Annotated in this window: 48 protein-coding genes, 1 tRNA gene and 2 rRNA genes (2 of these 51 cut by a window edge); 10 read left to right on the plus strand and 41 right to left on the minus strand. The window is 67.2% G+C overall.

The window, feature by feature from the left end:
- The 3 genes from K0O62_RS21095 to murA form a co-directional block, all read right to left on the minus strand.
- Positions 1–2,664 (minus strand): 23S ribosomal RNA (locus K0O62_RS21095) (it extends 458 nt beyond the left edge of the window).
- Positions 2,665–3,062: 398 nt separating this feature from the next.
- Positions 3,063–4,580, minus strand: a 16S ribosomal RNA gene (locus K0O62_RS21100).
- Together the 16S and 23S rRNA genes form the textbook arrangement of a ribosomal RNA operon.
- 363 nt (positions 4,581–4,943) lie before the next feature.
- Positions 4,944–6,197, minus strand: a complete 1,254-nt coding sequence (gene murA / locus K0O62_RS21105; RefSeq protein ID WP_073858397.1) for a UDP-N-acetylglucosamine 1-carboxyvinyltransferase — start codon at positions 6,195–6,197, stop codon at positions 4,944–4,946.
- 82 nt (positions 6,198–6,279) lie between these two features.
- Between murA and K0O62_RS21110 the strand changes: the two genes are divergently transcribed.
- Positions 6,280–6,867, plus strand: coding sequence for a cob(I)yrinic acid a,c-diamide adenosyltransferase (locus K0O62_RS21110; RefSeq protein ID WP_073858268.1), 588 nt, complete (start codon positions 6,280–6,282; stop codon positions 6,865–6,867).
- Positions 6,868–6,879: 12 nt separating this feature from the next.
- Here the strand turns inward: K0O62_RS21110 and K0O62_RS21115 are convergent, their stop codons facing one another.
- The 16 genes from K0O62_RS21115 to fadD1 form a co-directional block, all read right to left on the minus strand.
- Positions 6,880–7,329 (minus strand): DUF2550 domain-containing protein, encoded by a 450-nt coding sequence (locus K0O62_RS21115; RefSeq protein WP_073858269.1) that lies wholly within the window; start codon positions 7,327–7,329, stop codon positions 6,880–6,882.
- A gap of 17 nt (positions 7,330–7,346) precedes the next feature.
- Positions 7,347–7,712 (minus strand): F0F1 ATP synthase subunit epsilon, encoded by a 366-nt coding sequence (locus K0O62_RS21120; RefSeq protein ID WP_073858270.1) that lies wholly within the window; start codon positions 7,710–7,712, stop codon positions 7,347–7,349.
- Positions 7,713–7,742: 30 nt separating this feature from the next.
- On the minus strand, positions 7,743–9,173 hold the full coding sequence (atpD, locus tag K0O62_RS21125; RefSeq protein ID WP_073858271.1) for a F0F1 ATP synthase subunit beta: 1,431 nt from the start codon (positions 9,171–9,173) through the stop codon (positions 7,743–7,745).
- A 24-nt stretch (positions 9,174–9,197) separates the two neighbouring features.
- The gene (locus K0O62_RS21130) at positions 9,198–10,121 is read right to left on the minus strand and encodes a F0F1 ATP synthase subunit gamma (RefSeq protein WP_073858272.1); all 924 of its coding nucleotides are present in this window, start codon (positions 10,119–10,121) and stop codon (positions 9,198–9,200) included.
- A 7-nt stretch (positions 10,122–10,128) separates the two neighbouring features.
- Positions 10,129–11,778, minus strand: a complete 1,650-nt coding sequence (atpA, locus tag K0O62_RS21135) for a F0F1 ATP synthase subunit alpha (RefSeq protein WP_073858273.1) — start codon at positions 11,776–11,778, stop codon at positions 10,129–10,131.
- 55 nt (positions 11,779–11,833) lie between these two features.
- On the minus strand, positions 11,834–13,171 hold the full coding sequence (locus K0O62_RS21140) for a F0F1 ATP synthase subunit B/delta (protein ID WP_073858274.1): 1,338 nt from the start codon (positions 13,169–13,171) through the stop codon (positions 11,834–11,836).
- The gene (locus K0O62_RS21145; RefSeq protein WP_073858275.1) at positions 13,172–13,672 is read right to left on the minus strand and encodes a F0F1 ATP synthase subunit B; all 501 of its coding nucleotides are present in this window, start codon (positions 13,670–13,672) and stop codon (positions 13,172–13,174) included. It abuts the gene before it with no gap.
- 9 nt (positions 13,673–13,681) lie between these two features.
- Positions 13,682–13,942: a F0F1 ATP synthase subunit C gene (locus K0O62_RS21150; RefSeq protein WP_036440957.1), complete on the minus strand. Its 261-nt coding sequence runs from the start codon at positions 13,940–13,942 to the stop codon at positions 13,682–13,684.
- Positions 13,943–14,011: 69 nt separating this feature from the next.
- Entirely contained in the window at positions 14,012–14,800 is a 789-nt protein-coding gene (gene atpB / locus K0O62_RS21155; protein ID WP_073858276.1) for a F0F1 ATP synthase subunit A, read from the minus strand.
- Between the two features lie 10 nt (positions 14,801–14,810).
- Positions 14,811–15,266, minus strand: a complete 456-nt coding sequence (locus K0O62_RS21160; protein WP_073858398.1) for an ATP synthase subunit I — start codon at positions 15,264–15,266, stop codon at positions 14,811–14,813.
- A 292-nt stretch (positions 15,267–15,558) separates the two neighbouring features.
- Positions 15,559–16,749, minus strand: a complete 1,191-nt coding sequence (locus K0O62_RS21165) for a glycosyltransferase family 4 protein (RefSeq protein ID WP_073858277.1) — start codon at positions 16,747–16,749, stop codon at positions 15,559–15,561.
- A gap of 66 nt (positions 16,750–16,815) precedes the next feature.
- Positions 16,816–17,487 carry an L-threonylcarbamoyladenylate synthase gene (locus K0O62_RS21170; RefSeq protein WP_073858278.1) on the minus strand — a complete coding sequence of 224 codons (672 nt, stop codon included), beginning with the start codon at positions 17,485–17,487 and terminating at the stop codon, positions 16,816–16,818.
- 66 nt (positions 17,488–17,553) lie between these two features.
- Complete coding sequence (gene prmC, locus K0O62_RS21175; RefSeq protein WP_073858279.1) at positions 17,554–18,387, minus strand: peptide chain release factor N(5)-glutamine methyltransferase; 834 nt, start codon at positions 18,385–18,387, stop codon at positions 17,554–17,556.
- A 31-nt stretch (positions 18,388–18,418) separates the two neighbouring features.
- On the minus strand, positions 18,419–19,492 hold the full coding sequence (prfA, locus tag K0O62_RS21180) for a peptide chain release factor 1 (protein ID WP_073858280.1): 1,074 nt from the start codon (positions 19,490–19,492) through the stop codon (positions 18,419–18,421).
- Between the two features lie 90 nt (positions 19,493–19,582).
- Positions 19,583–19,813, minus strand: a complete 231-nt coding sequence (rpmE, locus tag K0O62_RS21185; protein WP_073858281.1) for a 50S ribosomal protein L31 — start codon at positions 19,811–19,813, stop codon at positions 19,583–19,585.
- Between the two features lie 149 nt (positions 19,814–19,962).
- Positions 19,963–21,534 (minus strand): fatty-acid--CoA ligase FadD1, encoded by a 1,572-nt coding sequence (gene fadD1, locus K0O62_RS21190; protein ID WP_073858282.1) that lies wholly within the window; start codon positions 21,532–21,534, stop codon positions 19,963–19,965.
- A 129-nt stretch (positions 21,535–21,663) separates the two neighbouring features.
- Between fadD1 and K0O62_RS21195 the strand changes: the two genes are divergently transcribed.
- Positions 21,664–22,263 (plus strand): TetR/AcrR family transcriptional regulator, encoded by a 600-nt coding sequence (locus K0O62_RS21195; RefSeq protein ID WP_073858283.1) that lies wholly within the window; start codon positions 21,664–21,666, stop codon positions 22,261–22,263.
- A 75-nt stretch (positions 22,264–22,338) separates the two neighbouring features.
- On the opposite strand, the gene rho is transcribed toward K0O62_RS21195, so the two are convergent.
- The 6 genes from rho to argS all read right to left on the minus strand — a co-directional run bounded on the left by rho (position 22,339) and on the right by argS (position 31,088).
- The gene (rho, locus tag K0O62_RS21200) at positions 22,339–24,357 is read right to left on the minus strand and encodes a transcription termination factor Rho (protein WP_073858284.1); all 2,019 of its coding nucleotides are present in this window, start codon (positions 24,355–24,357) and stop codon (positions 22,339–22,341) included.
- Between the two features lie 289 nt (positions 24,358–24,646).
- A complete protein-coding gene (gene thrB / locus K0O62_RS21205; protein WP_073858285.1) occupies positions 24,647–25,600 on the minus strand; it encodes a homoserine kinase in 954 nt (317 codons plus the stop codon).
- 14 nt (positions 25,601–25,614) lie between these two features.
- Complete coding sequence (thrC, locus tag K0O62_RS21210) at positions 25,615–26,703, minus strand: threonine synthase (RefSeq protein ID WP_073858286.1); 1,089 nt, start codon at positions 26,701–26,703, stop codon at positions 25,615–25,617.
- Complete coding sequence (locus K0O62_RS21215; RefSeq protein ID WP_073858287.1) at positions 26,700–28,022, minus strand: homoserine dehydrogenase; 1,323 nt, start codon at positions 28,020–28,022, stop codon at positions 26,700–26,702. The genes thrC and K0O62_RS21215 overlap by 4 nt, the downstream gene beginning before the upstream one ends.
- A gap of 22 nt (positions 28,023–28,044) precedes the next feature.
- Positions 28,045–29,508 (minus strand): diaminopimelate decarboxylase, encoded by a 1,464-nt coding sequence (gene lysA / locus K0O62_RS21220; RefSeq protein ID WP_165637026.1) that lies wholly within the window; start codon positions 29,506–29,508, stop codon positions 28,045–28,047.
- The gene (gene argS, locus K0O62_RS21225; protein ID WP_073858289.1) at positions 29,436–31,088 is read right to left on the minus strand and encodes an arginine--tRNA ligase; all 1,653 of its coding nucleotides are present in this window, start codon (positions 31,086–31,088) and stop codon (positions 29,436–29,438) included. Before argS ends, lysA begins: the two co-directional genes overlap by 73 nt.
- 103 nt (positions 31,089–31,191) lie before the next feature.
- Here argS and K0O62_RS21230 point away from each other — a divergent pair.
- Positions 31,192–31,267 (plus strand) — tRNA-Arg (locus K0O62_RS21230).
- Positions 31,268–31,635: 368 nt separating this feature from the next.
- Here the strand turns inward: K0O62_RS21230 and K0O62_RS21235 are convergent.
- The 8 genes from K0O62_RS21235 to K0O62_RS21270 form a co-directional block, all read right to left on the minus strand.
- Positions 31,636–33,039: an anion permease gene (locus K0O62_RS21235; protein ID WP_073858290.1), complete on the minus strand. Its 1,404-nt coding sequence runs from the start codon at positions 33,037–33,039 to the stop codon at positions 31,636–31,638.
- Between the two features lie 30 nt (positions 33,040–33,069).
- Positions 33,070–33,819 (minus strand): succinate dehydrogenase/fumarate reductase iron-sulfur subunit, encoded by a 750-nt coding sequence (locus tag K0O62_RS21240; protein WP_073858291.1) that lies wholly within the window; start codon positions 33,817–33,819, stop codon positions 33,070–33,072.
- Between the two features lie 10 nt (positions 33,820–33,829).
- Positions 33,830–35,776: a fumarate reductase/succinate dehydrogenase flavoprotein subunit gene (locus tag K0O62_RS21245; protein WP_073858292.1), complete on the minus strand. Its 1,947-nt coding sequence runs from the start codon at positions 35,774–35,776 to the stop codon at positions 33,830–33,832.
- Positions 35,773–36,468, minus strand: a complete 696-nt coding sequence (locus K0O62_RS21250) for a succinate dehydrogenase cytochrome b subunit (protein WP_073858399.1) — start codon at positions 36,466–36,468, stop codon at positions 35,773–35,775. Before K0O62_RS21250 ends, K0O62_RS21245 begins: the two co-directional genes overlap by 4 nt.
- Positions 36,469–36,670: 202 nt before the next feature.
- Positions 36,671–37,135, minus strand: coding sequence for a pyridoxamine 5'-phosphate oxidase family protein (locus K0O62_RS21255; RefSeq protein ID WP_073858293.1), 465 nt, complete (start codon positions 37,133–37,135; stop codon positions 36,671–36,673).
- 102 nt (positions 37,136–37,237) lie between these two features.
- Positions 37,238–37,405 (minus strand): hypothetical protein, encoded by a 168-nt coding sequence (locus K0O62_RS29040; RefSeq protein WP_308214472.1) that lies wholly within the window; start codon positions 37,403–37,405, stop codon positions 37,238–37,240.
- 125 nt (positions 37,406–37,530) lie between these two features.
- Positions 37,531–38,523, minus strand: coding sequence for an SGNH hydrolase domain-containing protein (locus K0O62_RS21265; protein ID WP_073858294.1), 993 nt, complete (start codon positions 38,521–38,523; stop codon positions 37,531–37,533).
- 22 nt (positions 38,524–38,545) lie between these two features.
- Positions 38,546–39,778 (minus strand): acyltransferase family protein, encoded by a 1,233-nt coding sequence (locus K0O62_RS21270; RefSeq protein WP_073858295.1) that lies wholly within the window; start codon positions 39,776–39,778, stop codon positions 38,546–38,548.
- 241 nt (positions 39,779–40,019) lie between these two features.
- Between K0O62_RS21270 and K0O62_RS21275 the strand changes: the two genes are divergently transcribed.
- Positions 40,020–40,985 carry an amidohydrolase family protein gene (locus tag K0O62_RS21275; protein ID WP_073858296.1) on the plus strand — a complete coding sequence of 322 codons (966 nt, stop codon included), beginning with the start codon at positions 40,020–40,022 and terminating at the stop codon, positions 40,983–40,985.
- Positions 40,986–41,043: 58 nt separating this feature from the next.
- Here K0O62_RS21275 and K0O62_RS21280 read toward each other — a convergent pair whose 3' ends face one another.
- The 3 genes from K0O62_RS21280 to K0O62_RS21290 all read right to left on the minus strand — a co-directional run bounded on the left by K0O62_RS21280 (position 41,044) and on the right by K0O62_RS21290 (position 47,158).
- Positions 41,044–42,066, minus strand: a complete 1,023-nt coding sequence (locus tag K0O62_RS21280) for a zinc-dependent alcohol dehydrogenase family protein (protein ID WP_205870733.1) — start codon at positions 42,064–42,066, stop codon at positions 41,044–41,046.
- Between the two features lie 236 nt (positions 42,067–42,302).
- Complete coding sequence (locus tag K0O62_RS21285) at positions 42,303–42,935, minus strand: GIY-YIG nuclease family protein (RefSeq protein WP_073858297.1); 633 nt, start codon at positions 42,933–42,935, stop codon at positions 42,303–42,305.
- A gap of 38 nt (positions 42,936–42,973) precedes the next feature.
- Positions 42,974–47,158, minus strand: coding sequence for a cadherin-like domain-containing protein (locus K0O62_RS21290; protein WP_131817445.1), 4,185 nt, complete (start codon positions 47,156–47,158; stop codon positions 42,974–42,976).
- Positions 47,159–47,753: 595 nt separating this feature from the next.
- Here K0O62_RS21290 and K0O62_RS21295 point away from each other — a divergent pair.
- Positions 47,754–48,098, plus strand: coding sequence for a hypothetical protein (locus K0O62_RS21295; RefSeq protein WP_073858299.1), 345 nt, complete (start codon positions 47,754–47,756; stop codon positions 48,096–48,098).
- Between the two features lie 431 nt (positions 48,099–48,529).
- The gene (locus K0O62_RS21300; RefSeq protein ID WP_131817446.1) at positions 48,530–51,646 is read left to right on the plus strand and encodes a PQQ-dependent sugar dehydrogenase; all 3,117 of its coding nucleotides are present in this window, start codon (positions 48,530–48,532) and stop codon (positions 51,644–51,646) included.
- Here the strand turns inward: K0O62_RS21300 and K0O62_RS21305 are convergent.
- Positions 51,610–52,524 carry an LLM class flavin-dependent oxidoreductase gene (locus tag K0O62_RS21305; protein ID WP_073858301.1) on the minus strand — a complete coding sequence of 305 codons (915 nt, stop codon included), beginning with the start codon at positions 52,522–52,524 and terminating at the stop codon, positions 51,610–51,612. The genes K0O62_RS21300 and K0O62_RS21305 overlap by 37 nt on opposite strands.
- 127 nt (positions 52,525–52,651) lie before the next feature.
- On the opposite strand from K0O62_RS21305, the gene K0O62_RS21310 reads away from it, so the two are divergent.
- Genes K0O62_RS21310 through K0O62_RS21325 form a run of 4 tightly spaced genes read left to right on the plus strand, consistent with a single transcriptional unit; the run spans position 52,652 to position 55,901 of the window.
- Positions 52,652–53,962: a sensor histidine kinase gene (locus K0O62_RS21310; RefSeq protein WP_073858302.1), complete on the plus strand. Its 1,311-nt coding sequence runs from the start codon at positions 52,652–52,654 to the stop codon at positions 53,960–53,962.
- Positions 53,950–54,594, plus strand: coding sequence for a response regulator transcription factor (locus K0O62_RS21315; RefSeq protein ID WP_073858303.1), 645 nt, complete (start codon positions 53,950–53,952; stop codon positions 54,592–54,594). The genes K0O62_RS21310 and K0O62_RS21315 overlap by 13 nt, the downstream gene beginning before the upstream one ends.
- Before the next feature lie 25 nt (positions 54,595–54,619).
- A complete protein-coding gene (locus K0O62_RS21320) occupies positions 54,620–55,495 on the plus strand; it encodes a DUF4097 family beta strand repeat-containing protein (RefSeq protein WP_073858304.1) in 876 nt (291 codons plus the stop codon).
- A 16-nt stretch (positions 55,496–55,511) separates the two neighbouring features.
- Positions 55,512–55,901, plus strand: coding sequence for a VOC family protein (locus tag K0O62_RS21325; protein ID WP_073858305.1), 390 nt, complete (start codon positions 55,512–55,514; stop codon positions 55,899–55,901).
- Between the two features lie 20 nt (positions 55,902–55,921).
- On the opposite strand, the gene K0O62_RS21330 is transcribed toward K0O62_RS21325, so the two are convergent.
- The 4 genes in view from K0O62_RS21330 to K0O62_RS21345 are tightly spaced (at most 31 nt apart) and all read right to left on the minus strand, a layout consistent with a single transcriptional unit that may run on beyond the window.
- Positions 55,922–56,398 carry an Rrf2 family transcriptional regulator gene (locus tag K0O62_RS21330; protein WP_073858306.1) on the minus strand — a complete coding sequence of 159 codons (477 nt, stop codon included), beginning with the start codon at positions 56,396–56,398 and terminating at the stop codon, positions 55,922–55,924.
- A 31-nt stretch (positions 56,399–56,429) separates the two neighbouring features.
- Positions 56,430–57,107 carry a pyridoxamine 5'-phosphate oxidase family protein gene (locus tag K0O62_RS21335; protein WP_073858307.1) on the minus strand — a complete coding sequence of 226 codons (678 nt, stop codon included), beginning with the start codon at positions 57,105–57,107 and terminating at the stop codon, positions 56,430–56,432.
- Positions 57,104–57,532, minus strand: coding sequence for a nitroreductase family deazaflavin-dependent oxidoreductase (locus K0O62_RS21340; RefSeq protein ID WP_073858308.1), 429 nt, complete (start codon positions 57,530–57,532; stop codon positions 57,104–57,106). The genes K0O62_RS21335 and K0O62_RS21340 overlap by 4 nt, the downstream gene beginning before the upstream one ends.
- A gap of 31 nt (positions 57,533–57,563) precedes the next feature.
- On the minus strand, positions 57,564–57,671 hold the 3' end of the coding sequence (locus K0O62_RS21345) for a cysteine hydrolase family protein (protein WP_073858309.1). The gene runs 489 nt beyond the window's last position; only the last 108 of its 597 coding nucleotides appear in the window; its start codon lies off the right edge, out of view; its stop codon occupies positions 57,564–57,566.

Below are 57,671 nucleotides of genomic sequence, written 5' to 3' on the forward strand. Positions count from 1 at the left end.
GGGTACCTTTTATCCGTTGAGCGACACCCCTTCCACTCAGAGGTGCCGGATCACTAGTCCCGACTTTCGTCCCTGCTCGACATGTATGTCTCGCAGTCAAGCTCCCTTGTGCACTTACACTCAACACCTGATTGCCGTCCAGGTTGAGGGAACCTTTGGGCGCCTCCGTTACATTTTAGGAGGCAACCGCCCCAGTTAAACTACCCACCAGGCACTGTCCCTGAACCGGATATACGGTTCGAAGTTAGAGGCCCAATACGATCAGAGTGGTATTTCAACAATGACTCCACACACACTGGCGTGCATGCTTCACAGTCTCCCACCTATCCTACACAAACCGTATCGAGCACCAATACCAAGTTGTAGTGAAGGTCCCGGGGTCTTTTCGTCCTGCCGCGCGTAACGAGCATCTTTACTCGTAGTGCAATTTCGCCGAGTCTATGGTTGAGACAGTTGAGAAGTCGTTACGCCATTCGTGCAGGTCGGAACTTACCCGACAAGGAATTTCGCTACCTTAGGATGGTTATAGTTACCACCGCCGTTTACTGGGGCTTAAATTCTCTGCTTCACCCCGAAGGATTAACAGGTCCTCTTAACCTTCCAGCACCGGGCAGGCGTCAGTCCGTATACATCGTCTTGCGACTTCGCACGGACCTGTGTTTTTAGTAAACAGTCGCTTCTCACTGGTTTGTGCCACCCCCCACCGCTGCCGGCCGCAAGGGCCATGACAGTAGGAGGTCCCCCTTCTCCCGAAGTTACGGGGGCATTTTGCCGAGTTCCTTAACCATAGTTATCTCGTACGCCTTAGTATTCTCTACCTGACCACCTGTGTTGGTTTGGGGTACGGGCCGTGTGTGAGCTCGCTAGAGGCTTTTCTCGGCAGCATAGGATCACCGAATTCGCCTCAATCGGCTATGCATCACCTCTCAGGATATATGTCAGACGGATTTACCTATCTGACTCCCTACAGGCTTACCCCGGTATTACCACTGACCGGTACGGCTACCTTCCTGCGTCACCCCATCGCTTGACTACTACCAGAGAAGGTCCCGCGCAGCCGGCGACTTTCCGCTCCCGAAGGATTGGATAGGCCACCTTTTGGGCGGTTAGTACCTCTGATTCATCATGGGCGCGCACACACGGGTACGGGAATATCAACCCGTTGTCCATCGACTACGCCTGTCGGCCTCGCCTTAGGTCCCGACTCACCCTGGGCGGACTGGCCTGCCCCAGGAACCCTTGGTCTTTCGGCGGGCAAGGTTCTCACTTGCCTTATCGCTACTCATGCCTGCATTCTCACTCCCACACCCTCCACAACTGGATCACTCCGCTGCTTCACTGGATGCAGGACGCTCCCCTACCCATCGAAAACAAGTTTCGATGCCGCGGCTTCGGCGGTGTGCTTGAGCCCCGCTACATTATCGGCGCACAATCACTTGACCAGTGAGCTATTACGCACTCTTTCAAGGGTGGCTGCTTCTAAGCCAACCTCCTGGTTGTCTTCGCGACTGCACATCCTTTTCCACTTAGCACACGCTTAGGGGCCTTAGCCGGCGATCTGGGCTGTTTCCCTCTCGACGCACGGAGCTTATCCCCCGCCGTCTCACTGCCACGCTTTCACTTACCGGCATTCGGAGTTTGGCTGACGTCAGTAACCTTGTGAGGCCCATCGGCCATCCAGTAGCTCTACCTCCGGCAAGAAACACGCAACGCTGCACCTAAATGCATTTCGGGGAGAACCAGCTATCACGGAGTTTGATTGGCCTTCACCCCTACCCACAACTCATCCCCTCAGTCTTCAACCTAAGTGGGTTCGGGCCTCCACAACATCTTACTGCTGCTTCACCCTGGCCATGGGTAGATCACTCCGCTTCGGGTCCAGAACACACCACTACACCAACCCCTCTGGATTGGATACGCCCTATTCAGACTCGCTTTCGCTGCGGCTACCCCACACGGGTTAACCTTGCGACATGTCCCTGACTCGCAGGCTCATTCTTCAAAAGGCACGCCATCACCCCACGACAAGTCGAGGGCTCTGACGGATTGTAGGCACACGGTTTCAGGTACTATTTCACTCCCCTCCCGGGGTACTTTTCACCATTCCCTCACGGTACTAATCCGCTATCGGTCATTGGGAAGTATTCAGGCTTACCGGGTGGTCCCGGCAGATTCACAGCAGATTTCACGGGCCCGCTGCTACTCGGGGACAGTCTCACAACAGAGTTCATGTTTTCACGTACCGGGCTCTCACCGTCTACGGCAGGCCATCCCAAGACCACTTCCGCTAACACAAACTTTTTTTACTGTTGCCCTCATCGGCGGATGAGAGAAGAAACGCCCCACAACCCCGCACACACAACCCCCGCCGGGTATCACATGCATACGGTTTAGCCATCCTCCGCTTTCGCTCGCCACTACTCACGGAATCACTTTTGTTTTCTCTTCCTACGGGTACTGAGATGTTTCACTTCCCCGCGTTCCCCCCTGCACCCTATATATTCAGATGCAGGTAACACGACATCACTCGTGCTGGGTTTCCCCATTCGGACATCCTCGGATCAACGCTCGGTTGGCAGCTCCCCGAGGCTTATCGCAGCCTCCTACGTCCTTCATCGGCTCCCAATGCCAAGGCATCCACCATGCGCCCTTAAACACTTACAACACAGATAAAACCAAATAGAAGAAAAAAATTGCACATCAAACACACACAACAAAAACCCGGGCTCCCGAAGGAAACCCAGACTCCTCTTGCGTGCTAGATGCTCGCAACCACTATCCACAAATCAAACACCACACCCCACCACCAAAGATGGAGCAACAACAGACACCGTCCGAACCAGAATCGCTTCCGGGACTCGCGGCCGGCAACCAGGACTCCAACGAGTCCGGCACCGCAGGGCCTGTTGTCTCAAAGCCCAATAGTGTGTCTGGCAGTTTCTCAAAGTTTGTTGTGCACCAGACCCCCACCCACTACAGGTGTGAGGCCATCCAACGAATCGCCTGAGTCACCGAACTCCCACACGATGTGGGCGGGCAACAGGTCTCGTGGTGCTCCTTAGAAAGGAGGTGATCCAGCCGCACCTTCCGGTACGGCTACCTTGTTACGACTTCGTCCCAATCGCCGATCCCACCTTCGACGGCTCCCTCCCACAAGGGGTTAGGCCACCGGCTTCGGGTGTTACCGACTTTCATGACGTGACGGGCGGTGTGTACAAGGCCCGGGAACGTATTCACCGCAGCGTTGCTGATCTGCGATTACTAGCGACTCCGACTTCACGGGGTCGAGTTGCAGACCCCGATCCGAACTGAGACCGGCTTTGAAAGGATTCGCTCCACCTCACGGCATCGCAGCCCTTTGTACCGGCCATTGTAGCATGTGTGAAGCCCTGGACATAAGGGGCATGATGACTTGACGTCATCCCCACCTTCCTCCGAGTTGACCCCGGCAGTCTCCTACGAGTCCCCGGCATAACCCGCTGGCAACATAGGACAAGGGTTGCGCTCGTTGCGGGACTTAACCCAACATCTCACGACACGAGCTGACGACAGCCATGCACCACCTGCACACAGGCCACAAGGGAACTGATATCTCTACCAGCGTCCTGTGCATGTCAAACCCAGGTAAGGTTCTTCGCGTTGCATCGAATTAATCCACATGCTCCGCCGCTTGTGCGGGCCCCCGTCAATTTCTTTGAGTTTTAGCCTTGCGGCCGTACTCCCCAGGCGGGGTACTTAATGCGTTAGCTACGGCACGGATCCCAAGGAAGGAAACCCACACCTAGTACCCACCGTTTACGGCGTGGACTACCAGGGTATCTAATCCTGTTCGCTCCCCACGCTTTCGCTCCTCAGCGTCAGTTACTGCCCAGAGACCCGCCTTCGCCACCGGTGTTCCTCCTGATATCTGCGCATTCCACCGCTACACCAGGAATTCCAGTCTCCCCTGCAGTACTCAAGTCTGCCCGTATCGCCCGCACGCCCACAGTTAAGCTGTGAGTTTTCACGAACAACGCGACAAACCACCTACGAGCTCTTTACGCCCAGTAATTCCGGACAACGCTCGGACCCTACGTATTACCGCGGCTGCTGGCACGTAGTTGGCCGGTCCTTCTTCTGCACATACCGTCACTTGCGCTTCGTCTGTGCTGAAAGAGGTTTACAACCCGAAGGCCGTCATCCCTCACGCGGCGTCGCTGCATCAGGCTTGCGCCCATTGTGCAATATTCCCCACTGCTGCCTCCCGTAGGAGTCTGGGCCGTATCTGTCCCAGTGTGGCCGGTCACCCTCTCAGGCCGGCTACCCGTCGTCGCCTTGGTAGGCCATTACCCCACCAACAAGCTGATAGGCCGCGGGCTCATCCCACACCGCAAAAGCTTTCCACCACACCCCATGAAGAGCGCGGTCATATTCGGTATTAGACCCAGTTTCCCAGGCTTATCCCAAAGTGCGGGGCAGATCACCCACGTGTTACTCACCCGTTCGCCACTCGAGTACCCCGAAGGGCCTTTCCGTTCGACTTGCATGTGTTAAGCACGCCGCCAGCGTTCGTCCTGAGCCAGAATCAAACTCTCCAAACAAAAACAACCCATCCAAAGACAGGTGAATTCGAATCAGAAAAATTCGATCAAACAAAAGACACCAAAACTGGCATCAAAAAAACAACCATCCCATGTGGCAGGAAGACGGGGAGTCCCCCACCAAGATGGCCAAAAACAACAAACAAAAACCACCAAACACACTATTGAGTTCTCAAACAACAGACCAGATTGTGAAGAAGTCTCCCCTTCCAGGGCAACCCTGCCAGCTTAAACTATCTTGTCTGGCGAGTCAAGCTTCTCTGTCTCGCGTCTCCGCGGCGACTTCAAAAGATTAGATCTAGGTGCACCCCGAAGTCAAATCCGCTGGTCAGAGGCTTAAAAGCGGCATCTGAGGCGATTTCCCTAGCTTACCCGCTCGACCTCGGCGCCCAAACTGACCAGGTTCTCCACGAACAACGGGTAACCGCGATCGATGTGGTAGACGTCGTGCACCTCGGTATCGCCGTCGGCGACCAGGCCGGCCAGCACCAAGCCGGCACCGGCCCGGATGTCGGAGGCCCACACCGGCGCACTCGACAACTGCGGCAGACCACGCACCACGGCATGGTGACCGTCGGTACGGGCGTCGGCACCCAACCGGATCATCTCTTCGACGAACCGGAACCTCGCCTCGAACACGTTCTCGGTGATCATCGACGTGCCGTCCGCGATACAGGCCAGCCCGATGGCCATCGGCTGCAGGTCGGTGGGGAAACCCGGGAACGGCAGCGTCGCCACGTTCACCGCCTTGGGTCGCTCGTACTGCACCACCCGGAAACCGTTGTCGTGCTGGGTGACGGTGGCACCCGCGTCATGCAGCTTGTGCAACACCAGCTGCAGGTGCGCGGGGTCCACCCCGGTCACCGAGATGTCGCCGCGCGTCATCGCCGCGGCTATCCCCCAGGTCGCCGCCACGATCCGATCGCCGATCACCCGGTGCTCGGTCGGGTACAGCCGATCCACCCCGGTGATCGTCAACGTCGACGAGCCGGCACCGGATATCTGCGCACCCATCTCGTTGAGCATCGTGCAGATGTCGGCGATGTCGGGCTCGCGGGCGGCGTTGTAGATCGTCGTCACACCCTCCGCCAGCACCGCCGCCATCAGGATGTTCTCGGTCGCCCCGACGGACGGGAACTCGAGCTGGATCTCCGCGCCGCGCAGATGATCGGCTTCGGCAACCACACAGCCGTGCTCGATGTTGCATCTGGCGCCGAGCTGGCGCAGCCCGGACTGGTGCATGTCCAGCGGGCGCGAACCGATGGCGTCGCCACCCGGCAACGCCACCTTCGCCCGCTTGCCCCGGCCCACCAGTGGGCCGAGCACACACACCGAGGCCCGGAACTGCCGGACCGCGGCGAAGTCGGCGTCGTACTTGACCTCGTCCGGGGAGGTGATCCGGACGGTCGCCCCGTCGAGTTCGACGGTCGCCCCCAGTCCCCGCAGTACCTCCGCCATCAACGGAACATCCAGGATGTCCGGGCAGTTGGTGATCGTGCTGGTGCCCTCGGCCAACAGCGCTGCCGCCATCAGTTTGAGCACGCTGTTCTTTGCTCCCCCGACGGCGACTTCGCCCGACAACCGGCTCCCGCCCGTCACCACGAAACGATCGCTCACGCGGGCCAGTGTATGCACCCGCGGCACCAGTTGGAGAACACTGCGGCGACGATCCCCCGCAGTCCCCCGGTACGGTCTAACCATGGCTGTGCACCTGACCCGCATCTATACCCGGACCGGCGACGACGGCACCACCGGGCTGAGCGATTTCAGCCGCGTCTCCAAGAACGACGCCCGCCTGGAGGCCTATGCGGACTGCGATGAGACCAACGCCGCCATCGGCGTCGCGCTGTCCCTCGGGCAGCCCGACGAGCGCATCCGTCAGGTGCTGCTGCAGATCCAGAACGACCTGTTCGACGCCGGCGCGGACCTGTCCACACCCGTGGTCGAGAACCCCGAATACCCGCCGCTGCGGGTGCGCCAGGATTACATCGATCGCCTGGAGGCATGGTGTGACGAGTTCAACGAGGATCTGCCGACCCTCGACTCGTTCATCCTGCCCGGTGGCACCGCACTGTCCGCGCTGCTGCACGTGACACGCACCGTGACCCGCCGCGCCGAGCGTGCCGCCTGGCGGGCGGTGGATCAGTACGGGGATTCGGTGAGCCTGCTCCCGGCGAAGTACCTGAACCGGCTGTCGGATCTGCTGTTCATCCTGTCCCGGGTGGCCAATCCGGACGGTGACGTGAAGTGGAAGCCCGGCGGTGATCGGCAGAAGGCCGGCGACTGAGCGCCCTGCCGGTCAGGCCGAACGCCGGCGTCGCGCCCGCGGGGACGGCCGGGATTCCAGCCAGGATGTGAACGCGGTCAGCGCGCCGCGGTCCAGCGCCACCTCGTAGCCGCGACCGCGTTCGGGACTGACGTCGCGCAGCTCCAGGATCACGATCTCATGGGTCATGATGTCGAACTCGTCCCCGCGCGGGGAACGCCGCGCGACGACCTCCAGCCCCAGCCGGCTCAACCGGCGATCGGGCCACCAGCGCATGCTCGACAGCCGGTAGAACTCGGCCTCGCCACCCCGGTAGCGCAGCACCCCGTGCCGCCAACCGTGGCCGCCCTCGGCCGGATAGTCGCGCAGGATGGCCGCCGTCCCACCGACCTGGCGCAACTTCCACAACCGGTAGCCCAGCGCGACGACCGCCAACAGCAAAACGCCGACGAGCGCGACCATGAACATCATGGACGCGCTCATCGGCGTTGCCTACTTACTTAGTCGAGCTGCCCGACCGCACGCAGCCGCGCGCGGCCCCAGGCGGCCGTCGATGCGTTGTCGGACTCGGCGTCGCGCTTGGCGGCGTCGGCGTCGATCTCGGACTCGAACTGAGCGTTCTCCACGAGGAGACTCACCTTGCCCTCGGTCACCGACAGGAATCCACCGTCCACCGCGATGCGAAGGTCATCCTCACCGTCCCGCTCGACGCGCACCATGGCGTCGTCGACGAGCTGGGCCACCAGCGGGATGTGCCGCGGCAGGATGCCGATCTCACCGGCGGTGGTGCGGGTGAAGACGAATGTCGCCTTGCCCGACCACAACTCTCGCTCGACGGCGACGATTTCGACGTCAAGGTCAGCCATGGCACACCACCTTTCGTACTAGAAACCGGGTCACAGCTTGGCGCCGAGGGTTTCTGCCTTCTTCGCCAGGTCGTCGAGACCACCGATGAGGAAGAACGCCTGCTCGGGCAGGTGGTCGAACTCACCCTTGGCCAGCTTGTCGAAGGCCTCGATGGTCTCCTTGAGCGGCACGGTCGAACCGGGCTGACCGGTGAACTGCTCGGCGGCCATCATGTTCTGGCTCAGGAAGCGCTCGATCTTACGGGCGCGGTACACCAGCACCTTGTCCTCTTCGGACAGCTCGTCGATACCGAGGATGGCGATGATGTCCTGGAGATCCTTGTAGCGCTGCAGGATCCGGATGACTTCCTGGGCGACGCGGTAGTGCTCGTCGCCGACCACGCTGGGGTGCAGGATCGTCGAGGACGATGCCAGCGGATCCACCGCGGGGAAGATGCCCTTGGAGAACACCGCACGGGACAGCTCGGTGGTGGCATCCAGGTGGGCGAACGTGGTGGCCGGGGCCGGGTCGGTGTAGTCGTCGGCGGGCACGTAGACGGCCTGCATCGAGGTGATCGAGCGACCACGGGTCGAGGTGATGCGCTCCTGGAGCTCACCCATCTCGTCGGCCAGCGTCGGCTGGTAACCCACGGCCGAAGGCATACGACCCAGCAGGGTCGAGACCTCGGAGCCGGCCTGGGTGAACCGGAAGATGTTGTCGATGAACAGCAGCACGTCCTGGCCCTGCTCATCGCGGAAGAACTCCGCCATGGTCAGTGCGGACAGGGCGACGCGCATACGGGTGCCCGGCGGCTCGTCCATCTGGCCGAACACCAAGGCGGTGTCCTTGAGCACGTTGGCGTCCGCGAGCTCGACCCACAGGTCGTTGCCCTCACGGGTGCGCTCACCCACGCCGGCGAACACCGAGGTGCCACCGAAGTTGCGGGCGATGCGGTTGATCATCTCCTGGATCAGAACGGTCTTACCCACGCCGGCACCACCGAACAGGGCGATCTTGCCGCCACGCACGTACGGGGTGAGCAGGTCGACGACCTTCAGACCGGTCTCCAGCATCTCGGTGCGGGGCTCCAGGTCGGCGAAGGCCGGCGGCTTGCGGTGGATGGACCAGTGCTCGAAGTCCTTGCCGTAACCGGGCTCATCGAGGCAGTCACCCAGGGCGTTGAACACGTGGCCCTTGACGCCGTCACCGACGGGCACCGAGATCGAGGCACCGGTGTCGGTGACGTCCTGGCCACGGACCAGGCCGTCGGTGGGCTGCATCGAGATGCAACGCACCAGGTTGTCACCCAGGTGCTGGGCGACCTCGAGGGTCAGGGTCTTGGCCAGCGCACCGAAGGTGATCTCGGCGTGCAGGGCGTTCAGCAACTGGGGCACGGCGCCACGCGGGAACTCGACGTCGACCACGGGGCCCGTGATACGAACTACGCGACCCGTCGTGGTCTTTTCTGCGACAGCAGTCATATTCCTTTTCGCTTCCTACGGGGCTTACTTCGAGTCGGCCAGCGCGTTGGCGCCGCCGACGATCTCGCTGATTTCCTGGGTGATCTGCGCCTGACGCTCGCGGTTGGCCGCCAGCGTGAGTGCCTTGATCAGATCGTCGGCGTTGTCGGTGGCCGACTTCATGGCGCGTCGGCGCGAGGCCGACTCCGAGGCGGCTGCCTCCAGCAGTGCCGCGTACACACGGGTCGCGATGTAGCGCGGCAGCAGCGCGTCGAACAGGGTCTCGGCGTTCGGTTCGAACGAGAACAACGTGTGCGGACCGGTTTCGGCCTCACCGACGTACTCGACGACCATCGGGGCGACCCGCAGTGCGACCGCGGTCTGCGACAGCATCGAGCGGAATTCGGTGGACACGATGTGGATCTCGTCCACGCCGAGGATGCCGTCGGCACCCGCGTCGTCTCCCTCGTCATCGGCGCCGGACATGAACGCGGTCACCAGCGTGTCCGCGATCTCCTTGGCGTGCTCGTAGGTCGGCCGCTCGGAGAAGCCGGTCCACGCCTCGGACACCTTGCGCTGACGGAAGTTGTAATAACCCACCGCCTTACGTCCGACGACGTACAGAACCGGGTCCTTGCCCTCTTCGCGAAGCAGCGAGAACAGCTCCTCGCCGCGGCGCAGCACGTTGGCGTTGTACCCGCCGCACAGCCCGCGGTCCGAGGACACCACCAGCACGGCGGCCCGCTTCGGGTTGTCCCGCGGGACCAGCAGCGGGTGGTCCAGCGCGCTGGCCCCGGCAAGCTCGGTGAGCATGCTGGTGATCTCGGTGGCGTAGGGCCGAGCAGCCTCGACCCTCGCCTGTGCCTTGGCGATTCGCGACGTAGCGATCAGTTCCTGGGCCTTGGTGATCTTCTTGATCGACCCGGCGGAACGGATGCGGCCGCGTAGCTCACGCAGTGTGGCTGCCATTGGTTACCTAGGCCTTCTTGGGAGCAGGCTTGCGGACCTTGACCGATTCCTTCTCCAGATCCTCGGGATCCAAAGCGTCGGCATCGTGCTCGGTCGCGACCACAGAGCTGCCGTCGGAGGCCGAGAAGCCCTTCTTGAAGTCGTTGATGACGGTCACGAGCTTCTCCTCGGCTTCTTCGGAGAGCTTCTTGCTCTCCTTGATGCCGGTGAGGATCTCGGCGTGGCTGGCCTTGACGTGCTCCAGCAGTTCCGCCTCGAAGCGCGAAACGTCTTCGGCCGGGACCGAGTCCAGGTGGCCCTGGGTGCCGAGGAAGATCGCGACGACCTGGTCCTCGACGGCCATCGGGCTGTACTGGGCCTGCTTGAGCAGCTCGACCAGACGCACACCGCGGTCCAGCTGTGCCTTCGACGCGGCGTCCAGATCGGAGGCGAAGGCCGCGAAGGCCTCCAGCTCGCGGTACTGCGACAGATCCAGACGCAGCGAGCCCGCGACCTCTTTCATCGCCTTGATCTGCGCGGCGCCACCGACGCGGGACACCGACACACCGACGTTGACGGCCGGCCGCACACCCTGGTTGAACAGGTCGGACTCCAGGAAGCACTGGCCGTCGGTGATGGAGATGACGTTGGTCGGGATGAAGGCCGAGATGTCGTTGGCCTTGGTCTCGATGATCGGCAGACCGGTCATCGAACCGCCACCGAGCTCGTCGGACAGCTTCGCGCAACGCTCCAGCAGACGGGAGTGCAGGTAGAAGACGTCACCGGGGAACGCCTCGCGGCCCGGCGGGCGACGCAGCAGCAGCGAGATTGCGCGGTAGGCGTCGGCCTGCTTGCTCAGGTCGTCGAAGACGATCAGCACGTGCTTGCCGTCGTACATCCAGTGCTGGCCGATGGCCGAACCGGTGTACGGGGCCAGCCACTTGAAGCCGGCGGGATCGGAGGCCGGGGCCGCGACGATGGTGGTGTACTCCATCGCGCCACCCTCTTCGAGCGCACGCTTCACCGAGGCGATCGTGGTGCCCTTCTGGCCGATCGCGACGTACACGCAGCGCACCTGCTGGTTCGGGTCACCGGTCTCCCAGGCCTGACGCTGGTTCAGGATGGTGTCCACGGCGACCGCGGTCTTGCCGGTCTTGCGGTCACCGATGATCAGCTGGCGCTGGCCGCGGCCGATCGGCGTCATGGCGTCGATGGCCTTGATACCGGTCTGCAGCGGCTCGCCGACGCCCTGGCGCTGAACCACCGACGGTGCCTGCAGTTCCAGCGCACGCCGGGTCTCGGACGCGATGTCGCCCTGGCCATCGATCGGCTGCCCGAGCGGGTTCACCACGCGGCCGAGGAAGGCGTCGCCGACCGGCACCGAGAGCACCTCGCCGGTGCGCTTGACCTGCTGGCCCTGCTCGATCTTGTTGAACTCGCCCAGGATCACGGCGCCGACGCTGTGCTCGTCGAGGTTCAGCGCCACGCCCAGCACGCCGCCCTCGAATTCGAGCAGCTCTTGGGTCATGACCGAGGGCAGGCCCTCGACGTGGGCGATGCCGTCACCGGCATCGACGACGGTGCCGACCTCTTCCCGCTCGGTGTCGGCGGAAAACGAGGATACGTAATCCTCGATGGCACCTTCGATATCAGAAGCGGAGATTGTCAACTCTGCCATGGTTTTTCGTCTTCCTACCTTTGATCTGGGTGATGAGTCGTGGGGATCGGTCTCGTCAGTCCGGCAGCTGGTTCTGCGCAGCAGCCAAGCGGGACGCGATGGAGCCGTCGATCACTTCGTCACCGACGGTGATCGACAGACCACCGAGCAGTTCCGGATCGACATGCAACTGGACGGACACCGGATGCCCGTAGATACGCGTGAGCACGGCGGTGAGGCGATCGCGCTGGGCGTCGCTCAGATCCGCAGCGGCACTCACGTGGGCGACGACCTCCCCGCGACGAGCAACCGCGAGCTCGGCGAGATCGATCACGGCTTCGTCGGCACGCTCACCGCGAAGCAGGGTCACGGTCTGCTCGAGCAGTGCGGCGGCGGTGCCGTTGGCGCTGCTGCCGCTCCCAACCACCTTGTCCAGCAGGGCGACTCGGGTTGCGGCATCGGCGGTGTAGTCGCTCAGCAGCGTGGACAGTCGCGGCTCGTTGTCGAGCACCCGGCCGAACTGGAACAGCTGATCCTCGACCTCGTCGACCTCACCGGCGACCTTGGCGCGCTGCAGCAGAGCCAGGCGCGCGATGTGCTCGATGCCGTCGATCAGGTTGGACTCGACGGACCAGCGCTGCGAGGCGGCGGCGCGGACCAGCTTGAGGGCGGGGTCGCCGATCTTGCCGGCCAGCAGCTTGTCGACCAGCGCGACCTTCGCCGTCGCCGAATCGCTGGCCTCGGCGAGATGCTTGGTCAGCGCGGGCTCGGAGATCAGCAGCTTGGCGACCGCGGTCAGGTCGTCGGCCAGGGCCGTCAGACCGTTGGCATCCGATCCGCCTGCTGCGCTGTCGAACTCGGTGACCAGGCTGTCGAGAGCCGCACGGCTGGCCGCCCGCAGTCCGGCGGAGAAGCCGGTCTCGATGACCGCAGCCGAGGGCGCCATCTGGTCGAGGTCGTCCAGGAAGCGGTCGACGGTGGCAGCTTGGGCGGCCGGGTCGGCCACGTGGGCCCGGACCAGGTCGCCGGCCTTGCGCACCGCTTCGTCGCCGAGGCCCAGACGCAGTTCACGCACCGTCTGCTGGCGAAGCAGCTGGATCTGCTGCCCGCCCTGCGCCTTGATCCGCTCGGCGTCGACACCGGCCTGCTCGGCCAACTGGGCCTTGATCCGCTCGGCGTCCTGCTTGGCCTCGCTGGTGACGCTGCCGGATTCGGCGGCGGCATCGGCGAGCGCCTTGGCGTGCATCGCATCGGCATCAGCGAGCCGCTTCGCCGCGTCGGCGCTCTCGGCCAGGGCGACACGGATGGCTTCCTGCTGCTTGACCATCAGCCCCTTGACCAGGGGCGCCACCCATTTGACGATGATGAACACGATGACGGCGAAGCCGATCAGCTGTCCGATGAATGTCGACATCTACTTGTTCCGTCCCGAATTCACGTCGACGCCGAGGATGCGGCTGGCCAGGGTGGCCGACAGGCCATCCACCGACGAAGCAAGCTCGGCTTGAGCAGCTGAACCCTGCTGGGACAGCTTCTCGTTGGCCTGGCGTACCGTCTCGGCGACCTCGCCGCTGGCCTCGGCCCGCTTCGAGTCGACGACCTGACGGCCGGCGCTGCGGGCCTCGTCACGAAGCGCCGATGCCTCGGCGCGCGCGCCCGCCATCGCCTTGTCGTAGTCGGCCTGAGCGGCTGCCACCTGTTCGGCCGACTTGCGGCTGTCAGCAGCGGTTTTGGCCAGCATGGCCTCGCGCTCGGCGAGCACCTTGCTGATCGGCGGCACCACCCACTTCCAGATCACGGCGAGCGTGATCAAGAAAATGAGCAGCACAGCGAAAAAGGTGCCGTTGGGGATCAGGAAGTTACTGGTCCCACCGCCCTCTTCCGCGGCCACGATAGATACGGTCAGTTGGTCCATGCTCTCGGACTACTGCAGGCCCGGCGTGGCGAAGACGAACAGCGCCATGAAGGCCAGGTTGATGAAGTATGCGGCTTCCACCAGACCGACGGTGATGAAGAACGGGGTGAACAGCCGGCCCTGGGCCTCGGGCTGCCGGGCGATGCCGGAGATCAGCGCGTTACCCGCGATGCCGTCACCGATACCGGCGCCGATGGCACCGCCACCCATGATCAGACCGCCACCGATCAGCGCGCCAGCAGTGATGATGGCGTTGGGATCGAGTTCCATTACTTTCTTCCTCCTTGTAACTGGCGGCGGTGCCACCAGGACTGCTTCATACGGGTCGTACTGAGGGTCTTAGTGCGCGGGTGCTTTTTCGTCGTGGTCGTCGTGAACTTCCATCGACTGGCTGAAGTACAGGATCGTCAGCAGCGAGAAGATGAAGGCCTGGATCAGACCGACGAACAGGTCGAAGGTCTTCCAGATGGCGTTGGGTGCCCACTGGATGTACCAGGGGAACATCGCGATCAGCGCGACCAGGATGCCGCCGGCGAAGATGTTGCCGAAAAGTCGGAGTGCCAGCGAGATCGGCTTGGCCAGTTCCTCGACGATGTTGATCGGCGCCAGGAAGGCCACGTGGCCCTTGACGACGGCCACCGGGTGGCCGACCAGACCACGGCGCCAGAAGCCGGCTGCGTGGTAGCAGATGAACACGAACAGCGCCAGGGCCAGCACGAAGTTGATGTCCGAGGCCGGCGGCTTGTAGAGCTCGGCGGCCGCACCGTCGGCGCCGCCGTACTGCCAGGGCAACACCGCCAGCCAGTTCGAGATCAGGATGAAGGCGAACAGCGCGACCGCCAGCGGCAGCACGAAGGGGGCGACCTTCATGCCGATCGACCCCTCGATCTGCTGGCGCATCTGGATGGTCAGCGCCTCCCAGAACAGCTGCACGCCACCGGGAACACCGGTCGAGGTGACCTTGGACTTCAGGTAGAACGCCAGGCCGATGATGATCAGCGCGGTGATCGCGGTCGCGAGGATGGTGTCACCGTTGAAGGTCATGCCGAACAACTCGAACACCATCGTGTGGTGTCCGACGTGGATGGCAGCGCCACCCTCTTCGGCGGCGAGCACAGTCTCAGTCATCAGGGTCAGCTCAATCCTTCGAATCCGATGCGGAGACGTCTTCGACGTCCAAGCCGTTGGAGCGGATCTTCTTCAGCACCGGGATGCTGGTGCTCATCACCAGCAGTGCCTGGAAGATAGCCAGCCCGAACAGCACCGCAATTCCGCCGTGTGCCTTGAAGAAGATGGCCACCACCAATGCGACTGCGGTGATCACCAACAGTCGCGTGGCGGAGTTGATGGCCATTTTCTTCTTGAGTGGGTGGTCCTGCATCGTGATCGACTCGACGGCCCGACGCACCAGCAGCGCGTTGAGCAGACCGAGGCCGAGTCCGAGGCCGAAGAACACACCGAAGAAGATGTTGCCGACGAAACCGGCGGCCGCAACGGCCACAGCGGTGAGCGCCACGCAGACGATCAGGAGCCGCAACGGACGAAAGGCGACGGAAGGGAACACCAAGGGCGCGTCCTGCGCTGGCGTCGTCACGTCGTTCACCTCAATCCCGCGGCGTCGAGGGGGGTACTGATCGATAACACATAGAACTGGAAAACTGCTGTGCTTGCCCGACGAGAGTATCGGAGGGCAGCAGGCGCGCTGGAATCACCCAAGGGGTAGCTCCCTGTTGTCGGTCATACAGACGGTCATGCATCGGCGCCGAGCAGTCGATTCGACCGCTGAGCAAGCCGGCAACCCGCGTGTTTCTCGGGTTATGAACGGAACCGTACCACAAGGTAGGAGGCACAAAAACTGGCCTACTACTTTCGGTCGTACACCGGCTCTACGGTTCCTGGACCGGACGGTTCCGGCCTCGCAACAGCGGGATCAGTGTCACCACCCCGGCGACCAGAATCGCCGCGAGCATCACGGCCAAGGTCTGGCGGGGATCGAAGAAGATGGAACTCGCCGCGCCCAGCGCGACGATGCCCACCCATAGGTAGATCAGCAGGACGACGCGGCGGTGGGAATGCCCGATCTGCAGCAGCCGGTGGTGCAGATGCATCTTGTCCGGGCTGAACGGGCTCTTGCCGGCGCGGGTCCGGCGCACGATCGCCAACAGCATGTCCAGCGCGGGCACGAACATCACCGCGACCACCAGCAGGAACGGGGACAGCAGCGCGAAGACGTCGCGGGCGCCGTAGGCGTTCTGCGAGATCGGGCCCGCCGCGGTCGTCGACGCCGCCGCGAGCATCAACCCGATGAGCATCGAGCCGGAGTCCCCCATGAAGATCTTGGCCCGGTGGAAGTTGTGCGGAAGGAAGCCCAGACAGGCGCCGGCCAGCACCACCGAGATGATCGCCGGCGGGTAGAACAACACGTCGCCGCCGTGATCGCGCAGCAGGCCGACGGAGAAGATGCAGATGGCCAGCGCGGTGATCAGGCCCAACCCGGCGGCCAACCCGTCCAGGCCGTCGACGAAGTTCATCGCGTTGACGATCGACACCGTCAACGCCAGTGTCAGCAGGATCGAGGTCACCTGGTCCAGCACGATGGTGCCGACCCCACCGATCGGGATGTAGAGCACGCTCCACGCGACGCCCATGGTGACCAGCACGCTGGCAGCGGTGATCTGACCGGCGAATTTGGTCAGGGCGTCCAGGCCCCACCGGTCGTCGATGAGGCCGACCAGCATGATGAGCCCGCCGGCGACCACCACGGCGGGCATCCCGGTCGAGTACACGAAGCCCCGGTTGAGCGCGGGCAGCTGCGATGCCAGCACCACCGCGACGACCACCCCGAGATAGATGGCCAGCCCACCCATCCGTGGTGTGGGCTGCACGTGCACATCGCGTTCGCGCGGGTAGGCCACCGCACCGATGCGCAGGGCCAGCACCCGCACCCAGCCGGTGGCGAAGTAGGTGATGATCGCGGCGGCCAGCCCGACGAGCGCGAGTTCGCGCAGCGGTACGCCGGCGCCGCGGTCGGACAGGGCGAGCAGACCCTCAGCCAGGAAGACCGGTTCGCTCACCACCCGGTGAACCGTACGCGAAGAGACTGAGCGCGGCGGTGCGTGGCGGGTGCCGCCGGGGGCGGCGTGTCAGGCCTCACCCGGGCCCTCGGGCGCGAGCGTCGCGGCGTCGACGCCGAGGACCCGGGCAACATCCGCGACCGAGACGGGCCCCTCCCGCAGAACCCGCGGCTGCGAGGTGGAGACGTCCACGATGGTCGAGGCGGCGCCCTGCGGGGACGGACCGCCGTCGAGGTAGACCTCGACCCGCGCGCCCAGTTGAGCCTGGGCCTCGGCGGCGGTGACGGCCGCCGGGTGGCCGGAGATATTGGCGCTGGAGACCGCCATCGGACCGACTTCGCGCAGCAGGTCGATGGCCACCGGGTGCAGCGGCATCCGCAGCATGACGGTCCCGTTGGCGTCGCCGAGGTCCCAGTGCAACGACGGCGCATGCCGGACCACCAGGCTCAGCGCCCCCGGCCAGAACGCCTGGATCAGTTCGCGTGCGGCGGGCGGCACCGTGTAGACCAGCCCGTCGATGGTGTGCCAGGACCCGACGAGCACACCGACGGGCATGTCCCGCCCCCGGTTCTTGGCGGCGAGCAGGGCGCCGACCGCCTCGCTGTTGAAGGCGTCGGCACCGATCCCGTACACGGTGTCGGTGGGCAGCACGACCAGTCCCCCACCCTTGACGGCGCTGACCGCGGACGTCAGACCGGTGGCCCGCTGGTCGGGGTCGGAGCAGTCGAACAGCTGGGTCATGGCTCCTCGCTCAGGCGCTCGTCGGGTTCGGTCCACATGATGCGCTCGCAGGCGTCGCGCATGGGCCTAGCTTCTCACCGCGGTCACGAAGCGGTGCCGACCGGCCAGGTCGCGGCGTGCCGTGATGTCGGTGAAGACCCCGGCGGCACCGAACAGGTCCACGGTGGCCGCCGAGGTGGTGTCGTCGTGTTCCACCCCCACCTGTCCCCCGGGGCGCAGCAACCGCGCCACCAGATCGACGATGGGCGCGATGACGGCCATGCCGTCCGGGCCACCGAACAGCGCAGCGTGCGGATCATGATCTGCCACTTCGGGTTCCAGGTCCGCACCCTCGGGGATGTAGGGCGGGTTGGACACCACCAGGTCCACGCTGCCGGCCAGATCGCCGAGCACATCGGGTGCGGTGACGTCGGCCTGGATCAGTTGCACCTGCGATCCCGCAACGTTGGCGCGGGCGTAGCGCAGCGCATCCCCGGACTGCTCGACGGCGATGACGCGGACATCCGGGCGGTAGGTGGCCAGCGCCAGGGCCAGCGCGCCCGAACCCGTGCACAGGTCCACGATCAACCCGTCGACCGGGACGGGCACGGCGTGCGCCCACTCCAGCAGCGCCTCGGTCTCCGGGCGCGGGATGAACACTCCGGGGCCGACCGCCAGGGTCAGCGGGCCGAAGGCGGCGCTGCCCACCAGGTGCTGCAGCGGAATCCGCAGCGCCCGTTGCCCGACGAGGGTGCGGTAACGGTCCAGGAAATCCGGCGCGGGCTCGGTGAACCGCAGCAGTCCACGGTCGACGCCGGCGACGTGCGCGGCCAGCAGTTCGGCGTCGGCGCGCGCCGAATCGATCCCGGCCGCCGCGAGCGCAGCAGCCGCATCGGCGATCGCCTGCCCGACGTCGGTCATGCGCGATCCGCCTTCGGCTCCTCGCTGGGCGTCACGCCTGCTGCAGGCGGGACTGCTTGTCGGCGGCGGCCAAGGCATCCAGCAGCGCGTCCATGTCGCCGTCGAGCACCTGGTCGAGGTTGTGCGCCTTGAAGTTGATCCGGTGATCGGCGATCCGGTTCTCCGGGTAGTTGTACGTGCGGATCCGCTCACTGCGGTCGACCGTGCGGATCTGGCTGGCCCGGTCCGCCGAGGCGTCCGCGGCGGCCTGCTCCTCGGCCAACGCCTGCAGGCGGGCAGCCAGCACGACCATGGCGCGCGCCTTGTTCTGCAGCTGGCTGCGCTCGTTCTGGCAGGTGACGACGATGCCGGTGGGCAGGTGGGTGATGCGCACCGCCGAGTCGGTGGTGTTGACGCCCTGACCGCCCTTGCCGGAGGACCGGTAGACGTCGATGCGCAGATCCGATTCGTCGATCTGGACCGCCTCGACATCGTCGGGTTCCGGGTAGACCAGCACGCCCGCGGCCGAAGTATGAACGCGCCCTTGGGATTCGGTCACCGGCACCCGCTGTACGCGGTGCACGCCGCCCTCGAACTTCATCCGCGACCACACCCCGTCGGCGGAATCGCCCTTGCTCGCGATGGTGAGCGTGGCGTCCTTGTAGCCGCCCAGATCCGACCACGTCTCGTCGAGCACGGTGACCGTCCAGCCGTGCCGTTCGGCATACCGGATGTACATCCGGGCCAGGTCGGCGGCGAACAGCGCCGATTCCTCGCCGCCCTCCCCCGATTTCACCTCGAGCACGACGTCGTCGGCGTCGTGCGGATCACGGGGTGCCAGCAGGTCGGTCAGCCGGGCGTCCAGCTCGGCCACCTGTGCCTCGAGCTCGGGCACCTCGGCGGCGAACGCGGCGTCCTCGGCGGCCAGCTCGCGGGCGGCCTCGAGGTCCCCGCGGGCCGCTTCCAGCTTGCGGTACGCCGAGACGATCGGCGATATCTGCGCGAACCGGCGCCCGACCCGACGGGCGGCACCGGCATCGGAATGCAGGGCGGGATCGGACAGCTGGGTTTGCAGGTCCGCGTGCTCGGCCAGCAACGCCTCGATCGCGGGGGCGGTGTCCGTCATCGTGGTCTCCAATGAGCGCAAATCGACCTGTGAACGCAAATCGGCGCCCGATCCTGGCACGGATGCCAGGCACGGGCGCCGATGGTGCAGCTAGTTGTCGGCAGCAGCCTTGGTGTTGCGCTTGCCGTAGCGCTTCTCGAAGCGCGCCACGCGGCCGCCGCTGTCGAGGATCTTCTGCTTACCGGTGTAGAACGGGTGGCACTGCGAGCAGACCTCGACCACGATGTGGCCGCTCTCCTTGGTGCTGTGGGTGGTGAAGCTGTGACCACAGCCGCAGACCACAGTGGTCTCGACGTAGTTGGGGTGAATACCCGATTTCATGGCTTTCCTCTGCAATCGTTGGCCGCCGGGTCGCCCGAGCCCAGACCTGGGAGTCTTCGAGCGTGAACCGGAACCGAGGGTCGACGGTCCATTATGCCAGGTCAACCGTCGAATGCGAAAACGCGCCAGGACCGGCAGGTATTCCCCACTCAGCGGGCCGGACGGTAATCCTGACCGGACCACTCCCACAGGCTGCGTCCGCGCGGATCGGTGCCGCGGGCGATGAGTTCGCGCTTGAGGATCTTGTTGGTCGCGGTGCTGGGCAGCTCCTCGGCGATCCAGACGTAGCGTGGCCGCGCTTTCGGTGACAGGTCGGGCTGGGCGGCGATGAACTCCGCGAAGCCGGCGGGGGTGAGTTCGGCCCCGTCCTGCAGCACCATCGCGGCCATCACCTGGTCGCCGACGTGCTCGTCGGGGACCGGGTAGACGGCGACCACGGCGACCTCGGGCAGGCGCAGCAGGATCCGCTCGATGGGCGCCGCGGTCAGGTTCTCCCCGTCCACCCGCATCCAGTCCCCGGTGCGTCCGGCCAGGTAGATCCAGCCCTGTTCGTCGCGGTAGGCCAGGTCGCCGGACCAGTAGATGCCGCCGCGCATCCGTTCGCCGGTCGCGGCGGGGTCGTTGTAGTACCCGCGGAACAGTCCGCTCCCACTGGTGTTGACCAACTCCCCCGTCGCGGCTTCGGCGTTGAGCAGCGCGCCGTGGGCATCGAACCTTGCGGCAGCGCACTCGGTCAGGGTCTCGGGGTTGTAGATGGCCACGCCCGGGAAACCCTGGCCGATCGAGCCGGGCGGGCAGTCGTCCGGCCGGGTGATGATCACCGCGGTCTCGGTGGACCCGAATCCGTCCCATACGGTGCAGCCGAATCGCCGCCCGAAGGCCTCGATGTCGCGGTCGGCGGCCTCGTTGCCGAATGCGACGCGCAACGGGTTGTCGGCGTCACCGGGTTGTTCGGGGGTGGCCAGGATGTAGGCCAGCGGTTTTCCGACGTAGTTCATGTAGGTCGCGCCGTAGCGGCGGATGTCCGGCAGGAACGAGGAGGCGGAGAAACTGGCGGGCGCCATGGCGGCGCCGGCGCCGACGGCGACGCTCCAGCCCGCGTAGACGGCGTTCGAATGGAACAGCGGCATGGCCAGGTAACAGGTGTCCCGGCTGTCGAGGCCGTAGCGCTGGACAAGAGCGCTGCCGGCGAACAGCACGGTCGAGTGCGGCACCTCGACGGCCTTGGGCTCACCGCTGGTGCCGGAGGTGAAGATCATCATGAAGGTGTCGTCGGGAGTGCATTCGCGGTGCGGCGCCAGGTCGGGGGCCTGCGCCAGCAGTTGCGCCCAGTGAGCGCCGGAGGTGTCGAGCACCGTGACGCCGGGCAGGTCGAGGCCGTCCAGCAGCCGGCGGTGTGCGGCGTCGGTGAGCAGGATCTGGGTGTCGACCCTGGCGATGTCCCGGGCCAGGGCCTCGCCGCGGCGGGTGGTGTTGATGCCGCACAGCACGTAGCCACCCAGGCCGGCGGCGGCCAGCGCGGTGAGCATGTCGGGCGAGTTCCCCAGCAGGGCCCCCACATGCAACGGCCGCGCGGCATCGGCGAGCGCGATGAGTGCGGCGGCCTGGCGGCGGGCGTCGGCGATGTGTTCGCGCCACGTCCAGACGTCGTCGCCGAATTTGACCGCCGGGGTGTCGCCGTCCGCCCGGGTGCGCAGCAGTTGTTGCAGTGTGTCCGGCATTCCCGCGGCACCTCCGTCAGTGAACAGATCCTCGATACTGTCTACCATCGGCGGCGGCCCGTCCCCCGCCCCGGCGCGACTTGTTGGCAGAATGCAACTCACCGAGTTCTCAAGCCGAGGAGCCATCCTGTGCCGACCCGCACGGCCACCGTCCGCGACCGCCTGATCGATGCGGCCGAGGTGTGCCTGCACGCCAAGGGCATCCGCGCCACCACCGTCTCCGAGGTGGCCGAGACGGCCGGGGTGTCCCGGGGTTGGCTGTACCGGCACTTCCCGGACAAGGTGACGCTGCTGGGCGCGGCCATCGTGCGCCTCAACGAGGCCTACTGGTCGCAGGCGCACGCAGTCCTGGGGCATATACAGGGCCTCGACCACCAGATCGTCGCGGGCATCAGGCACGGCCGCACCGCCTACGACGACCCGGGCGCGCTGCTGATGAAGCTGCGGATCGCCGAACCCGAGGAGTTCGCGGCCTGCGCGGGCGCCGGCGTGCAGGGCCTGGTGCCCGATCTGGCCAACTTCTGGACCGGCTACCTCATCGCGGCCCGCGACAACGGCGAGATCCACCCCGACACCGTCATCGCCGAGGCGTCGGAATGGGTTGCCCGCGTGGTGATCTCACTGGCGACCGTGCCGGGCGACACGCTCGATCCGAACGATCCCGCTCAGTTGCTCAGCCACATCCGGCGGTATCTGATCCCGGCGCTGCGCACCGATCCGGCGGCCTGAGCACCCTCGAGCGATTTCGGCGCGGAAACGTACGCTGAGCGTACGAAACCGCGCCGAAATCGCAGGTGCAGCGGGTCAGTCGTGGTCGCTGTTTCCACCGGGGGTGTTCTTGGAAACCTGCACCAGGAACTCGTAGTTCGTCTTGGTCTTGCGCAGCTGGCTCATCAGCAGATCGATGGCCTGATGCGGATCCAGCCCGCTGAGCACGCGGCGCAGCTTGTGCACGACGGCGAACTCGTCGGCACCGAGCAGCAGCTCGTCCTTACGGGTACCGGACGGGTTGACATCGACGGCCGGGAACACCCGGCGCTCGGCGATCTTGCGATCGAGCTTGAGCTCGGCGTTACCGGTGCCCTTGAACTCCTCGAAGATGACGGTGTCACCGGTGGAACCGGTCTCGACCATCGCCGTGGCGATGATGGTCAACGACCCGCCGTGCTCGATGTTGCGCGCCGCGCCGAGGAACCGCTTGGGCGGGTACAGCGCGGTCGAGTCGACACCACCGGACAGGATGCGCCCCGACGCCGGCGACGCGTTGTTGTACGCGCGGCCCAGTCGGGTGATCGAGTCGAGCAGGACGACGACATCCTTGCCCTGCTCCACCAGGCGCTTGGCCCGCTCGATGGCGAGCTCGGCGGCCTGGGTGTGATCTGACGGCGGCCGGTCGAAGGTGGAGGCGATGACCTCACCGACCACCGAGCGCTGCATGTCGGTGACCTCTTCCGGACGCTCGTCGACGAGCACCACCATCAGGTGGCATTCCGGGTTGTTCTTGGTGATCGCGTTCGCGATGTCCTGCATGATCGTCGTCTTACCGGCCTTGGGCGGCGAGACGATCAGCGCGCGCTGACCCTTACCGATCGGCATGATCAGGTCGATCACGCGCGTGGTCAGACGATCCGGCGTGGTCTCCAGGCGCAGCCGCTGGTTCGGGTACAGCGGGGTCAGCTTCTGGAAATCCGGCCGGTTCTTGGCGTTCTCGACCGGGCCACCGTTGACGGTGTCCAGCCGGACCAGCGGATTGAACTTCTGGCGCGGGTTGTTACCGCCGCCGCTGCTCTCGCCGTCCCGGGCCACCCGCACGGCCCCGGTGACCGCGTCACCGCGGCGCAGGCCGTTCTTGCGCACCATGTTCATCGACACGTACACGTCGTTCGGCCCGGCCAGGTAGCCCGACGTCCGGACGAACGCGTAGTTGTCCAGCACGTCGAGGATGCCGGCGACCGGCTGGACGACGTCGTCTTCGCGCAGTTCGGTGTCGCGGTCGCCACCCCCGCCGCCGTCGCCACCGGATCGCTCGCCGCGGCGCTTGCGGTCGCGGAACCGCCGGCCGCGACGGCCCTGGCGGCCCTCGTCGTCATCGTTGTTGGCGTTGTTCGCGTTCGGGTTGTTGCCGCCGCTGTTGCGGTCACCGCTGTTGCGATCGCTGTTGCGGTCACGCTGATCCCCGCCGTCGGCGTTCCGGGACCGGTTCTCGCGGTTGTCGGAGCCACCGCCGGCATTGTCGGCACGCTCGGTGCGCTCGGCACGCTCGGTGCGCGGAGATTCCTGCGCGGCGTCGTTCGCGGAGCTTCCGGAGTTCGCGTCGGCCTTGTTCTCGGCCTTGTTCTCGTCGGCCTTGCTCTCCCCGCCCTTGGCGGCGTCGGCATTGTCACCGGCGGCCTTGTCGCTGCCGGCCTGCGCCTTCTGGCTCTCCGGTGCACCCGACTGGCGGGCGGCGCCGCGGCGCTCGCGGCGTGGCGCGGCCGTCCGCTGCGGGGCCTCGCCGGAATCGGCCTGCGCTGCGGCCGGAGCCTCGGCGGCGGCCGGCGCTTCGGCCGCCTTGACCGGTGCGGCCTTCGCGGCGGCACCGCCCTCGCCCCGGTGCTCCTTGATCGCGGCGATCAGTTCGCTCTTACGCATGCCCGAGGTGCCCTTGACACCCACTTCACCCGCCAGGGCGCGCAGGTCCGGGAGCAGCATCGACGTCAGCGAGCCGGAACGGCCACCGCGGGTGACGCCTGCGCTCGGCGCGGCTTTGGTTGTGGTCACGGCGGCAGATTGCGCGGCGGTCTCGCCGCTCTCGCTTGCCGTGAAGAGGTCCGTATCAGTCACGGATTTCCTTTCTTTCCCTCGCCTATCACGTTTTCGCGAGGGGTTCCCCGAAGGTCATCTGCGCCCAGCCGAAGAGCCGAGCGCGCGTTCTTCCGCGGCGTCACCATCGCCGGAGCAACGGTGAACGCCAGGGTCCGCCGCTGCGCGGCAGACCATCAGTCCACGAGTGAAACGAAAGATTGGGTAGTCGTCCTAAGTGTCAGCGCAGGTAGAGCCGCTGTGATTGCTGGACGAAAGCGAGAATAACCCGCATCAGTGCTGGAAGCAAGGAGCCCCCGGTTCTCGCGTGTTACCCCGACACCGTCTGGGCGGGGGTTTCCGCGTTCCACCGAACCGCGTCTCCCGCCGACATCTCGGTCACCGTGAATCCATTCGCGGCGCCGTACTCGAGGATTTCGGGCGGTAGGTCCGAACCGTCGGTGAGAGCAATCACCGCTGGTCCTGCACCGGAAAGCACCGCTGCCACCCCAGAACGCCGGAGCAGCGTGAGATATTCCGCCGAGGCCGGCATCGCCGGCGCGCGCTGCGCCTGGTGCAGCCGGTCGTCGGTGGCCTCCAGCAGCAGATCCGGCCGCTGGGTGAGCGCCACCACAAGCATCGCCGTCCGCGCCAGATTGAACCGCGCGTCGGCGTGGCTGACCTGTTCGGGCAGCAGGCCCCGGGTGGCCGCGGTCGAGGACCGGGTCTCCGGCACCGCCGGGAAAAGCCGGATATCCGGATGCAACTGCAGATGCGCGGCGTCGTAGCGGGCCGGGTCGCTGCCGGCCACGGTCCAGGAGACCACCGCCCCGCCGAGCACGGCGGCCGCCGCGTTGTCGGGGTGACCTTCGAACTCCGAGGACAACTGCACCAGCTGAGCGACGGTGAGCTCCGGCGAATCCACCTGCGTGGCAAAGCCGTTGACGACGGCCAGTCCACCAACCACGGCCGCCGCAGACGATCCGAGCCCCCGCGAGTGCGGGATCACGTTGCGGCACACCACATTCAGCCCGTCGACGCTGAGCCCGGCCGAGTCCAGGCCGCGCCGGATCGCGCGCACCACCAGATGGTCGGCGGTCAGCGGCACCTGCCCGGAACCCTGCCCCTCGACCTCGATGGTGAGGCCGGAATCAGTTGTCTCGACGATGATTTCGTCGTACAGGCTCAGTGCGAGACCAAGGCTGTCAAAGCCAGGACCGAGGTTGGCACTGGAGGCCGCGACGACGGCGCTGGCTCGCAGCCCAGCCGGCAGAGTTCGATTCACCAATGTTCCGACCGTCAGCCCAGACCCAGGTGGGCCACCACGGCGGCCGGATCAACCGGGATCGGAGTCACCTCGGGCATGCCCCTGAGCGCGGTGTCGGGGTCCTTGAGGCCATTGCCGGTGACGGTGCACACCACGGTGGAACCCGGCTTGACCCAACCGTCCTCGATCGACTTGAGCAGGCCGGCAATACTTGCCGCGGACGCCGGTTCGACGAACACACCCTCGGCCGCGGCCACCAGCCGGTAGGCGGCCAGGATCTCCTCGTCGGTGGCGGCCAGGAAGCGGCCCCCGGACTGCTCCTGAGCCTCCACCGCCGAGTTCCAGGACGCCGGCGACCCGATCCGGATGGCGGTCGCGATGGTCTCCGGGTTACGCACCGGCTGACCACTGACCAGCGGCGCGGCTCCGGCGGCCTGCGTTCCGAGCATGCGCGGCAGGCGATCGGAGAGACCGTCGCGGTGGTATTCGCGGTAACCGCGCCAGTAGGCGGTGATGTTCCCGGCGTTGCCGACCGGCAGCGAGTGCACATCCGGCGCGGTGCCCAGCACGTCGATGATCTCGAACGCGGCGGTCTTCTGCCCTTCGATGCGCACCGGGTTCACCGAGTTGACCAGCCCGATGGTCGGGTAGTCCGCGGTCAGTTTGCGGGCCAGTTCCAGGCAGTCGTCGAAGTTACCTTCGACCTGAATGATCTTGGCGCCGTGCATGACCGCCTGCGCGAGCTTGCCCATGGCGATCTTGCCCTGCGGAATCAGCACCGCGCAGGTGATCCCGCCGCGGGAGGCGTAGGCCGCCGCCGAGGCCGAGGTGTTTCCGGTGGATGCGCACAGCACGGCCTGCTGACCGCGCGCGATCGCGTCGGTCACCGCCATCGTCATGCCGCGGTCCTTGAAGGAACCGGTGGGGTTGAGACCCTCCACCTTCAGATACACGGTGCAGCCGGTCTGCTCGGACAGCCGCTTGGCGTGGATCAGCGGGGTACCGCCCTCCAGCAGGGTGACCGGAGTCCAGTCCTTCGCGTCGGGCAGCCGATCCCGGTAGGCCTCGATCAGGCCCGGCCACGCCTTGTGCACCGGCCCGGCGGCCGCTGTGCCACTCATGCTGTTGTCCCTTCCATACGAAGCACGCTGTTGATGGTCTGCACCACGTCCAAATCGGCCAGCGCCTCAACGGTTTCCGACAACGCCGAATCGGTGGCCTGGTGGGTTACCACGACGATCCGGGCGCCGGACAGCTCGCCCTCGTCGTCGGTCATACTCTCCTGGCGCACCTCGGCGATGCTCACCTCACGCTTACTGAATTCCGCTGCCACAGCGGACAAGACGCCCGGGCGGTCCTTGACGTTCATGTTGACGTAGTACCGGGTGGGGATGGCGCCGATCGGAGCGATCGGCAGCTTTGCGTACTTGGACTCTCGGGGGCCGCGGCCGCCCTGCACCCGGTTACGGGCCGCCATCACCAGATCGCCGGTCACCGCCGAGGCCGTCGGCGCACCGCCGGCGCCCTGGCCGTAGAACATCAGCCGGCCGGCCGCCTCGGCTTCGACGACGACCGCGTTGAAGGCGCCGTTGACCGCCGCCAGCGGGTGATCCAGCGGGACCAGCGCCGGGTACACCCGCGCCGAGACCTTCTGCTTACCCTTGCCGGTGGTGAGGCGTTCGCAGATGGCGAGCAGTTTGATGTTGCAGCCCAACGCCTTTGCCGACTCGAAGTCGGCGGCGGTGACCTTGGTGATGCCTTCGCGGTAGACGTCGTCGGCGGTCACCCGGGTGTGGAAGGCGATGGACGCCAGGATCGCCGCCTTGGCCGCGGCGTCGTAACCCTCGACGTCGGCGGTCGGGTCGGCCTCGGCGTAGCCGAGCGCGCTCGCGTCGGCCAGTGCGTCGGCATAGTCGGCGCCGGTGTCGTTCATCGCCGAGAGGATGTAATTGGTGGTGCCGTTGACGATGCCGGCCACCCGCAGCACCGTGTCACCCGCCAGCGACTGCGTCAGGGGCCGGATGACCGGGATCGCACCGGCCACCGCCGCCTCGAAATACAGGTCAACGCGCGCCTTTTCGGCGGCCTGAGCGAGCTCACCGGTGGACTGGGCCATCAGCGCCTTGTTGGCGGTGACGACGGACTTGCCCTGCTGCAGGGCGGTCATGATGGCCTTGCGGGCCGGTTCCACCGGCCCCATCAGTTCCACCACGATGTCGACGTCATCGCGGGACACCAGCGCATCGATGTCATCGGTGAGCAGGCTCACCGGGACACCACGGTCCTCGGCCACCCGGCGAACGCCGATGCCGCGCAGTTCCAGCGGGGCGCCGATACGCGCCTCGAGGTCCGCGGCGCTCTCCTCGATGATCCGGACCACCTCGGTGCCGACGTTGCCCAGTCCGAGCACCGCCACGCCGATCGATTTCTGGTCTGTCATGCGCGAACCTCCTTCGACATCGTTACTGCCCTACTTCCAAGCTCAACAGGTCCTCGATCGTCTCCCGGCGCAGGATCAGCCGCGCGGTTCCGTCCTTCACCGCGACGACCGCCGGGCGGCGCAGCATGTTGTACCGGCTCGACATCGAGTAGCAGTACGCACCGGTGGCGGCGACCGCCAGCAGGTCGCCCGGCCCGAGGTCGTCGGACACCCAGGTGTCGCGGACGATGATGTCGCCGCTCTCGCAGTGCTTTCCGACGATGCGGGCCAGAACTGCGGATCCGTCGCTGACCCGGGACACCAGCCGGGCGTCATACTCGGCGGCGTAGAGGGCGGGCCGGATGTTGTCGCTCATCCCGCCGTCCACGCTGACGTAACGCCGGTGCGCGGTGGGGCTGGTCGCCACGTCCTTGACGGTGCCGACCTCGTAGAGCGTGATGGTGCCCGGTCCGGCGATCGCGCGTCCCGGTTCCACCACCAGGGTCGGGGTGGGCAGCCCGACCGCGGCCGCCTCGTTGGTGACGATGGCCTTGAGTTTGTCGGCCAGTTCCTTCATGGGTGGCGGATCGTCCTGCGGCAGATACGAGATGCCGAGGCCACCGCCGAGGTCGAGAATGCTCATCTGCGCGGTCTTCTCGACACCGAACTCGGCCACCACGTCGGCCAGCAGGCCGAGCAGGCGACGCGCGGCGATCTCGAATCCGGACACGTCGAAGATCTGCGAGCCGACATGGCAGTGCAGACCGACCAGGCGCAGGTTGTCGGTGGCGAAGACGCGGCGCACGGCCTCCATGGCTGCACCGCTGGCCAGCGAGAGGCCGAACTTCTGGTCCTCGTGCGCGGTCGAGATGAACTCGTGGGTGTGCGCCTCCACACCCGGGGTGACGCGTACCAGCACGTCCTGCACGACACCCGCGGCTCCGGCGACGGCCTCCAGGCGTTCGATCTCGATCTCCGAGTCGATCACGATGTGCCCGACTCCGGCGTTCACCGCCGCGGTCAGTTCTTCGACCGATTTGTTGTTGCCGTGCACGGTGATCCGCTCGGCCGGGAAGTCCGCATGCAGCGCCACGGCCAGTTCACCGCCGGTGGCCACGTCCAGCGACAGGCCCTCCTGGTGCACCCAGCGGGCGATCTCACTGCACAGGAACGCCTTGGAGGCGTAGTGCACATGCTCCCCGCCGCCGAACGCGTCGGCGATCTCGCGGCAACGCCCGCGGAAGTCGTCTTCGTCGATGACGAACAGCGGGGTGCCGAACTGCTCGGCCAGGTCTGTCACCGACACGCCGGCAACCGACACCACACCGTCGTCACCGCGAACCAGGTTGCGCGGCCACACGTTCGGGGCCAGCAGCATGATCTCGTCGGTGGTGCGCGGCTGGGCCGGCACGGTACCGGCGGCGTGCTGGCCGCTCACATCCGCTCCGGAGCGCTGACACCGAGGATGGCCAGACCGTTGGCGATGACCTGGCGGGTGGCCTTGCACAATGCCAACCGGGCCCGGTTCAGATCGCCGGCCTCTTCGTCGCCCTGCGGGAGCACCCGGCAGGAATCGTAGAAGCGGTGGTAATCGCCGGCCAGGTCTTCCAGGTAGCGGCACACCCTGTGCGGTTCGCGCAGCGAGGCAGCGGTTTTGAGGACCCGGCCGAACTCACCGAGGTTGCGGATCAGTGTCGCTTCCCGGTCGTGGGTGAGCAGGTCCAGGTGCGCGGTGTCCGCGGTCAACCCGAGTTCGGCGGCGTTGCGCGCCAACGCCGACAGCCGCGCGTGCGCGTACTGCACGTAGTAGACCGGGTTCTCGTTGGACGCGCTCGCCCACAACCCGAGGTCGATGTCGATCGGGCTGTTCACCGAGGACCGGATCAGCACGTACCGGGCGGCGTCCACACCGATCGCGTCCACCAGGTCGTCGAGGGTGATGACGGTGCCGGCCCGCTTGCTCATCCGCACGGGCTGCCCGTCACGGACCAGGTTGACCATCTGCCCGATCAACACCTCGACGGTGGCCGGATCGTCGCCCAGGGCCGCGGCGGCGGCCTTGAGGCGGGCGATGTACCCGTGATGGTCGGCGCCGAGCATGTAGATGCACAGGTTGAATCCCCGCGCACGCTTGTCCAGGTAGTAGGCGAGGTCACCGGCGATGTACGCCGGGTTGCCGTCGCTCTTGATGACCACCCGGTCCTTGTCGTCACCGAAGTCGGTGGTGCGCAGCCAGGTCGCGCCGTCCTTCTCGTAGATGGCGCCGTTGTCGCGCAGTTTGGCGATGGCCTGGTCCACCCGGCCGGACGTGTGCATCGAATCTTCGTGGGTGTACACGTCGAAATCGGTGCCGAACTCGTGCAGCGATTCCTTGATGTGGGCGAACATCAGGTCCACACCGATGGACCGGAAGGTCTCCTGCTGCTGATCGGGCGGCAGGCTCAGCGCATCCGGCGCCTTCGCCAGGATGGCGGTCGCGATGTCGTTGATGTAGGCGCCGGCGTAGCCGTCCTCGGGGGCCGGCTCGCCCTTGGCGGCGGCGATCAGCGACCGGGCGAACCGGTCGATCTGGGCGCCGTGGTCGTTGAAGTAGTACTCCCGGGTCACCTGGGCGCCCTGGGTGGCCAGCAGCCGGCCCAGCGCATCGCCCACCGCGGCCCAGCGGGTCCCACCGATGTGGATCGGGCCGGTCGGGTTGGCCGACACGAACTCCAGGTTGATGTTCTGGGCGGCCAGGTCGGCGGCGTGGCCGTACTCGGCACCGGCGTCGAGCACGTTGGCCACGACGACACCCTGAGCCGACGCTTCGATACGCAGGTTGACGAACCCGGGCCCGGCGATCTCGGCGGCGGCGATCCCGTCGGCGTCGGTGAGCGCGGCGGCCAGCCAGCCGGCCAGTTCGCGCGGGTTGACCCCCACCTTCTTCCCGAGCTGCAGGGCCACGTTGGTGGCGTAATCGCCGTGCTCAGGGTTGCGCGGGCGTTCGACGGTGATCGTCTCGGGCAGCGCGCTGGTGTCGAGGCTGTGCTCGGTCAGGACCGCGGCGGCGGTGGCTCTGAGCAGGGCAGCCAGATCGGCAGGTGTCACGAGGGACCATCCTATGACGCGCGGTCCCCAGGTCCCGAATCCATTACCGGTTCGATGATGCGTTACGCTGTGCACGCCCAACGGCGCAGCTTCATCTGATTGCGCCCCCGTAGCTCAGGGGATAGAGCGTCTGCCTCCGGAGCAGAAGGCCGCAGGTTCGAATCCTGCCGGGGGCACCACGCCGACCAGGCAAAACACCCCAATTTGGGGAAGCCTACCCCTCATCTATCCGTTCGCTGCTGGTTCGGCCTGCCCGTTTTCGGTTGCTGGGCAGCTACGCCCCGCGCACCGCGCCGCCTTGGCTCGTTCCCACAACCCGGTCTCCGCCGGCGGTGCCAACCGTCCCGATTCGATGCCCACCTGGCCCACTGAGGGGCCGCGCCGGGCGGCTCTCACAAATGGGCTATCTCCGCCCAATTCGCACAGTGCGCGAGCCGTTGACCCTTTTCGGGACGGATCAGAGCACATGGCTGCCCCCGGGAGGTCGCGCACCTGGACACTCAGATGAAAGCCGGTTCCGACGCGCTTGCCGTTCGTCCGGGGCACGTCACCAGATGCCGAGGACCTTCATCCACAGCCCGCCGATCGACGTCCAGATCGCGATGTTGAGCACGCTCATCCGGAAGCCGATGCGGAACAACTCCGCGGTCTTGACATAGCCCGATCCGTAGATCACACCGGCCGGCCCGGACGAATAGTGCGCCAGCCCGCCGAACAGGCTGCCGATGAAGCCGAACACCAGCGCGGCGAACAGCGGCGGCGCCCCGGTGGCGATCGCGGCGCCGACGAACACGCCGTACATCGCCACGATGTGCGCGGTGTTGGACGCGAACAGGTAGTGCGAGTAGAAGTAGACCGTCGTCAGGATCGCGAACGCCGCCAGCCACGGCAGCGCGTCCACCGATCCGGCCACCGACTCTCCGATCCAGTCGATGACCCCGAGTTCGTTGAGTTCGGCGGCCATGCCGACCAGGACACCGAAGAACACCAGCGTGCTCCACGCAGACGTGTTGTCGGCCAGGTTCTTCCAGGACAGCACGCCGGTGATGAGCAGGACCGCGATCCCGGTGAATGCGGCGGTGGTGGCGTCGATATCGAGAAAGTCGCCGAGGCACCACAACAGCAACAGCAGCACGAACGTGGCGGCCATGATCCATTCGTGCCGCGACATGGGTCCGGCCTCGCGCAGCTGGGCTCGCGCTTCGTCGGGCGCTTCAGGCGTCTTGTCGACCGTCGGCGGGTAGATCTTCGACATCACCCACGGCACGGCGATCAGGCTGACCGCTCCCGGCACCATCGCCGCCAATGCCCATCGGCCCCAGGAGATCTCGATACCGAAATCCCGGGCTGCCGCTTGTGCGACGGGATTGCCGGCCATCGCGGTCAGGAACATCGCCGACGTGACGACGTTGACCTGTAATGCGGTCAGGGTCAGGAACGCACCGAGCCTCTTGCGCGATTCCTCGGGTTCGGGATGGGAGTCCTCCAGCCGGCTCAGCGAGGCCACCACCGGGAACACCACTCCCCCGCACCGTGCCGTGTTCGACGGTGTGGCGGGCGCCAGGATCAGATCGGTCAACGCCATGCCGTAGGACAGTCCCAGAGTAGAACGCCCCAGGCGGGTGACGAAGAGCAACGCAATGCGCCGCCCCAGACCGGTGATCAGGAAACCCTCGGCGATGAAGAACGCGGCGACGATGAGCCACACCGTCGTATTGGCGAATCCGGCCAGAGCCCTGGCGGCCGACTCGGTCTTGGTCAACATCGCCGCCGCCATACCGATCAGCGCCACCGCCCCGGTCGGCAGCGGTTGCAGGATCAGCCCCAAAATGGTGCCCAGGAAGATGCCCAGCATGCGCATGCCCGTCGGGTCCACCCCGCCGGGCACCGGCAGGAAGTACACCGCGGCGGCGACCAGAACCGGAACACCGGCCTTCCACAGATACGGCACCCATGGTCTGCTCACCGGCGCCCTCCGCCCTCAGTCGGCTCTGCCGCGCAACCGGGACCGCACAACTTCCCGGTTCACCGCCGCGACGGCGGTCAGCGGGATGCTCTCGGGGCACACCATCGAGCACTCGCCATAACTCGAACAGGGCCCGAAGTCCTCCTCCATCTGGGCCACCATCGTCTTGGCCCGCCTACCGCGTTCCTCACGGCCGCGGGTCATCACCGCCAGATGCAGGAGCTTCGCCCCGGCGTAGAGATGCGCGGCACCATTGGGGCAGGCCGCCACACAGGCCCCGCACCCGATACACGCGGCGAAGTCCAGCGCGTACTCGGCGTCATCGTGGGGAAGTGGGTCGGCGTCGGCGTCGCCTGCGGTGCCGGCATCCACGGCGACGTGACCACCCGCCGCCATCATCCGGTCGAGCGCGAAGCGGTCCACGACCAGATCCCGCACCACCGGGAACGCCGCCGACCGGAACGGCTCCAGCCGCACCCGTGCTCCGTCGGTGAACGACCGCACGTGCTGGCGGCACGACGGGGTGTTGGCCAGCGGACCGTGCGGGCGGCCGTCGACGGTGATCCCACACGACCCGCACACCCCCTCGCGGCAGTCGGAGTCGAAGGCCACCGGGTCGTGACCCTCGGCGACCAGGTCGTCGTTGAGCCGGTCCAGCAGCTCCAACAGGGACATCTCCGGGGCCGCATCCTCGACGACGTAGGACTGGAAACCACCGGGCGCGGTGGGTTCGGCTTGGCGCCAGATGTCCAATATCAGCTTCACGCGGCACCTTTCAGGCGTAGTTCCTGGTCTGCAGCGGCACCGCGGAGAAGGCAAGGGGCTCGTCGCGGCGTACCGGGGGCCCGTCGCCGTTGTGCTCCCAGGCCGACACGAAGCACCAGTGCCGGTCGTCGCGCTGGGCCTCTCCACCGCTGGTCTGGTGCTCCACCCGGAAGTGCGCTCCGCAGGATTCGTCGCGGTCGAGCGCGTCGACACACATCAACCGCGCCAACCCGAGAAAGTCGGCCACCCGGCCCGCCTTCTCCAACTCCTGGTTGAACTGCGCACCGGTTCCGGCCACGCGCAGGTCCGCCCAAAAATCGGCGGTCAGCGCGTCGATGTCGACGATCGCCGCCTTCAGTCCGGACTCCGATCGCGACACGCCGCATCCCCGGTAGAGGATTTCGCCGAGCCGGCGGTGGAAGCGGTCGGGTCCCTGCGTGCCGTCGATGGACAGCAGCGCGTCCACCCGCCGTTCGACGTCGGCCAGCGTCGCTCTCACCGCGGGCTGGTCGGAGCCCGGCGCGGTGGTGCCGAGCAGTCCTGCGAGGTAGTTCGGAATCGCATAGGGCAGGGTGAACCATCCGTCGACGCAGGCCGACAGCAACGAGTTGGCGCCGAGCCGGTTCGCGCCGTGATAGGTCCATCCCGCCTCACCGGCCACGAAAAGACCTGGTATAGAGGTCATTTCATCAAAGTCACTCCACAGCCCGCCCATCGCGAAATGCGCCCCCGGCGCGATGCGCATCGGCACCTGGTAGGGATCCTCGCCGGTGGCGTCCGAGTACATCGAGAACAGGTTGCCGTACCGTTCGGCGATCTTGTCCCGCCCCAGCTTCCTCAGCGCATCGCGAAAGTCCAGATACACGCTGTTTTTCAGCGGACCCACGCCGTGGCCGGCTTCGATCTGAGCGCGTGCCGCCCTGGACGAGACGTCGCGCGGCGCCAGGTTGCCGTAGGCCGGGTACATCCGCTCCAGGTAGTAGTCGCGCTCGGCTTCGGGAATGTCGTTGGCGGGGCGGTCATCTCCGGACTTCTTCGGCACCCAGATCCGGCCGTCGTTGCGCAGCGACTCGCTCATCAGAATGGTCTTGGACTGCCACTGTGAGTTCACCGGCAGCGCGGTGGGATGAAATTGGATGAATGACGGCGAAGCGAACAGCGCGCCGCGCAGGTGGGCGCGCCACGTCGCACTGGCATTGGAGTTCTTCGCCAGCGTCGACCGGAAGAACACGTTCCCGTAACCCCCGGTGGCCAGCACCACCGCGTGCCCGGTGAACGCCCGCACCTCGCCGGTGATCAGGTTGCGCGTGACGATTCCGCGGGCCACCCCGTCCTCGACGATCAGGTCCAACATCTCACAGCGCGTGTGGAGGTTCACCGCGCCGGCGTCGACCTGGCGCAGCAGCGCCTGGGTCGCGGCGATCTGCAGCTGCTGACCGGTTTGTCCCCGCGTGTAATAGGTCCGCGAGACCTGCACACCGCCGAACGACCGGGTGGCCAGGCTGCCGCCGTATTCCCTGGCGAACGGTGCGCCGATGGCGTTCATGTGGTCGATCACCCGGGCGGATTCCTGAGCCAGCCGGAAGCAGTCAGCCTCCCTGGCGCGGAAGTCGCCGCCTTTGACGGTGTCCTTGACGAAGCGGCGGACGCTGTCGTTGTCGACCTTGCGTCCGCGCGCGGCATTGATTCCGCCCTGAGCGGCCACACTGTGCGCGCGCCGCGGCGTGTCGTGGAAGGTGAAGGACTCGACGCGGTAGCCGAGTTCGGCCAGCGCCGCCGCGCACCCGGCGCCGGCGAGTCCGGTGCCGACGACGATCACGGTGAACTTGCCGCGGTTCAGCGGGCTGACCAGCCGGTAGTCCAGCAGGCGGCGCTCCCAGGCGGTGGCGGGGTCACCTGCGGGAACCCCGCCGTCGACGGGGCCGCCGACGACGCGCAGCGAACCGGGCGCGGTCACAGCAGGCCCAGTTGGACGGCGACGGGGATGGACATGTTGCCGACGGCCACCGACAGTGCAAGCAGAGCACCGAGGGCGACCAGCACCTGGCGGGCGCGGTGGCCGGTGACCCCGAGATCGTTGACCACCGTCCAGAGGCCGTGCACCAGATGCGCACCGAGCACCGCCATCACGAGGAAGTAGAACAGCGCAACCGCAGGCCGCTCGAAGCTGGCGATCAAATTGTCATACGCGTGGCCGGGACGGTACGCAGCACTGGCCGCCGGTCGGGTGCCCGTCGTGAGGTCGAGAATGTGAAAGACGATGAACAGCAGGAGCACGATGCCCCCGGTCAACATCGTTCGCGCGGTGAAGGTGCGCAATGACCGCATACCGGCGCGCCGGAACCGGCCCCGTGCGCGATGTCCGCGGACGGTGAGCATCGTCGCCGCACCGACATGGGCGACGAGACAAGTCAGCAGCACCACCCGGAAGATCCACAGCGCGCCCTCATAGGGCAACAGCGGTTCACCGAGCGTGCGCAGCCAGTGCGCGTACGCGTCGAAATGCGCTGCGCCCGTGTACACCTTCAGGTTGCCGATCATGTGCACGAGGACGAACAAGGCGAACACCACACCCGTGACCACCATGGTCAGCTTGAGCGTCACAGATGAGGGCTGGGTGCGCCACCGCCATTCGCCGCGCTGCCGCATCGGGCCGCGAGCCACCTCGTGACCCGCGTCGGCGTTGTCGGTGGACGCCGTGTCGTCGATGGTGGATGCCACGATCACCCCCGATCTCTGCCCTGTCTCGAAGCTACGCCGCGTCATGGCACCAGGTCGTCGATCGAGCAATCGATCACAAGCCCATGGACGCACCGCCAACGGACTGCCGGCGTCGCTGCCGTAGGCCTACCTACCGGAATGACGTCGCGGCGGGGGCACCGGCATCCGGGCTTTCGTACCGTCCGGTCTTCTCGCCGAGCCGGATGCGATACACCGCGGCGTGTCCCGCGGTGCCGTGCGCGGGCGGCGGTGTGCCGGACCCACCCGGGCGCAGCAGCGGCATCAGCCGGTCGATGAGCAGTCGCAAGCCGTGCTCGGCGTCCGCGCCGTCGAGTTCCTCGACACGGCCCCAGGCGATCACGCTGCGCCAGGCGTTCAAGGTGTCGACGTGCTCCACCTCGAAGCACACGTCGGGATGGGCTCTCATCGCCTGCCATTTCATGCCCTCGGTGGTGTGCCCGTAGACGGCGCCGTCCTGGTACACGTAGCAGACCGGCACCACATACGGGCGTCCCTGGTGAATGCACCCGATGCGCCCGACTGCCTCGGTGCTCAGCAGTTCCTCGATCTCGTCTGGCGCGAGTGTTCCGAGCATGGTCGGCGGCCCCTCTCTCAGTGCTCACCGCATCGGCCGAGCGGTTTGCTCTTGATGGTGATCCGCGCCGGGACGGCCGGGCAGAGCCATCCGGACCACCTCTTAGGGTCTTACGGCCGTAGCAGGCCGGCCGCCGCTCGCCATCCGGGACAGCACCTCGTCCACGTCGACCTCGCGCACGGTCTCGGCCAGCGACCGCTGATGGCCGAACGGATCCCGCAACACCCCGTAACGGTCACCCCAGAACTGGTCCTCGCGCGGCTGGACCACGGTGGCGCGGTGGGTGTACTCGACCTGCCGTCGTTGAACTCGGAGAAGTCGTCGTTGAGGAACACGGTGGGGCCGTTGATCGCCATGCGGGCGTGTGTGACCCGACACATTTCGGGCGGTCCCGGTCAGCGCGGCGCGGTCAGCGCCGGCACCATGATCTCCTCGAGCGATCCCGACAGGTATCGGGCGTACTCCGCCGTGAGGTGGTACTTCCCGGAGTAGACCAGTTGATCGGCGATCACGGCCGGGCAGACCTCGGTGCAGAACCACGGATCGACGTCGACGTAGGTCTGGCCGGTGAGTTCGGCGGCACCCGACCAGCCCGCCTGATCGGGCAGCGCCTCGGCCGCCGGCACCGCGCACCGGGTGAGATCGGCCGGGTTGCTCGCCACGCACTCCGACGGGCTCTCGGCCGGGCGCGGGATGTTGCCGAGCAGGAAGGCCTGCGTGCCCTCGGGCAGTTCGGCGATGGTCTTCACCAGGGCGTCGCGCCACACCCGCGGGGTCGTGTCACGACCGGGCCCCTGATTACCGCCGTCGAAAAACCCGGCCATCACCACGATCTCGGCCTTCTCCTGCCCGATGATCTCCATCCGCCAGTCCTGCCAGTCATCGCACTCGGTGTAGGCGCGCTCGAGTTGCCACTGGTAATAGGTCAGCGCCGCGGGACCACAGTTGCTCTTGGTCAAGGCGATCACCCGCCACCCATTGCGCTTGCCGATCAGGTCGAGGGCTCCATGCCACATCGACGCGGCGGAATCACCGATCAGCACCATGGTTCGGTCGCCGGCGGTGTCACCGAGTGTGCACGGGCCGATGTCGTCGAGCCGGGTCTGCGCCAGCGCGGGTTCGCAACCCTCGATCGACCACTGCTCGGCGTAGTCGCCGCTGGTGGCCAACAACTCGTCGGTGGTGATGTTCGCGGGGAGGTCGCGCAGATCGGCGGCGGCCTGCACCGCCTGCAACACCTCGGCCTGGGGCACCGCAGCCGGGACGGGCGCCGATCCCGAATCCGGGGCCGCAACCGGGGTGTCAATCCCCGCCTGACATCCGGCCGACATCAGTGCTGCGCACATCGCCACGCCCGCAACGGTCTTGGCGGTCAAGCGCATCGTCATTCAACAATCCTTTCGCAGAGAATCAAAACAACTGCTGGACAAGGGGAACCGGCAGGGACCACCGGTGACGCTCGAAGGCGACGACCGCGAACACGATGGCGATGCTCACCGGGACGATGGCCAGACTCAGCCAGGGACGCATCGCAAGTGCCCGGGAGCGACGGATCGGATCCTCGAATGCGTGGTACATGACCGCCGCACCCGCGAAGGTCGCACCGATGAGCAGCCATTGCATCGGCAGGGAGAAATCCTGGCCGATGCGCGCGGCGGTGATGGCGAAGACCGGCCAGTGCACCAGGTAGAGCGAGTACGAGATATCGCCGATGTAGACGGCGGCGCGGCCACTCAGCGCGGTCGTCGGGACCGTGCGCTGCACGCACATCCCGGCAGTGAGGATCGCCGCGGCGCCGAGCACCGGCACGGCGGCGACCCACCCCGGGAAACGGCTGGTGTGATCGAGGGTGAGGACCGACCACACGATCGCCGCGATACCGGACCAGCCGAGGACGGCGGCCGGCACGGCCGAGATCCTGGTGGCCAACCACGGTTGGGCCACCGCCAACAGGGCGCCGATCGCCAACTCCCACGCCCGGGTCAGCGGCGAGAAGAAGGCCTCGACCCCGTTGCCGGAGGTCAACACGATCGAATACGCGTAACTGGCTGCCACGATCGCGATCAGCGTCCCGAACAGGACCGGCCGCAGCGCGGCCCGGCGCACCCGGGCCGCGACGGCGATCGCGAGGATCACCAGCAGTGGCCACACCAGATAGAACTGCTCTTCCACCGCCAGCGACCAATAGTGCTGCAGCGGAGACGGATCACTGCCCAGCCGGGCGTAGTCGGTGCCGGTCTCGATGAAGTGGAAGTTGGCGAGGAACAGCGACGCGGCCGTCGCGTCCGGCAGCACCCGGGCGCCCCGGAGGAAGTTGGTGAGTTCGAACGTGGCGATGACGGTGAGGGTGATCACCAGGGTCGCGGCGGGGACGATCCGTCGCGCGCGTTTGGCGTAGAAGTCGAGGAACCATGCACCGCGCGACCGCGGGGACTCGCGCAGGAGCATCCGGGTGATCACATAACCGGAGATCACGAAGAAGACGTCGACTCCGACGAATCCACCCGAGAAACCCGGCATGCCGACGTGGTCGAGGATGACCACCAGGACCGCGACCGCGCGCAGGCCCTGAACATCGGCGCGCCGGTGGCCGTATGACGGGGCGGGCTGTGCACCGCGAACGGCACCGACTGCAACCGCCACCAGCCCTGCCTCTGCTACCCGTGAACCGCCCGCGCAGCTCCTGCGGGGCAAGTTAGCAGAAGGTTAGGCTAACCTCAATTCACTCCGATGGAGGTGGACGGCCGCGGGCGAGCCTGCGAGTGCCCGGCGGCACGTCGGCCCCGGTTTCGCTCCCCGAGACCCCGGCCCCGCATTTGCTCCAACTGGTGCCGATGAGGCGCGTAGCGTCGACACCACGGGCATTCGGTGAAAGCGAGACGAGATGCGCACCATCGCACTGGAGGAGCATTTTCTCACCGGCGACCTCGCCCACTACAGCGATGCCACCCGTGAACTGGCCCAGCCCCAGGTCTGGCAGGACGCCTCCAAGCGGCTGACCGACCTCGCCGAACAACGCTTGGCAGATATGGACGCCGCCGGTGTCGATGTCGCGGTCCTGTCGTTGACCGCGCCGGGGATTCAGGCCGAGCCGGATCCGCAGGTGGCGGTGGCCAGGGCCGCCGAGGCCAACGACTTCCTGGCCGGGCTGATCGCCGCCAACCCGACCCGGTACCGAGGGTTCGCCGCGCTGCCACTGCAGAACCCGGACGCCGCGGCGAACGAACTGCAGCGCGCCGTCGAGCAACTCGGGCTGTGCGGCGCGCTGGTCAATGCGCACACCTTGGGCAGCTACCTGGACGCGCCGCCGCTGCGGGTGGTTTGGGAGCGCGCCGAAGCCCTGGACGTGCCGCTGTATCTGCATCCGGCGAACGGGTTCGACACTCCGCATGTCATCGGCGGCCATCCCGAGCTGATCGGACCGATGTGGAGTTGGGGCACCGATACCGCCACGCACGCACTGCGGCTGATCTTCGGCGGGGTGTTCGACGACTTTCCCGGGGCCAAGCTGCTGCTCGGGCACATGGGCGAGAGCCTGCCCTATTCGCTGTGGCGATTGGATTCGCGCTGGGACTGGCACCGCCACCACGGCATCGAACTCGAGCTCGAACATCCCTCGAAGTATCTGCGCCGCAACCTCTACGTCACCACCAGCGGGGTGTGTGACGACGCGCCCCTGCTCTGTGCCCTGTCGGCGTTGGGCCCCGAGCACGTCCTGTTCGCCACGGACTACCCGTATGAGGACATCCGCACTGCGACCGCCTTCCTGGCCGGCGCACCGATCGGCGTGGACGATCGCGCCAAGATCAGTCACCGCAACGCCGAGCGGCTGCTGCACATCGATCCGTGACCGGGCGGTGGGCCCGACCGGCGCGCGCCCGACCCTGCCGGCTACCGGCGGTCGGAAGTCAGAGCCGCAGCAGCACCTTGGTGGCGCGACGCTCGTCCATCGCTGCATACCCCGCAGCGGCCTTCTCGAGCGGCAGCGTGAGGTCGAAAACCCTGCCGGGGTCGATCTTGCGGTCCCAGATCAGCTCGATCAGGTCCGGCAGGAACCGACGGACGGGGGCAGGACCACCGAGCAGGTGGATCTCGGAGAAGAACAGCTCCGGGCCGGGGATCGCGACGTCGTGGCTGACGCCCACGAAGCCCATGTGCCCGCCGGGACGGGTCGCGCGGATGGCCTGCATGGTCGATTCCTGCGTGCCGACAGCCTCGATCACGCTATGCGCGCCGAGCCCGTTGGTGAGCTCCTTGATCTTCGCCACGCCCTCGTCGCCGCGTTCTACGACGATGTCGGTCGCGCCGTAGAAGAGAGCGAGCTGTTGCCGGTCGGGATGCCGCGACATTGCGATGATCCGATCCGCCCCGAGCTGCTTGGCCGCGAGAACCGCCATCAATCCGACCGCGCCGTCGCCGACGACCGCAACGGTCTTACCCGGCCCCGCCTCCGCGGCGACGGCGGCGAACCAGCCCGTGCCGAGCACGTCAGAGGCGGCCAGCAGTGAGGGGATCAAATCTTCGTCCGGCTGACCGGGAGTCGGGACAAGGGTGCCGTCGGCGTAGGGGATGCGGGCCTTATCCGACTGGGTGCCGATCGCCACAGACACGAAGGCCGCATTCACACACTTGGATTGATAACCGGACCGACATATCTCACAGGTGTTGTCCGAGATGACGAACGATCCGACGACGAAGTCGCCGACCTTGATGTTCTTCACATCGGCGCCGATCTCCTCGATGATTCCGACATACTCGTGGCCCATCACCTGGTGGTCGGCGGGTTCGAGACCCCGATAAGGCCACAAGTCCGATCCGCAGATGCAGGTCGCCACGAGACGGACGATCGCGTCGGTGGGCTCGATGATCGTCGGGTCGGCACGCTGCTCCACCCGGACGTCCCCGGCGCTGTACATGATTACTTGACGCATGCTGCCGTGCTCCTCCGGGTCGCCGGTCATGGTCCGGATCCACCGATGACGGTGGTCAGCCGCGGCATCGGTCGTCGCTGACCTTTTCCATCCACTCGACGTTGCGTGCGTCGTCCGCCGTGGGGATCGCGATGTGGGTCATCTCGGCACCGCTGCCGGCACCGTGATGATGAAGATCTGCCCACCAGGATGGGTGTGGCTAGATCTACCCTGCGGTCGTCGACACCAAACGCCCTTTACGACCACTCCGCGAGCACCCGCAGCTTGCCGGCCTTCACCGCGGCGTCGCGGCGGCGCCGTTTGAGTTCCGCGGCGAACGGATTTCGCTCGTTGTCCTGGAAGTTCAGCGGCAGCAGCAGTGCCTTGACCAACTTGGGTTCCAGGTACCACGGTTCGGGGTGCTGCACCCAGGACACCGCCGCGTTCTCGGCCATCCAGCGATTCAGCACGGCCTCGCCGCCGGCGAAGGTCTGCCGCTTGCCCGACCCCACCCGGCGCAGCGCGAAGCCGAGTTCCTCGCCGAGCAGCACGCCGAGGGATTTGCGCAGCGTGGACCCGTCGGCGCTGCCGTTGCCCGCGCCGTAGTGATAGCGGATGCGTTTGCGGAGATCCTGCGGGGCGCGCGGCTTCCCGTCGGCCCGCGGCGGGCCCGGGCAGACCCCGACATACAGCAGCGTCCAGCCGTCGTGCACCTCACAGCCCTCGACGTCGATACCGCCGGGGATCTCCTTGAACCACCAGCCGTAGGCGCCGGGCACCGCGGGCACCGGCCCCGGGTCCCCGAGCACCTCATCCCGCGTATACCGCTGCGCATCAAGGAAATTGGCGACAGCATCAGCAGCGCGCTTCGCGGACATCGACTCAGCCATTGGTCCAGCCTAGTCCCCGCATGCCACCGGGTGATCCGTCAGAGCACGTCGGTACCCGCGTTGATCGCCTGATTCTCCGCAATCACGTCCATGATCACGCCGACCACCGGTTTGGGTGTCCAGTCCGCGCGGAAGATGCCCATGGTGGCCTCGTGCGGCAGCGGATCCACATAGTCGGCAAGGGTGTGGATGAACGCCGGCCCGGCGAACGCCAGTTCACGCCAGGCGCGCAGGAAGTCGCCCACGAAGGCGGCCTGGGCGGCCTCCCCGCCCTCGGACACCGGCTGCCCGTACTCGGTGGCCCAGATCTTCAAGTTGGCGTCGCCATTGGCGACCATCACCGCATACAACTGCTGGGCCTGGGTGAGCGGCACCCCGGCGTGGCCCGCCCCCGCCGAGAACGGCACCCCGTAGTGATACGGGTGGAAGGCCAGCGCGTCGAAGTACCCGCCCGCTCCGGCGGCGTACATCTGGGACAGATAGGTCACCGGATTGATGGCCGGCCCGCCCGGCACCTCCGCGACCGCCGCCACCGAGCCGCCGATGACGGTCGCGGCGGGGTCGGCCGCCTTGATCGCGGTGTAGGCGATCTTGAGCAACGCCGTGTAGGCGGCCGCATCGGGTGTGGGCGCCCAGAAGCCGTTGTAGTTCGGCTCGTTCCAGATCTCGTAGTCGGCCACCTTGCCCTGGTAGCGGGTCGCCACCGCGGAGACGAAGTCGCCGAAGGCGACCAGATCGGTGGGCGCTCCCTGATACGGCGGCTGGCCGGGTGTCGCCGCCCAGTCCGGGGTGGTGTTGATGGTGGCCAGCACCGTGATGCCGTGGGCGTTGGCGCTGTCGACCATGCGGTCCACCGCCGCCCAGTCGAAGGTGTCGTCCTCGGGCTCGGCTCCGGCCCACGGCAACAGGATGCGGATGGTCCCGACGCCGGCCGCCTTGAGCAGACCGAGCGCCATGTCGGTGTCGACCTGAGAGTAGAAGTACATCTGCTGGACGTTGACGGCCACCGTGGTCGCCCGCTGGTCGATCGCCGATGGTGCGGGCGGTGCGATGGTGACATGCACGGTGGCGGTGGCGATCCCGCCGAATCCGTCGGCGATGTCGACCTCGAAGCTGTCGGTGTCCGCACCCTCGGTCACCAGCGCACGGTAGCGGGCGTCGACGCCGGGGATGTAGGTGAACTGCCCGTCGGCGCGCACCTTCACCGTGCCGAAGGCGGGGCCCGAACTCAGGCTGTAGGTCAGCGCGTCGCCGTCGGGGTCGTCGGCGGTGACGACGCCGGTCACCGCGCCGAGGGCGCTGGACCCACCGGTGACGGTCCCGGCCCCGTTGACCGGCGCCGCGTTGTCCGTCGGGCTCTTGGCGATGCTCAGCTTGATGGTCTTGGTGACGGTGCCACCGAAGCCGTCGCTCACGGTGATGCTGACGGTCTCGGACTTGGCCGCGGCACTCGCCCCGCGCTTGGAGGCCGCGGCGCGGGCCGCCGCGGTCGGGGTGTAGGTGAACGTTCCGTCCGGGTTGACGGTGAAGGTGCCCTTGGTGGTCCTGCCGACCGTGTAGGCCAGCGGATCACCGTCGGTGTCGGTGGCGTTGATCGCCCCGGTGATCACCCCGGAGCGCTCCTGAGGGTTGCCCAATGTCGGTGCGGCCCAGACCGGTTTGATGTTGGCCGCCCCGATCTTGACGTTGACGGTCACCGGGACGACACCGCCGTGCCCGTCATCGACGGTGATGGTGAAGGTGTCGGTCTTGTCGGCGTAGGTGGCGCCCGGCGCCCTGGCCGCGGCCAGGGCCGCCGCGGTCGGGGTGTAGGTGAAGCCGCCGCCGCTGGACACCGCGACGGCGCCCTTGGCCGGGGCGGTCCAGGTGAAGTTCACCTTGTCGCGGTCACCATCGGTCGCCTTGACGGTGCCCTTCACCGCGCCCGTGCTGGCCTGCGGTTTACCGATCGTCGTGCTGACGGTCGGCACCTTGTTCGCGGGATCTATTGCGATGGTGATGGTTTGGGTGAATGTGCCGTAGCGACCGTCGGAGACCAGCACGGTGAAGGAGTCGGTGGTCGCCGAGGCGGGTGCGCCCGTCTTGGCGGCGGCGTGCCGGGCGCGGGCGGTGGGTGTGTAGGTGTAGGTCCCGTCGGCCTTGAGCACCAGCTTGCCCTTGGTGGGCTTACCGGTGAGCTGATACGTCAGTGGGTCACCGTCGAAGTCGACGACCCCCACGGTGCCCGTCATCGCGCCGGTTGCGGGATTGGCGACGGTGTAGGAAGGATCATTGGAGAACGGCGCCCGGTTGGTCGGCACCAGCGAGAAGGCATGCGCTGCACCGGAGTCCAGGTCGGTGAAGAACATCCGGGTGCCGTCCGGGCTGAGCACCATGCCCGTCGGCCCGGCCAGGCCGCCGATCTCGGCCACGCCCAACACCGCGGCGCCGCGGAGATCCAGCGCCGCCACCAGGCCGCTGCCGGTGGTGACCATCGCCGCGGAACTGTCGCCGGTGAGCACGATGCCGGTCAGCGCATGCCCGAGTTCCATTGGGACGACCGTCTTCTTGGCGAAGTCGTAGACGGTGAGCCCACCGGTCGCGTCGACGGCGTACACCGTCTGCAGGACCGAGCTGTAGGCCAGTCCGGTCGGCGGCTGACCGGTGAGCGTGAGCACCGCGGCGGACTTCCCGGTGGAGGAGAACGACGACAGCTGACCCCCGTCGGCGGTCGCGCCGGCCACGAAGATCCGCTTACCGTCCGCGCTCACCGCGAGGTGCGTGGCCGTCACTCCCGGGTCCAGGCGCACGGTGCCGGCGATCTTGTTGTTCGACGTGGTGATCTTGGTGACGGTGGCGGCCGTTCCGTTCGCGACGTACACCACGCTGCCGCTCGGATTGATGGCGATGGCAGTGGGATTGGTGACGGCGATGGTCGCCCTCGTCGCGCCGGTGGCGGTGTCGATGACGGTGACGGTGCCGGCGGTGGAGCTGGACACGTAGATCCGGGTGCCGTCGCGTTTGACCGCGATGCCGTCGGGCGCCACGCCCGCGTTGAACTCGCCCAGCACGGTGTTGTTGACGGTGTCGAAGACGGTCACCTTGCCGGTGGCGCGGTCGGCGATGTAGGCGCGGGTGTTGGTGGCAGCCACCGCGCTCGGTTCGGTGAGATCGACGGCGGCACTCGCGTAGAACGGCGATGGGCTGACCGGCATGTTGACCGCCACGTGGGTGTCGTGGACCCCGTCGGACACCCGCAGGGTGATGGCGACGGTGTCCTCCCCCGGCGTGGCCCATGCCGCGAACCGCTGGGCGACGGTCGGCGTGTAGGTGAGGGTGGCGGTTTTGGCGTTGTAGGACAGAGTCCCCGGAATCGGGGTGGCCGGCGGCACCACCGAGACGGCAACCTTCTTACCCTCCGGGTCGGAGGCGATGAGCAGGCCGGTCACAGCGCCGGTGGTGGCGTCCGGTCGGGCCCAGGCCACCGTGGCGGTGGGCGGTGCGTTCGTCACCGCCGCGGCGACGGTGTGGCCGACGGCAGCGGTTTGGATGGCGGCGGCGGGCTCGGCGCCCACCTGGCGGCGGGCCGCGGCGAGTAGGGCCCAGGCCAGCGGCGAGTCACCGGCACCTCCGGGCAGCACGCCCAGCACCGTGGACAGCACCGGCCGCACCGCGCTGCTGATCAGATTGCGGATCACCTGCACCGGATTCACGACAACCGGTTTCGCCGTCAGCACCGTGGGCGTTGCGGCGATCGGCGGCGGGGTTGCGGCGATCGCCACGTCGAGCGCGGCCGCGGCCGGTTGATCGAGGGTCGTCCGCTCGGGCGGCGCCGACTCGGCGGTTCGCGTCATCACCGTGTCTGGGTCGGCGATGCGGGCCTGGCTGCGCGCGAAGCCCTTTCTCTTCCGCGGTGCGGGGCTCTCGTCCTCGTCATCCCCGGCGGAGTGTGCGGCACCCGTGCGCGGGCTGTCGGGGTCGGGGGCACCGGCCGCATCCGGGTCGCCGCCGCTCGGGGCGTCGGGTTCGGCGGCGTCCGCCGCATCGGGTCCGGCGTCCGCCGCATCGGGCCCGGTGCCGGTGTCCGGGCCCGAACTGTCACGCGTCTCGGTGTCCGTGGCGGTGCTGGATTGATCGGGCGATGCCCAGGCGACGCCGGCCGGACCGGCGAACGCTGTGCCGATCCCGAGCGCGACGGCCAACGCACCGACGCGACCGACATAGCCGCCGTATGGCAATTGCATCTTCACTCCCGGTTGCCCGCCCGACGCAGCCCACAGGCGCGGGACGGGCCTGGGTGTCCGCGCCGACAGCAGTTGCTGAGGAGTTTAGCTGTGCGTTTCCTGGACAATCCCTAATTTGCCAAACTCGCGTCAATTTGCGGCGGTGCGGCCACCCCGGCAGGCCTTGCCGCGCCCCCCACCAGCCCCGCCGACCCACGGCGGGAGATGCACCGGTCCGCCGGAGTCGCCGCCCCGGACCGGGACCGGGTTCGCCGGCTTTCGCGACCGACTCTGTGCGTGCCGTTGCCCGTGGGCGCAACCCGGGTCGGCCTGCCACGGTTGCCGACGCCACACCCCGGGCGCAGCGTCAGCCGCACGCTCGACGGCGAACCACCGCAGATACTCCCGCGATAATGCGAATCTTCCTGCGGTACTGCATCTTTCACACCCAACGCGACACCGTTACCGGACCGTGCGCCGGCGTTCCTGAACGTTGGTGAGCCGTCTGCTGTGAAGTGGTTGGGAATCGTCGTCTCAGCGCGCCCCGAGGCCCGGTGAGCCATTAGCGTTTTGAGCTATCCGGCCTGACGGGCCGCCTTCGGAAAAGGACGTCGCCATGAGCACCAAGAAGATCACCGCACTCGGACTAGGTTCCTTCGCGGTCGCCGCAGCGTTCATGAGCCTCGGCGCGGCGGTCGCCAACGCAGACATCGAAGAAGTAGCTCCCTCCCCCCAGGTCACCAGCCGTCAGGCGTTGCTGATCGACGACAACGCCCTGCGCGTCGCGGACTACGGGCAGGCACGCGGGCAGGGCGAATCACGGGCCGCCGATCTGGGCGAGGTCACCGCCCAGGGACAAGTCCGCGACTCCACCAAGGCGATCGCCGGCACGAAGGCCGCACCGTTCAATCTGGAGGCCAACGGGTCGTTCGTGTTCGCCCCGCCGATCGGCGACTGGTAGAACACCCGCCCGGCACACCCTGGGCGAATTCACCCCAATTTGCTTGCTAACGCAAGTACCTGAGCGGGCCCCGAAGTGGCGGACCATGCCATACGGCCGTACGGTGCACGCCCAGCTCGGCGGCCGATTCGACGCCCCGGCGACATCGCGACGAAGCCGTACTTTCACCTCTGACAGATAGCCCGGATTCCCGCGACACCGCGTTCACACAGGTCAGATCCGCCACAAAAATTAACGTTGGCGTCACTGTCCATCCAGCGCCAACGTTGACGTCTTTGGCAATTCCGCCTGAACTAACTCACATAATCCGCCGTCGTCATGCAGTATGTGATGCGACACCAGACCAGGTGTGCGGCCGGATCAGGGGGTTTCGACGGGTGATTTCACACATTTCCAGCGATAGCTACACGCTGCACAGCAACTATTCGACAGTGCGTGCCGCATCCGGAATCGGTGCCCGTCACCGGCAACAGAACCCCACCTACGCCAGGCACATCGGCCGCGTCGGGGCGTTGGCCCTCGCGCTCGGAGTCTTCGGTGCGGCGGCGACCAACGCCGGCGTCGCATACGCGGACACCTCGGAGTCATCCTCGAGTTCCTCCACCTCCGGTGAGGGATCCTCCGGCGGCACCCCGTCCGGCACCACGTCGAACACGGGCTCCGGCGGTTCAGGTGCCGCAGCGCCGGGCGGGGGCACCGGCCCGTCCACCGACGACGCGGATGACGACAAGGGGTCCGGCCTCGACGACGACGGCCCCGACCTCGCCGGCCAGAACGACGGCCTCGGCGACGAGGACGAAGACGACGACCAGGACGAAGACGAAGGCGAAGACGAAGACGAAGCCTTCCAGGCGGAGGTGGCCGACGCGCTGCTGCCCGACACCGCGCCCGCCGACGAACTGCCGGTCGAAGAACTGCCGGTCGAAGAACCCGCCGAGGAGCTGCCACCCACCGACGGCGAACTCCCGACCCCACCGGCCGACCCCGAGCCCGCCGACACCACGCCGACCGGCGGCAACCCCACACCCTCGAACACCGACCATGCGCCGCAGAGTCCGGCCGCGGTGGTCCCGGCCGGCAATGAGGACGACGCCGCACCGGAGACCGCAGAACTGGGCGCCGAGCTCACCGATCCCGGCACCGGCTCCGCGCACACCGCGTCGGACGCGGGCTTCGGGGCCACCGCCCTGGCCGCCGCGAGGACCGCCCCGGCCGGCGCCGCCGCCGCCACGTCCAACCCGATCGCCAAGCTCATCTCCCAGATCCCCACCCCCGGCGAGGTGATCGCGGGCATCAAACGCTTTGTCACCCAGTGCGCCTGCGCGCTGGTCAAGGGCGCCATCGATCTGCTCGCCAACTTCGCGCCGTCGAGCGCCCCGGCCCCCGGTGGCCCCGCCAACCCGCTCGAACAAATTGCCGGCTGGGCGGTGTTCGGCTGGATCCGGCGGCAGGTCGACTACGTGGCCGCGGCCTTCAACCGGACCCCGATCGGGCAGTGGGTGCACCAGATCGGCGTCAACGTGCGGGAGTGGATCGGCGATCTCAACAACTCGCCATTCGGCCGTCAGATCTCGGCGGGGGTGGCCGCGTTTCTCGCCGAATGCGAAGGCCGGGTCGCTCTGCCTTCCGAGTTCGACCGGACCACCCTGGTCTCCGGCCTGAACGAGCCCACCGACTTCGAACTGATCATGCACGACGGCGAGTCGGACCACGTCCATCAGATTCTGTTCACCGAGAAGTCCGGGGCGATCAAGCTCTACGACACGCACACCAAGACGCTGACGACCCTGACCACGCTTGTCGTGCAGACCAGCGGCGGAGAACGTGGCCTCATCGGCATCGAGGTCGACCCCAACTACTGGAACTCCGACCAGCCCGGCTACCAGAAGATCTACGTCGCCTACACCAACGCCGACAACTTCGACCAACTGTCGAGCTTCACCTTCGATGGCAGCACACTCACCGACGAGCAGAAACTGGTGCAATCGACCCTGTCCGCCAACGATTTCCACCACGGTGGCGAGATCGAGTTCGACGCCACGGGCCAGTACATCCTGTGGGCCGTCGGCAACAACACCCGGCCGACCGAGAACTCCCAGGATCTCACCAACATCCACGGCAAGATCCTGCGCCTCAACCGCGACGGGTCGGGGGCCGTCGACAACCCGTTCTACGTCGAGGGCGGGGACGAGAACACCAACCGGATCTATGCCTACGGGATGCGCAACCCGTTCCGGTTCGCGGTCGATCCCGCCAACGGTGCGATCCTCTCCGGGGACGTCGGCGAGTACACCTGGGAGGAGCTCAACCTCGTCCGGCCGGGCGCCAACTACGGCTGGCCGGTGGCCGAAGGTCCGCAGCCCGGAAGCGGATTCGCCGACCCGCTGTACGCCTACCGGCACACGCTGGCCACCAATACCGGCTCGATCACCGCGGTGATGGTGTACGACGACGGCACCGCGGTGCCCGGCCAGAAGAAGGTGCTCATCGCCGATTACTCGCTGGGCTGGATCAAGGAACTGACCTTCGACGACCAGTACACCAGCCTGATCAGCGAACGCACCATCGACAGCGGCGCCGGCGCGGTGGTGAAGATGGCCCAGGGACCGGGCGGGGAGATCTACCAGCTCAACATCTACCCCGGAACCCTGTCGATCATCACCCCGTCGGACGGTAACCGCACCCCGGTCGCGGTGATCAAGGCCTCCGCGACCTCGGGGGCAGGCAACAGCCTGGAGGTGGACTTCGACGGCACCTTCTCCACCGATCCGGACAACGATGATCTGACCTACACCTGGTCGTTCGGCAACGGCCAGACCTCGACCGCCGGTAAGCCGGCGACCGTAACGTTCACCAACACCGGTAATTTCACCACCTACACGGTGACGCTCACGGTGACCGACGAACTGGGCAAGCAGAGCACCGCCACCCAGCAGATCGTCGTCGGCAGCACACCGCCGACGGCCGATTTCGACGTGCCCGCCGGAGCTGACTGGAAGTACAACGCCGGAGACACGGTGTCCTTCCAGGCCACCGGCACCGACCTCGAAGACCGGCCCGACGGGTCCGGGCTCCCGGCCGGCGCGTTCTCCTGGACGGTCGAGTTCCGGCACGCCGATCACAAGCACCCGTTCATCAACGAGGTCACCGGACCGGACCTGTCGTTCAAGATCCCGGTCGACTACGACCAGCTCGCCAACACGTGGTACCGGGTCATCCTCACGGTGACCGACAGCAGCGGCCTGAAAACCGTTGTCACCAAGGACATCAACCCGAACCTGGTGACGCTCACCTTCGGATCCAACATCCCGGGCGCCAAGTACACGCTGGACGGTATCCCGCACACCGGAACCCACACCGAGCAGGTCGTGGTCGGCGTCGAACGGACCCTCGGCGCGATGTCACCGCAGACCATCAACGGTCAGCAGTACATCTTCGACAGCTGGTCCAACGGGCAGGGCAGTACCCACGTGATCACCACCCCGGGCACCGACGGCGCCTACACCATCAACTACGTGGCGGCACCGGCCCCGGCGGTCGTGGTCTGATTCAGTTCGCTGATCACCTCGGCGACGCGGTGCACCTGCTCGATGTCATCCGACGTCGGGATCAGGTGCACCTCGTCGGCGCCGATGCCCGCGAAACCGCGCAGTACCTGCAGGAGCTCGTCCTGGCTGCCCGACCACCCCGTGGTGGGCGCGATGGCGTCCACGATGTCGGCCGGGATCCAGTTCATATAACGCAGCAGATGGCGGCGAACCTGATCACGGGCCGCCTCGGGCTCCCCGATGGCGAACCAGAACGATGTCGCCAGTAGCGGTTTCGCCTTCCCGGCCGCCGCCCAGGCGTCGCGGGCGACGTCGAAGAGCTCGTTCTGCTTGGCGAGGTCGAGGTCGAGCGTGGTACCGGCCAGCCCGGACGCCCAGCCGGCCGCACTGCGCACCGTCTTGGGGCCGATGGTGCCCACCAGCAGCTCCGGGCCGCCGTGCTGCACCGGCGGCGGCCCCACCGGCAGCACCGAATCGGTGACCTTCTCCCCGGCCCACACCCGCTTCATCACCGCCACCCGCTCGGCCATGCTGCGCATGGTCTGGCCGGCCGGGTCGGCGCCGACCGCCCGATAGTCCTCGTGCCGGCCGCCGACCCCCAGGCCGACCGTCAGTCGTCCGCCGCTCAGCAGGTCGCCGGTGGCCAGACTCTTGGCCAGCCGCACCTCGTCGTGCAGCTGGGGCACCACCACCGTCGTCACCAGCCGCACCCGGTCGGTCCAGGCCGCCAGCGCACCCAGCAGGGTCAGCGAGTCCGGGTTGTCGAACGCGATGCGCTCACCCCAGCACAGCGACGAGAACGGGCCGTCGTCGATCACCTTCGCCCATGTCCGCAGCATCCCGGCATCCAGATCCGGTTCCATCACCGGCATTGTCATCCCCACGCGCACGTCGGCGATTCTGGCACGGGCAACCGCCGGGGAGCCACGGAACGGGGGTTATCCCCCAGACAGCTCGCGGGGAAACGCGGTGTCGCGGGGGCCCGAGAGTCCATAGGTTGGTGCCATGGTCGCAGTCACCTCCACCCCGACAGCCCCCATCCCGGTCCCGGAGACGGCCGCGGAACCGGCATCGCGTCATATCGGCGTGGTGCCGACGGCGTCGATGATCATCGGTGCCGCAGTGGCCACGGTGTGGTTCTGGGTGCCGCTGGCCATCCTCGTCATCGCGGTGTCCTCGATCCCCTCGATCATCGGGTTCCTGCTCGCCGCCGTGGTCTTCGTGTACCTGATGCGCGGCGTCGACAGGGTCGAGCGGGTCCGCAGCGAGGCCGTCTTCGGTATGCAGATCCCGGTCCCGTCACGAAAAATATCCGGCTACAAAGGGTTCCAGCGCTGGGCTCATCAACTCCTGCTCGACGTCAGCAGCGTCCGGTTCTGGAAGTCCGCGGCGCACCACTACCTGCGGATGACCTATGACCTGTTGGCCGGTGGGTTGGCGCTGGCGCTGCTGGCATTCGCGTTCCTCGGTCCGGCCGCGGCCCTGGCGGTACAGCGCAGCGATGAGGACGCCGGGTTGCGTTTCCTGTCTCCCCCGCCGGCGTTCGTCCTGGCATTCGTCGCGCTGGCCGCGGCGGTGGCGATCCTGATCTTCGCTCCGGCACTGGACGCCAAGATCGACCGGTGGCTGCTGACGGCCTCGCCGACGGCCGAGCTGCAACGCGAGGTCAGCGCGTTGTCCCAGGCGCGGCAGGGCGCCGTCTCCTCGGCCCAGACCGAGCGGCACCGCATCGAACGCGATCTGCACGACAGCGTGCAGCCGCGGCTGGTGTCGCTGGCCATGACGATCGGCCTGGCGCAGACCAAGCTGGACAGCGACCCGGCCGCGGCGGCCACACTGATCGCCGAGGCGCACGACGACGTCAAGGCCGCGCTGGCCGAGCTGCGCAATGTGGTGCGCGGCATCGCGCCGACCATCCTGGCCGACCGGGGTCTGGACGCCGCCCTCTCGGCGGTGGTACAGCGCACCGAAACATCCGGGGTGCCAACCACTCTGGACATCCATCTGCCGGACCGTCTGCCCGACGAGGTGGAGGCGTGCGCCTACTTCGTGGTCGCCGAGGCGTTGACCAACGTGGCCCGGCACGCCGAGGCCACCCAGGCGGTGGTGACGGTACGCGCCGACGAGGCGAGCGGCACCCTGCACGTCTCGGTCTTCGACGACGGCCGCGGAGGCGCGCAGATCGACACCGGCGAGGATTCCACCGGGCTGCGCGGGCTGGCCGAACGGGTGCGCGCGGCCCGGGGCACCTTCGACGTGTCCAGCCCGGCCACCGGCCCCACCATCGTCACGGCGGTGCTGCCATGCGCATCGTGATCGCCGAGGATTCGGCGCTGCTGCGGGCCGGCATCGAACGCATCCTCGCCGACGCCGGGCACGAGATCGTGGCCGGCGTCGGCGATGCGACCGAGCTGTTGCGGATCGTCAACGCCCAGAATCCCGACCTGGCCATCGTCGATGTCCGGATGCCCCCCACCTTCACCGACGAAGGCATCCGCGCCGCCGCCCTGCTGCGATCCCAGAACCCCGACTCGCCGGTGCTGGTGCTCTCCCATTACGTCGAGGAACGCTACGCGGCCGATCTGATCGCCTCGGACACAAGGGGTTTCGGATATCTGCTCAAGGACCGGGTCGCCGATGTCCCGGCCTTCCTGGACGCCGTGCGAGTGGTCGGGTCCGGGGGCACCGTGCTCGACCCGGAGGTGGTCTCCCAGATCCTGGTGCGTTCCCGGCGCCGCGCGGCACTCGACGCGCTGACACCACGCGAGCAAGACGTACTGCAGCTGATGGCCGAGGGCAAGACGAACTCGGCGATCGGTGCGGCGCTGCACATCTCGGTGGGCTCGGCGGAAAAGCACATCGCCTCGATCTTCACCAAGCTGGCGCTGGCACCCGACGACAGCGAGAACCGACGGGTGCTCGCGGTCCTTCGGCACCTCGAATCCTGATCAGCCGCTCACGAAAGGGCACCTCGTGACCACCAACACCACCCTCGCTCCGCCCGCTCCGGCACCTCTGTCCGCGGGTGGGCGCGGACCGTTGCGCGTCCTGCTGGTCGTCGCGGCGACCGTCGTCATCGTCATCGTCCTGGCGCTGCTGACCACGGGCGCCGTCGGGCTCAGCGCGCTGCGCATGGTGGCCGACCGCCAGACGCTGCCGGCGGGGATGCGATCGTTGACCGTGGACACCGCGGATTCCCCGATGGCCGTACGCATCCTCTCGGACCGGGAGGCCGCCGAGCCCCGCGTGGAGGTCCGCACCGTCGCCTCCCGACGCGGTGACCGCCAGACCCTCAGCATCACCAACGACGCGAACGGCACCCTGCTGCGGGTCGACCCGGGGACCGGGTACCTGCCCTGGGGCGAACCGGGTGAGGTCACCGTGACGCTGCCGCCGGAACTCGGACGTCAGCTCGCGGTCACGGTGCGCCAGAACGCCGGGGTGCTGATCGCCGACGCCGACCTCGACCAGCTCACCGCGACCACCACCGACGGGGCTATCATCCTGCGCGGCACCGCGCGCCGGGTGGAGGTGCGCGGAGAGGACGGGCACATCCGGGCCCGCGAGCCGATCACGGTCGCCGAATCGTTCACCGCGTCACTGGCCGGCGGCAACATCGACGTCCGGTTCGCCGGGACACCGCCGCGCCGGATCGAGACGACCACCCGCGACGGCAACATCGACATCACGCTCCCGCCGCCCGGGCCCTACCTGGTGAATGCGCACTCCCGCGACGGCCAAGTCCGGGTGCGGGTACCCGAGACCTCCGACCCGGCCCGCGCTGCCGCGCAGGTCACCGCCCGCACCGAGGACGGCAACGTCTCGGTCGATGAACGTGGGGACCGCTGAGCGGTAGCGTGGGATCGTGGCGATCACCTTCAACCACACCATCGTGGCGTCCAGGGACCGTGCCGGATCCGCGGCCTTCTTCACCGAGCTGTTCGGGTTGCCGGCCGCGGCCGAGTTCGGGCCGTTTCTGGCGGTCACGCTCAACCACGGTGTCTCACTGGACTTCGCACAGGCCCCCGACGGTGCCGACATCCACCCGCAGCATTACGCATTTCTGGTGTCCGAGAACGAGTTCGACGAAATCTACAGCCGGATCCGGGAACGTGGCCTGCAGCACTGGGCCGACCCGCACGGCCGGCAGCCCGGCGAGATCAACCACCACGACGGGGGCCGCGGGGTGTACTTCCCGGACCCCTCCGGGCACTACCTGGAGATCATCACCCGACCCTACGGAAGCGGAGCCTGAACCGACAGGCATCGCGCAGGTCAGGTGGTCCGGTGCCCCCGCGCCGTCTCCTGGCCCAGATAGTCACGGGCCAGCGCCACCACATGATCGGGCAGTGCGCCGGCGGCCACGTCGGCCAGGCTGGTCTCCTCCAGCACCGAACGCATGCTGGCGCGCAGCGCCCGCCACACATCGGTGAGCGCCGCCGTCGGGCCGGAGTAGGGCAGGTCGCCCAGGCCGATGTCGCGGACGCTGGCCAGCGGGCCGTCGATACAGCGCAACACGTCGGCGATGCTGATGTCGGCGGCCGGGCGGGCCAGTTGGTAGCCGCCGTCACGGCCGCGGTGGCTGCGCACCAGCCGGTCGGTGCGCAGATCGGAGAGGATGTCGACCAGGAACTGCGCGGGAATGCCCTGCGCCTTGGCCAGATCGTCGGTTTTCACCAGTTCACCGGCGTCGACGGTGGCGAGTTGGACCATGGCGCGGACGGCGTACTCCGCCTTCGCCGACATCCGCATACCGCGAATTGTGCCATTGGCCGTCCGTGGTTCAGCCGAGTGGCGGCGCCGCGTGGCGCAACGGGCCCGTCATGGCCTGCACCGATGCCGGCAGCGGGGTGTCCGGCGGGCAGTCCGGTGCGCGTTGCGGGGGGCCGTAGTGGACGCTCAGTGGGACGACCCCGGCCCACGCACCCGCCACCACATCGGACTCGGGATCCTCGGGCCAACCGGCGCTGACCTTGAGCGACCAGTTCGCACCGGTGATCGGCAGCCGCAGCACCAGGGTGGCCGCCAGCTCACGGGTGGTGCCGGCCCGCAACTCGGCCACCCGCCCGGGGATGAAGCTGTCGGTCAGCGCGTCCAGGTAGCGCCGCTTGTGCTCGTCCGCGACGACGGCGAAGCTGCCGAACAGGGTGGCGCTGCGGTAGTGGAACGAGGATTCGAACCCGCTGCGCGCCACCACCACCCCGTCCAGCGCGGTCACCGACACGGCGATCTGGGCGCCGGCGGCCAGTGCCCGCATCCACGGTGAGCCGGTGGATCCGTGGATCACCAGATCATCGGCGAGACGGGCGAATCCGGTGGGGAACGCCACCGGGTGGCCGTCGCGGACCAGCGCCACGGTGGCCAGCGGGGTGCTGTCGAGAAGCTCGTCGAGGCCGGCGCGGACGGTGGTCTGCTTCTCCCGGAGCCGGGTCACCCGGGTGGACGGCAGGCCGGTGGTCACGCGCGGCGCAGCGCCAGCACCGGGATGACGCGGATGCCGGCGGCCTTCGTCTCGTATTCGGCGAAGCCGGGATAGCGGCGCGCCTGCTCGGCGTAGATGCGGTCGCGGTCCGCGCCGGTGATCTCGGTGACCTCGACGTCGTACGTTTCGGTGCCGCGCTCGATCTGGGTGCGGCCGGCCGCGGTCAGGTTGTGGTACCAGGCCGGGTTCGTCGGGGCGCCGGCCTTGGACGCGAAGACGTAGATGGTGTCGGGATCCTGCTCGTCGGGCAGGTACATCGTCGGGGTCACGTTCTGCTTGCCGGACTTGCGGCCCCGGTGGTGCAGGAGCACCATCGGCGCACCCTCGAAGTTGCCCCCGACCTTGCCCTCGTTGGCCCGGAACTCGTTGATGATCTGGGTGTTGAAGTCGTCCGGCTCCCCCATGGCGATCTCCTGTCGATGTGTCGGCTGTTCGTCAGTCCGGGATCGCGGCAGCGTCGGGCGCCACGATCGCGAACAGATCGTTGAGGGCGGCCAGGCTGGCCGATTGCAGCGCGGCGGCGGACACGGTGCTGCCGTCCGG

The sequence above is a fragment of the Mycolicibacterium diernhoferi genome, from assembly GCF_019456655.1.
In the GTDB taxonomy this organism is placed as follows: domain Bacteria; phylum Actinomycetota; class Actinomycetes; order Mycobacteriales; family Mycobacteriaceae; genus Mycobacterium; species Mycobacterium diernhoferi.

Excerpts from the sequence above, each read along its gene's own strand:
- K0O62_RS21110 (WP_073858268.1), top strand. The coding sequence starts at position 6,280 with ATGGCTGTGCACCTGACCCGCATCTATACCCGGACCGGCGACGACGGC.
- K0O62_RS21115 (WP_073858269.1), bottom strand. The coding sequence starts at position 7,329 with ATGAGCGCGTCCATGATGTTCATGGTCGCGCTCGTCGGCGTTTTGCTG.
- K0O62_RS21120 (WP_073858270.1), bottom strand. The coding sequence starts at position 7,712 with ATGGCTGACCTTGACGTCGAAATCGTCGCCGTCGAGCGAGAGTTGTGG.
- atpD (WP_073858271.1), bottom strand. The coding sequence starts at position 9,173 with ATGACTGCTGTCGCAGAAAAGACCACGACGGGTCGCGTAGTTCGTATC.
- K0O62_RS21130 (WP_073858272.1), bottom strand. The coding sequence starts at position 10,121 with ATGGCAGCCACACTGCGTGAGCTACGCGGCCGCATCCGTTCCGCCGGG.
- atpA (WP_073858273.1), bottom strand. The coding sequence starts at position 11,778 with ATGGCAGAGTTGACAATCTCCGCTTCTGATATCGAAGGTGCCATCGAG.
- K0O62_RS21140 (WP_073858274.1), bottom strand. The coding sequence starts at position 13,171 with ATGTCGACATTCATCGGACAGCTGATCGGCTTCGCCGTCATCGTGTTC.
- K0O62_RS21145 (WP_073858275.1), bottom strand. The coding sequence starts at position 13,672 with ATGGACCAACTGACCGTATCTATCGTGGCCGCGGAAGAGGGCGGTGGG.
- K0O62_RS21150 (WP_036440957.1), bottom strand. The coding sequence starts at position 13,942 with ATGGAACTCGATCCCAACGCCATCATCACTGCTGGCGCGCTGATCGGT.
- atpB (WP_073858276.1), bottom strand. The coding sequence starts at position 14,800 with ATGACTGAGACTGTGCTCGCCGCCGAAGAGGGTGGCGCTGCCATCCAC.
- K0O62_RS21170 (WP_073858278.1), bottom strand. The coding sequence starts at position 17,487 with ATGACCCAGCTGTTCGACTGCTCCGACCCCGACCAGCGGGCCACCGGT.
- prmC (WP_073858279.1), bottom strand. The coding sequence starts at position 18,387 with ATGACCGACGTCGGGCAGGCGATCGCCGATGCGGCTGCTGCGCTCGCG.
- prfA (WP_073858280.1), bottom strand. The coding sequence starts at position 19,492 with ATGACGGACACCGCCCCCGCGATCGAGGCGTTGCTGGCCGAGCACGCG.
- rpmE (WP_073858281.1), bottom strand. The coding sequence starts at position 19,813 with ATGAAATCGGGTATTCACCCCAACTACGTCGAGACCACTGTGGTCTGC.
- fadD1 (WP_073858282.1), bottom strand. The coding sequence starts at position 21,534 with ATGCCGGACACACTGCAACAACTGCTGCGCACCCGGGCGGACGGCGAC.
- thrC (WP_073858286.1), bottom strand. The coding sequence starts at position 26,703 with ATGAGTGGCACAGCGGCCGCCGGGCCGGTGCACAAGGCGTGGCCGGGC.
- K0O62_RS21215 (WP_073858287.1), bottom strand. The coding sequence starts at position 28,022 with ATGACAGACCAGAAATCGATCGGCGTGGCGGTGCTCGGACTGGGCAAC.
- K0O62_RS21250 (WP_073858399.1), bottom strand. The coding sequence starts at position 36,468 with ATGCGGCAGCGCGGCGAATGGCGGTGGCGCACCCAGCCCTCATCTGTG.
- K0O62_RS21255 (WP_073858293.1), bottom strand. The coding sequence starts at position 37,135 with ATGCTCGGAACACTCGCGCCAGACGAGATCGAGGAACTGCTGAGCACC.
- K0O62_RS21265 (WP_073858294.1), bottom strand. The coding sequence starts at position 38,523 with ATGACGATGCGCTTGACCGCCAAGACCGTTGCGGGCGTGGCGATGTGC.
- K0O62_RS21275 (WP_073858296.1), top strand. The coding sequence starts at position 40,020 with ATGCGCACCATCGCACTGGAGGAGCATTTTCTCACCGGCGACCTCGCC.
- K0O62_RS21280 (WP_205870733.1), bottom strand. The coding sequence starts at position 42,066 with ATGCGTCAAGTAATCATGTACAGCGCCGGGGACGTCCGGGTGGAGCAG.
- K0O62_RS21285 (WP_073858297.1), bottom strand. The coding sequence starts at position 42,935 with ATGGCTGAGTCGATGTCCGCGAAGCGCGCTGCTGATGCTGTCGCCAAT.
- K0O62_RS21290 (WP_131817445.1), bottom strand. The coding sequence starts at position 47,158 with ATGCAATTGCCATACGGCGGCTATGTCGGTCGCGTCGGTGCGTTGGCC.
- K0O62_RS21295 (WP_073858299.1), top strand. The coding sequence starts at position 47,754 with ATGAGCACCAAGAAGATCACCGCACTCGGACTAGGTTCCTTCGCGGTC.
- K0O62_RS21305 (WP_073858301.1), bottom strand. The coding sequence starts at position 52,524 with ATGACAATGCCGGTGATGGAACCGGATCTGGATGCCGGGATGCTGCGG.
- K0O62_RS21310 (WP_073858302.1), top strand. The coding sequence starts at position 52,652 with ATGGTCGCAGTCACCTCCACCCCGACAGCCCCCATCCCGGTCCCGGAG.
- K0O62_RS21315 (WP_073858303.1), top strand. The coding sequence starts at position 53,950 with ATGCGCATCGTGATCGCCGAGGATTCGGCGCTGCTGCGGGCCGGCATC.
- K0O62_RS21330 (WP_073858306.1), bottom strand. The coding sequence starts at position 56,398 with ATGCGGATGTCGGCGAAGGCGGAGTACGCCGTCCGCGCCATGGTCCAA.
- K0O62_RS21340 (WP_073858308.1), bottom strand. The coding sequence starts at position 57,532 with ATGGGGGAGCCGGACGACTTCAACACCCAGATCATCAACGAGTTCCGG.